This window comes from Nocardiopsis sp. FR4 (genome assembly GCF_009830945.1).
In the GTDB taxonomy this organism is placed as follows: domain Bacteria; phylum Actinomycetota; class Actinomycetes; order Streptosporangiales; family Streptosporangiaceae; genus Nocardiopsis.
This window is the reverse complement of sequence record NZ_VWVV01000009.1, coordinates 57,672-115,342: the sequence shown is the minus strand read 5'-3', so window position 1 is coordinate 115,342 and position 57,671 is coordinate 57,672. Positions and strand designations below refer to the sequence as shown.

The 57,671-nt window shown below is 71.5% G+C and carries 48 protein-coding genes and 2 pseudogenes (2 of these 50 cut by a window edge); 31 read left to right on the top strand and 19 right to left on the bottom strand.

Annotation, left to right across the window (positions count from 1 at the left end; all coding sequences use genetic code 11):
• The 5 genes from FYW95_RS10940 to FYW95_RS10920 form a co-directional block, all read left to right on the top strand.
• Positions 1–35, top strand: the end of a protein-coding gene (locus tag FYW95_RS10940; RefSeq protein WP_159942959.1) for a lactonase family protein. Its footprint begins 1,051 nt before the window's first position; only the last 35 of its 1,086 coding nucleotides appear in the window; its start codon lies off the left edge, out of view; the stop codon is at positions 33–35.
• A 744-nt stretch (positions 36–779) separates the two neighbouring features.
• Positions 780–1,082 (top strand): hypothetical protein, encoded by a 303-nt coding sequence (locus tag FYW95_RS10935; RefSeq protein WP_159942958.1) that lies wholly within the window; start codon positions 780–782, stop codon positions 1,080–1,082.
• A 672-nt stretch (positions 1,083–1,754) separates the two neighbouring features.
• Positions 1,755–2,453, top strand: a complete 699-nt coding sequence (locus FYW95_RS10930) for a glycoside hydrolase family 11 protein (protein ID WP_159942957.1) — start codon at positions 1,755–1,757, stop codon at positions 2,451–2,453.
• Positions 2,454–3,391: 938 nt separating this feature from the next.
• On the top strand, positions 3,392–3,676 hold the full coding sequence (locus FYW95_RS10925; protein ID WP_236567824.1) for a Scr1 family TA system antitoxin-like transcriptional regulator: 285 nt from the start codon (positions 3,392–3,394) through the stop codon (positions 3,674–3,676).
• Positions 3,648–3,845: a DUF397 domain-containing protein gene (locus FYW95_RS10920; RefSeq protein WP_159942956.1), complete on the top strand. Its 198-nt coding sequence runs from the start codon at positions 3,648–3,650 to the stop codon at positions 3,843–3,845. Before FYW95_RS10925 ends, FYW95_RS10920 begins: the two co-directional genes overlap by 29 nt.
• 200 nt (positions 3,846–4,045) lie before the next feature.
• On the opposite strand, the gene FYW95_RS10915 is transcribed toward FYW95_RS10920, so the two are convergent.
• Complete coding sequence (locus FYW95_RS10915) at positions 4,046–4,792, bottom strand: phosphotransferase family protein (RefSeq protein WP_159942955.1); 747 nt, start codon at positions 4,790–4,792, stop codon at positions 4,046–4,048.
• Positions 4,793–4,944: 152 nt separating this feature from the next.
• On the opposite strand from FYW95_RS10915, the pseudogene FYW95_RS28890 reads away from it, so the two are divergent.
• The 7 genes and pseudogenes from FYW95_RS28890 to FYW95_RS10885 all read left to right on the top strand — a co-directional run.
• Positions 4,945–5,049, top strand: a pseudogene (locus FYW95_RS28890) (IS5/IS1182 family transposase); the annotation flags it as partial.
• Positions 5,050–5,374: 325 nt separating this feature from the next.
• Entirely contained in the window at positions 5,375–6,967 is a 1,593-nt protein-coding gene (gene ctaD, locus FYW95_RS10910; RefSeq protein ID WP_160050327.1) for an aa3-type cytochrome oxidase subunit I, read from the top strand.
• 123 nt (positions 6,968–7,090) lie between these two features.
• Positions 7,091–7,468 carry a hypothetical protein gene (locus tag FYW95_RS10905; protein ID WP_160050314.1) on the top strand — a complete coding sequence of 126 codons (378 nt, stop codon included), beginning with the start codon at positions 7,091–7,093 and terminating at the stop codon, positions 7,466–7,468.
• 148 nt (positions 7,469–7,616) lie between these two features.
• On the top strand, positions 7,617–8,246 hold the full coding sequence (locus FYW95_RS10900) for a biotin transporter BioY (protein WP_160050313.1): 630 nt from the start codon (positions 7,617–7,619) through the stop codon (positions 8,244–8,246).
• A complete protein-coding gene (locus FYW95_RS10895) occupies positions 8,246–8,926 on the top strand; it encodes an energy-coupling factor ABC transporter ATP-binding protein (protein WP_160050312.1) in 681 nt (226 codons plus the stop codon). Before FYW95_RS10900 ends, FYW95_RS10895 begins: the two co-directional genes overlap by 1 nt.
• Entirely contained in the window at positions 8,923–9,537 is a 615-nt protein-coding gene (locus FYW95_RS10890; protein WP_160050311.1) for an energy-coupling factor transporter transmembrane component T family protein, read from the top strand. The genes FYW95_RS10895 and FYW95_RS10890 overlap by 4 nt, the downstream gene beginning before the upstream one ends.
• A 139-nt stretch (positions 9,538–9,676) precedes the next feature.
• Positions 9,677–10,660, top strand: coding sequence for a serine hydrolase (locus FYW95_RS10885; protein ID WP_236572165.1), 984 nt, complete (start codon positions 9,677–9,679; stop codon positions 10,658–10,660).
• Between the two features lie 40 nt (positions 10,661–10,700).
• On the opposite strand, the gene FYW95_RS10880 is transcribed toward FYW95_RS10885, so the two are convergent.
• Positions 10,701–11,459, bottom strand: a complete 759-nt coding sequence (locus FYW95_RS10880) for an SDR family oxidoreductase (RefSeq protein WP_201294808.1) — start codon at positions 11,457–11,459, stop codon at positions 10,701–10,703.
• Between the two features lie 325 nt (positions 11,460–11,784).
• Between FYW95_RS10880 and FYW95_RS10875 the strand changes: the two genes are divergently transcribed.
• Complete coding sequence (locus tag FYW95_RS10875; protein WP_160050324.1) at positions 11,785–12,282, top strand: ATP-binding protein; 498 nt, start codon at positions 11,785–11,787, stop codon at positions 12,280–12,282.
• 256 nt (positions 12,283–12,538) lie between these two features.
• A complete protein-coding gene (locus tag FYW95_RS10870) occupies positions 12,539–13,411 on the top strand; it encodes a helix-turn-helix domain-containing protein (RefSeq protein ID WP_159945262.1) in 873 nt (290 codons plus the stop codon).
• 244 nt (positions 13,412–13,655) lie between these two features.
• On the opposite strand, the gene FYW95_RS10865 is transcribed toward FYW95_RS10870, so the two are convergent.
• Positions 13,656–13,889: a DUF397 domain-containing protein gene (locus FYW95_RS10865; RefSeq protein WP_159945236.1), complete on the bottom strand. Its 234-nt coding sequence runs from the start codon at positions 13,887–13,889 to the stop codon at positions 13,656–13,658.
• A gap of 288 nt (positions 13,890–14,177) precedes the next feature.
• On the opposite strand from FYW95_RS10865, the gene FYW95_RS10860 reads away from it, so the two are divergent.
• Positions 14,178–15,368 (top strand): Kelch repeat-containing protein, encoded by a 1,191-nt coding sequence (locus FYW95_RS10860; RefSeq protein WP_160050310.1) that lies wholly within the window; start codon positions 14,178–14,180, stop codon positions 15,366–15,368.
• Positions 15,369–15,624: 256 nt separating this feature from the next.
• Here FYW95_RS10860 and FYW95_RS10855 read toward each other — a convergent pair whose 3' ends face one another.
• The 4 genes from FYW95_RS10855 to FYW95_RS10840 form a co-directional block, all read right to left on the bottom strand.
• Positions 15,625–16,653, bottom strand: a complete 1,029-nt coding sequence (locus tag FYW95_RS10855; protein WP_201294807.1) for a metal ABC transporter substrate-binding protein — start codon at positions 16,651–16,653, stop codon at positions 15,625–15,627.
• 102 nt (positions 16,654–16,755) lie between these two features.
• Complete coding sequence (locus FYW95_RS10850; protein ID WP_159945238.1) at positions 16,756–17,427, bottom strand: potassium channel family protein; 672 nt, start codon at positions 17,425–17,427, stop codon at positions 16,756–16,758.
• Positions 17,428–17,455: 28 nt separating this feature from the next.
• On the bottom strand, positions 17,456–18,865 hold the full coding sequence (locus FYW95_RS10845) for a TrkH family potassium uptake protein (RefSeq protein ID WP_160050309.1): 1,410 nt from the start codon (positions 18,863–18,865) through the stop codon (positions 17,456–17,458).
• 255 nt (positions 18,866–19,120) lie between these two features.
• Entirely contained in the window at positions 19,121–20,041 is a 921-nt protein-coding gene (locus tag FYW95_RS10840; RefSeq protein WP_160050308.1) for a cation diffusion facilitator family transporter, read from the bottom strand.
• A 110-nt stretch (positions 20,042–20,151) separates the two neighbouring features.
• Here FYW95_RS10840 and FYW95_RS10835 point away from each other — a divergent pair, with 110 nt between their 5' ends.
• The 3 genes from FYW95_RS10835 (at position 20,152) to FYW95_RS10825 (ending at position 25,777) form a co-directional block, all read left to right on the top strand.
• Positions 20,152–20,487, top strand: a complete 336-nt coding sequence (locus tag FYW95_RS10835; protein ID WP_201294806.1) for a Cd(II)/Pb(II)-sensing metalloregulatory transcriptional regulator CmtR — start codon at positions 20,152–20,154, stop codon at positions 20,485–20,487.
• A gap of 684 nt (positions 20,488–21,171) precedes the next feature.
• Positions 21,172–24,384, top strand: a complete 3,213-nt coding sequence (locus FYW95_RS10830; protein WP_160050307.1) for an efflux RND transporter permease subunit — start codon at positions 21,172–21,174, stop codon at positions 24,382–24,384.
• A 565-nt stretch (positions 24,385–24,949) separates the two neighbouring features.
• Positions 24,950–25,777 carry a SigB/SigF/SigG family RNA polymerase sigma factor gene (locus FYW95_RS10825; RefSeq protein ID WP_236568090.1) on the top strand — a complete coding sequence of 276 codons (828 nt, stop codon included), beginning with the start codon at positions 24,950–24,952 and terminating at the stop codon, positions 25,775–25,777.
• A gap of 230 nt (positions 25,778–26,007) precedes the next feature.
• Here the strand turns inward: FYW95_RS10825 and FYW95_RS10820 are convergent, their stop codons facing one another.
• Positions 26,008–26,505 carry a hypothetical protein gene (locus FYW95_RS10820; protein ID WP_159945244.1) on the bottom strand — a complete coding sequence of 166 codons (498 nt, stop codon included), beginning with the start codon at positions 26,503–26,505 and terminating at the stop codon, positions 26,008–26,010.
• Positions 26,506–26,861: 356 nt separating this feature from the next.
• Between FYW95_RS10820 and FYW95_RS27670 the strand changes: the two genes are divergently transcribed.
• Positions 26,862–27,029, top strand: coding sequence for a hypothetical protein (locus FYW95_RS27670; protein ID WP_201294805.1), 168 nt, complete (start codon positions 26,862–26,864; stop codon positions 27,027–27,029).
• 34 nt (positions 27,030–27,063) lie between these two features.
• Here FYW95_RS27670 and FYW95_RS10815 read toward each other — a convergent pair whose 3' ends face one another.
• Positions 27,064–27,525, bottom strand: coding sequence for an ATP-binding protein (locus tag FYW95_RS10815; RefSeq protein WP_159945245.1), 462 nt, complete (start codon positions 27,523–27,525; stop codon positions 27,064–27,066).
• A gap of 677 nt (positions 27,526–28,202) precedes the next feature.
• Here FYW95_RS10815 and FYW95_RS10810 point away from each other — a divergent pair.
• The 6 genes from FYW95_RS10810 to FYW95_RS10785 all read left to right on the top strand — a co-directional run bounded on the left by FYW95_RS10810 (position 28,203) and on the right by FYW95_RS10785 (position 37,813).
• Positions 28,203–29,801 carry a family 2 glycosyl transferase gene (locus FYW95_RS10810; protein WP_236572164.1) on the top strand — a complete coding sequence of 533 codons (1,599 nt, stop codon included), beginning with the start codon at positions 28,203–28,205 and terminating at the stop codon, positions 29,799–29,801.
• Positions 29,802–30,359: 558 nt separating this feature from the next.
• Entirely contained in the window at positions 30,360–31,340 is a 981-nt protein-coding gene (locus tag FYW95_RS10805) for an ABC transporter permease (RefSeq protein ID WP_159945246.1), read from the top strand.
• A gap of 70 nt (positions 31,341–31,410) precedes the next feature.
• The gene (locus FYW95_RS10800) at positions 31,411–32,322 is read left to right on the top strand and encodes an ABC transporter permease (protein WP_160050306.1); all 912 of its coding nucleotides are present in this window, start codon (positions 31,411–31,413) and stop codon (positions 32,320–32,322) included.
• Positions 32,323–32,335: 13 nt separating this feature from the next.
• A complete protein-coding gene (locus FYW95_RS10795; RefSeq protein WP_160050305.1) occupies positions 32,336–34,543 on the top strand; it encodes a dipeptide ABC transporter ATP-binding protein in 2,208 nt (735 codons plus the stop codon).
• A gap of 85 nt (positions 34,544–34,628) precedes the next feature.
• Complete coding sequence (locus FYW95_RS10790; RefSeq protein ID WP_159945249.1) at positions 34,629–36,335, top strand: ABC transporter family substrate-binding protein; 1,707 nt, start codon at positions 34,629–34,631, stop codon at positions 36,333–36,335.
• A 443-nt stretch (positions 36,336–36,778) separates the two neighbouring features.
• The gene (locus FYW95_RS10785; protein WP_160050304.1) at positions 36,779–37,813 is read left to right on the top strand and encodes a pectate lyase family protein; all 1,035 of its coding nucleotides are present in this window, start codon (positions 36,779–36,781) and stop codon (positions 37,811–37,813) included.
• Here FYW95_RS10785 and FYW95_RS10780 read toward each other — a convergent pair.
• The 3 genes from FYW95_RS10780 to FYW95_RS10770 form a co-directional block, all read right to left on the bottom strand.
• Positions 37,806–38,636: a hypothetical protein gene (locus tag FYW95_RS10780; RefSeq protein WP_159945264.1), complete on the bottom strand. Its 831-nt coding sequence runs from the start codon at positions 38,634–38,636 to the stop codon at positions 37,806–37,808. The two genes, FYW95_RS10785 and FYW95_RS10780, sit on opposite strands and share 8 nt — an antisense overlap.
• 619 nt (positions 38,637–39,255) lie before the next feature.
• Complete coding sequence (locus FYW95_RS10775) at positions 39,256–40,131, bottom strand: type IV toxin-antitoxin system AbiEi family antitoxin (RefSeq protein ID WP_160050303.1); 876 nt, start codon at positions 40,129–40,131, stop codon at positions 39,256–39,258.
• An 83-nt stretch (positions 40,132–40,214) separates the two neighbouring features.
• Positions 40,215–41,309: a VldE C-terminal domain-containing protein gene (locus tag FYW95_RS10770; protein WP_160050302.1), complete on the bottom strand. Its 1,095-nt coding sequence runs from the start codon at positions 41,307–41,309 to the stop codon at positions 40,215–40,217.
• A gap of 421 nt (positions 41,310–41,730) precedes the next feature.
• Here FYW95_RS10770 and FYW95_RS10765 point away from each other — a divergent pair, with 421 nt between their 5' ends.
• Positions 41,731–42,705, top strand: coding sequence for a hypothetical protein (locus FYW95_RS10765; RefSeq protein WP_160050301.1), 975 nt, complete (start codon positions 41,731–41,733; stop codon positions 42,703–42,705).
• A 14-nt stretch (positions 42,706–42,719) separates the two neighbouring features.
• Here FYW95_RS10765 and FYW95_RS10760 read toward each other — a convergent pair whose 3' ends face one another.
• The 4 genes from FYW95_RS10760 to FYW95_RS27665 form a co-directional block, all read right to left on the bottom strand.
• Entirely contained in the window at positions 42,720–45,152 is a 2,433-nt protein-coding gene (locus FYW95_RS10760) for a glycosyltransferase family 4 protein (protein WP_160050300.1), read from the bottom strand.
• A gap of 238 nt (positions 45,153–45,390) precedes the next feature.
• Positions 45,391–46,065, bottom strand: a complete 675-nt coding sequence (locus FYW95_RS10755) for an aggregation-promoting factor C-terminal-like domain-containing protein (RefSeq protein WP_160050299.1) — start codon at positions 46,063–46,065, stop codon at positions 45,391–45,393.
• Between the two features lie 30 nt (positions 46,066–46,095).
• The gene (locus tag FYW95_RS10750; RefSeq protein ID WP_236568093.1) at positions 46,096–46,464 is read right to left on the bottom strand and encodes a hypothetical protein; all 369 of its coding nucleotides are present in this window, start codon (positions 46,462–46,464) and stop codon (positions 46,096–46,098) included.
• A gap of 170 nt (positions 46,465–46,634) precedes the next feature.
• A complete protein-coding gene (locus FYW95_RS27665; protein ID WP_236568094.1) occupies positions 46,635–47,591 on the bottom strand; it encodes an OmpA family protein in 957 nt (318 codons plus the stop codon).
• Positions 47,592–48,552: 961 nt separating this feature from the next.
• On the opposite strand from FYW95_RS27665, the gene FYW95_RS10740 reads away from it, so the two are divergent.
• Positions 48,553–49,779 carry a TIGR04222 domain-containing membrane protein gene (locus FYW95_RS10740; protein ID WP_160050298.1) on the top strand — a complete coding sequence of 409 codons (1,227 nt, stop codon included), beginning with the start codon at positions 48,553–48,555 and terminating at the stop codon, positions 49,777–49,779.
• Between the two features lie 141 nt (positions 49,780–49,920).
• Here FYW95_RS10740 and FYW95_RS10735 read toward each other — a convergent pair whose 3' ends face one another.
• Positions 49,921–50,928, bottom strand: coding sequence for an LLM class flavin-dependent oxidoreductase (locus FYW95_RS10735; RefSeq protein WP_159945257.1), 1,008 nt, complete (start codon positions 50,926–50,928; stop codon positions 49,921–49,923).
• Between the two features lie 181 nt (positions 50,929–51,109).
• On the opposite strand from FYW95_RS10735, the gene FYW95_RS10730 reads away from it, so the two are divergent.
• Entirely contained in the window at positions 51,110–51,475 is a 366-nt protein-coding gene (locus tag FYW95_RS10730; protein WP_159945258.1) for an ArsR/SmtB family transcription factor, read from the top strand.
• 605 nt (positions 51,476–52,080) lie between these two features.
• On the top strand, positions 52,081–54,141 hold the full coding sequence (locus tag FYW95_RS10725; protein ID WP_159945259.1) for a serine/threonine protein kinase: 2,061 nt from the start codon (positions 52,081–52,083) through the stop codon (positions 54,139–54,141).
• A gap of 87 nt (positions 54,142–54,228) precedes the next feature.
• Here the strand turns inward: FYW95_RS10725 and FYW95_RS28140 are convergent, their stop codons facing one another.
• Positions 54,229–54,390: a hypothetical protein gene (locus FYW95_RS28140; protein ID WP_236568095.1), complete on the bottom strand. Its 162-nt coding sequence runs from the start codon at positions 54,388–54,390 to the stop codon at positions 54,229–54,231.
• 64 nt (positions 54,391–54,454) lie between these two features.
• Positions 54,455–54,667: pseudogene (locus tag FYW95_RS28885) on the bottom strand (DUF418 domain-containing protein); the annotation flags it as partial.
• Positions 54,668–55,378: 711 nt separating this feature from the next.
• On the opposite strand from FYW95_RS28885, the gene FYW95_RS10715 reads away from it, so the two are divergent.
• Complete coding sequence (locus FYW95_RS10715; RefSeq protein WP_159945671.1) at positions 55,379–56,305, top strand: nitroreductase/quinone reductase family protein; 927 nt, start codon at positions 55,379–55,381, stop codon at positions 56,303–56,305.
• Positions 56,306–56,586: 281 nt separating this feature from the next.
• Positions 56,587–57,671, top strand: partial view of a S8 family serine peptidase gene (locus FYW95_RS10710; protein ID WP_159945670.1) — the 5' portion only. It continues 691 nt past the right edge of the window; only the first 1,085 of its 1,776 coding nucleotides appear in the window; its start codon is at positions 56,587–56,589; the stop codon falls past the right edge of the window.

The window sequence follows — 57,671 nt, the reverse complement described above, 5'->3', positions numbered from 1 at the left end:
CCCGCATCCGCCGCGCCGAGGCCGCCCGGGGCTGACGTCCGGGCGCACCGTGTCCGCGGGCGGTCCCGCTGTTCGGGGACCGCCCGCGGACACGCGCCCCGGGATTCGGCGGCCGTGCACGCCACCACAGGGACCGACCGGTCACCACGGCGGTCCGACCGTCATCGACCGCGTCACGTACTCCTTCTCCCGCTGCCGTCCCGCGCGGTGGCCGGCAGCTCGCCGCCCTGTCCGCGTCCGGACACCTTCGAGTGCGATGACGGCCCTTGTCGGGGCGTTGGGGGGAGCCCGGGGGCGAAGTTCGTAAGCACTTCCCCTGCCCCGAAAGAAGAACGCGCGCCCTGCAAAGGATCCTTGTTCCTCCCCGCTCTCCGGCGCGGTGGTCGCCGCCGCGTCCGCCGGTGCCCGCGGGTGAGCGGGCGGCACGTTACCTCTCCGCCTCGGGCTGGAGCCTGGGGCAGCGGCTGGAACAACGTCCACACCTCCTGGCAGACCGCCTCCAGTGCCTACGACCATTTCCGCGACAACGCTTTCTGCGCACCACCGACACCCGTGTCCACGCGGACGGGAACACGGCCCGCGGCCAGGCCACCGGAAGTATGCGGGTGTCTGAAAATGGTCGAAGCCAGGTGGGTGCAAGGCCCTGCTGCCGTTCAGCGAACAGTTGGAGCGCACCCTCGACGAGGAAAAAGATGGTCTGGAAATCCGAATCACGATCCGTGTGTGCCGGAGGCCGGACGGTCTCCGGCACACAGCCGCACCCTCAGGAAAGAGAAACGATGTCCACCTCCGCCGCGCGCATCGCTCTCGTCCTCGCTCCGCTGGCCGCCGCCGCGGCCACGCTCCTGCTCATCGTTCTCACGGACCAGAGCTCCAACGTCCTCCTCTGGGGCGGTGCCATCACCCTGTTCAGCGCGCTTCCGTTCGCTGCGCCTGAGCGGTACCGGCGCACCGCGGCCTGGGTCTGCGCCGCTCCCGTGCTCGCCATGACCGCCCTCAGCATCCTGTCGGTCGGCGTGTACTTCCTCCCCGCGCTCGCCGCGCTCCTCATCGCGGGGCTGGCCCGCGGCACCCGGGAGTGAGCCCCCCCGGCGCGGCGGGCCCCGGCATGCCCGCGGCGGCGGGGGGAGTACGTGTACGCGGTCGGCCGGGGAGCTGACACGACCACCGCCCTGGTCCCGCGCGACGGCGGCGCCGGCCTGAAGCACGCGGCCGCCATCCCGGCCGGAGGGCCGAAGCCGTCCGGGGCCGGCCGCTGGACGGCCCGTGTCCGGGTGTTCGGCGACCGTACACGTCACCACGGGGACCGCCGCCATCGTGACGACCACCGTCGACCGCAGAGACGCAGACGGCCTCCTCGTCGGCGCGTACTCGAAGGGCCCCTCCTGCCCCGCCTCCGGGAACGCCGTGCCCCGTGCGCCACACGATGGGTTCCGAAACTATCCGAAAACTTTCGGATTGAGTGGCCTGGTTTCTGGCACCCAGGGTGCGGACTCCGGACCACTCTCGGATGCGGCCCTCAGATATCGCTGATGGGCAAGGGAGGACTCTCTCTTGCTGGACACCAATCTTGCCGAAATTTTCCGGAAACTATTGACAGTCCAGCCGGGTTGGACAAATACTCTCACACACGGCAACCAGCCAACCCCGCCGCGTTATACGGAGCCGAAGGGCGGTGGCCGTCCCCTGGCCACCGACGCCCCGGCCCGTATGACGCTGGCTGACCCCCCTGCCAGCCTTCGCACGGAGGACACATGTCAACGGACGAGACCAACGCCCCCCGCCCGCCCCAGATCAGCCGCAGAGGACTCATCGGCGGCGTCGGCGCCCTGGCGCTGGCCGCTCCCGTGGCGGCCATGGCGATGCCCGGCACCGCCCACGCCCAGACCATCACCACGAACCAGACCGGCACCCACGGGGGCTACTACTACACGTTCTGGACCGACGGCGGCGGCTCGGTCTCCATGACCCTGGGCAACGGCGGCAACTACAGCACCCAGTGGAGGAACACCGGCAACTTCGTCTGCGGCAAGGGCTGGAGAAACGGCAGCCGCAGGACCGTGAACTACTCGGGCGGCTTCAGCCCGTCCGGCAACGGATACCTGTGCCTCTACGGGTGGACGTCCAACCCGCTCGTGGAGTACTACATCGTCGACAGCTGGGGCACCTACCGTCCCACGGGCGAGCACCGGGGCACGGTCTACAGCGACGGCGGCACCTACGACATCTACCGCACGATGCGCTACAACTCCCCCTCCGTCGAGGGCACCCAGACCTTCCCCCAGTACTGGAGCGTCCGGCAGTCGAAGAGGGTGGGCGGAAGCATCACCACCGGCAACCACTTCGACGCCTGGAACAGGGCCGGAATGAACCTGGGCGGCTTCAACTACTACATGGTCATGGCGACCGAGGGCTACCAGAGCAGCGGCAGCTCCAACATCTACGTGGGCTGACCCGCCTCCGGCTCCCCGTCACGGCCGTCGGCTCCCGGAACGTCGACGGCCCCGCGCCACCCGGTGGCGCCCACGACCCCGCACCCCTGTCGGGCGACGGCCGCCGTCCCGGTGACCGTGTGCGGCCCGGGAACACCAGCCCCGGGCCGCGGTCAGTCACCGGGTACCGCGCGCGCGGCCTCGGCGGCAGCCGCCACGGCGAGTGGGGCCGGGGGACCGCGGCCGTCGGCTTACGGGGCTGGATCCCCTCGATCCCCGCGGCCAGCTCCTGGGCGCTGTCACCGCTCAACAGGACCATGCGCCCGGTGTGCGCCGCCCAGTACTGGCCGGTCGAATCGCCGTGCCACACCGTCCAGCCGCGCTTCCGGTAGGTGGCACGGAGGCGGTCGACCTCCTGGGTGACGGAGGCCCCACGGTTTCCGGGGTCACGGCGACGCTCATGCCCCCTCGCCCCCTGAGCCGTCCCGGCGCCTCCGGCGCTCAGGACGGAGAGCGCAGTGCGCAGCTCCTCGGCTCCACCGCGCACGATGAGCCCGGGCTGTCCGTTCTCCCCGGTGCGGGTGCTGGTCGCCACGAAGCAGGGGCGCCCCCGCCCGTCGTGCAGCTCGCAGACGAGGAAGTCGGGGAACTCCTCGCGCAGCCGGAGGACGGCCAGGCTGGGCCTGAGGTGATAGCCGTCCACGGTGGTCACCGTCCCTTCCGGGGAGGGGGACCACCGGGGCCGGGAGCCGGGGAACGTCCCAGCGCAGCTCGAAGAACATCCCGGGGCCGCGCAGGGACCGGAAGCGTCCCCAGCGGGAGGCGAGGGCGTTCACCAGGAGCAGGTCGCGCCCGTTTTCGGCACCGCTGTCCGGGGTGACGACCCGGAGGGAGGGATCCGGCCGCAGGCGTCGAGGACCTCCACGCGCAGCCACCGGTGGAGGAAGGACGCCCGGACGTTGAGGCCCCGTATCCGCCTCCAGGTCCTGCCCTTCGCCAAGGGTGTGCACGCGGCGATGGATGGGTCCTTTGCTGTGCTGGATATGAGCGGCGGCGAGCACTTGGTCTATGCCGAGATCCCTGGCAGCGGCCGTGTGACCGCTGATACCGACGAGGTGGAACGATGCACGTTGCGCTTCGGGGTGCTCCGTTCGATGTCCCCCTCTCCGGACGAGTCCATTGACTTCATCTCCCGCTACAAGGAGGCACACAGCCATGGGATCGCCCCCTTCTCACTGGCATAAGTCCAGCTACGGCGGCAACCAGGGAGGTCACTGCGTCGAGGTCGCGGACACCCCCTCCCACGTCCACGTCCGCGACACCCAGAACCGGCCTCTCGGGCACCTCACCTTCCCTTCCTCCGATTGGGGTGCCCTCCTCTCCGCCCCGCGTGAGGGCCAGGGGGCCGGATAGCCCCGGGGGCCCACACACCCGCTGGCCGGTTCGGACCGGCGCCCATCCCCTCCCCGCGTTCATCACCCCCGGATGCGCCGTCATCTGCTGGCGACGACTGCGCACCGCACTTTGCCGGGAGTAAGGGCAGGCGATGCGGCCCGGGGGAGGGCCCGCTCGATGCGTCAGAACGCACTCACGGCGGTCGGACCCGCGCAGCCTCACAGCCGGGACCTCAGCACGTCGACCTCACAGCCCGGCGCGAAGGGGTCGAAGCCGTGCTCGACCAGCCAGCGAACCCCAAGCAGGCTTCGCAACGACCACCACGCGCGGATCACGTCGAGGTCGACGTCTGTGCCATAACCGGCGATGACGTCGTCGAGGTGCTCCTCGTGTCCGAGCGTCAGGGTGGCGAGGTCGAACAGGGCGTTGCCCCGGCCGGCCTCGGACCAGTCGATGATGCCGGTGACCTCGTCGCCGTCGACGAAGACGTGCTCGACCTGCAGGTCGCCGTGCGTGAACACCGGAGTCCACGGCCGGAGCGCGGCCGCGGCGACCCGGCGGTTGCGGGTGACCAGGTCAGCGGGCAGGACACCGTTCGTCACGAGCGACTCGCACTCGCCGTCGAGTTCCGCCGCCAACTCGCCGGGACCCCGGCGGCGCCGGCCGGGCCAGGGCGGCAAGGGCGCCTCGTGCAACCGCCGGATGACGGCACCCGCCGCGGCCCACGCCGCCGCCGACGCGGTCGACGGCTCACCGAGACGGCCGAGCGCCGTCCCCGGGACGGCGGCGATCGCGAGTACGGGCGGCTCGCGCCACAGGACCTCCGGGGTCGGGACCGGCGCGAGGGACATCGCCTCGACCTCGACGTCGGTGCGTGCCTGATCGGCGTCCACCTTCAAGAACACGTCGCCAGCGCGCAGGGTCGCGCGCTCGGAATGGGCGACGACGACTTTGACCTCATCCATGGGCGACCAGTATCCCGGGGATGATCGCCGGCGTCGCCGGGTTTATCGCGTGCGGTCACGCTGCTGACCACGTCCCGCTGTCCGGCGGCCCGGTGCACGGCACCGACCTTCTGACCAGGTCGAGCCCACCGCTTTTCTTCGGAGCCCTTTGACGGGTCGAGCGCACCATGGCCAGGCTGGCCGGATGCCGCCGCCACGAGCGCGGGGCCGACCGCTTCCCGGCCTCCGGTATCTCCTGCACGCTGATCCGCCACCGCGGACCGGCCAAACGCGATGAGCCCTTAGGGGGAAATCCCCTCCGAACGATCCTGAACGGAATTGAAGCGAATAAAGGAGAAAAGGTTGATATGCGGAAAATCTGAAGGGTAAACGCGGCCTCAAGTGCACTCGCGGGTCTGTGGCCTGCGTTAACGTGGCTACCTGGGACCAGGGGAAGGGTTCGCAGGGCGCGGGGCCCGGAAAGCGTCTGCGATCAACCTTCGAATGTCCGTTTTTTCGCACATGGGGGGTTGAATCGTGGCACCGGTGAAAACCGAGGTGGAGGAGCGCGAGGGGGAGGCCAGGGGGACCCTGGTCAACTGGATGACCTCGACCGATCACAAGATCATCGGTTACATGTACATCATCACCGCTTTCGGCTTCTTCCTGCTCGGCGGGCTGATGGCGGTGCTCATTCGCGCAGAACTGCTTTTTCCGGGCATGCAGCTCGTGAGCAACGAGCGTTTCAACCAGATGTTCACCATGCACGGCACGGTCATGCTGCTGATGTTCGCGACCCCGCTCTTCGTCGGGTTCGGCAACGTCATCATGCCGCTGCAGATCGGCGCACCCGACGTGGCGTTCCCGCGCATGAACCTGTTCAGCTACTACCTGTTCCTGTTCGGCAGCCTCATCGCCGTCAGCGGGTTCCTGACCCCGGCGGGGGCGGCGAGCTTCGGCTGGTTCGCCTACACCCCGCTGTCGGACGCGGTGCGCTCGCCGGGACTGGGCGGTGACCTGTGGATCCTGGGCCTGGTGGTCTCGGGTCTGGGCACGATCCTGGGCGCGGTCAACTTCATCACCACCGGCCTGTGCATGCGCGCGCCCGGTATGACGGCGTTCCGCATGCCGATCTTCACCTGGAACATCCTGCTCACCTCGGTGCTGGTCCTGATCGCGTTCCCGGTCCTGACCGCGGCGCTGATCGCCCTGGGCGCCGACCGCATGGTGGGCACGCAGGTCTATTTCGCCGAGCACGGCGGTCCGATCCTGTGGCAGCACCTGTTCTGGTTCTTCGGCCACCCCGAGGTGTACATCATCGCGCTGCCGTTCTTCGGCATCATCACCGAGGTGATCCCGGTCTTCTCACGAAAGCCGATCTTCGGCTACAAGGGCCTGGTCGCGGCGACCATCGCGATCACCGGCCTGTCGGTGACCGTGTGGGCGCACCACATGTTCCCGACCGGCGCGGTGCTGCTGCCGTTCTTCTCGTTCATGAGCTTCCTCATCGCGGTTCCGACCGGCGTGAAGTTCTTCAACTGGATCGGCACGATGTGGCGCGGCCAGCTCTCCTTCGAGACGCCGATGCTGTTCGTGATCGGCTTCCTGGTGACCTTCCTCCTCGGCGGTCTGACGGGTGTGCTGCTGGCCTCGCCGCCGATCGACTTCCACGTCACCGACACCTACTTCGTGGTGGCGCACTTCCACTACGTGGTGTTCGGCACCGTGGTGTTCGCGATGTTCGCCGGTTTCTACTTCTGGTGGCCCAAGTTCACCGGCACGATGCTCAACGAGGCGCTGGGCAAGTTCCACTTCTGGCTGCTGTTCCTGGGCTTCCACGGCACCTTCCTGGTGCAGCACTGGCTGGGCGCCGCGGGCTTCCCGCGCCGCTACGCCGACTACCTTTTCAACGACGGCTTCACGGAGCTGAACCAGATCTCCTCGGTGTCCTCGTTCGTCCTGGCGGCCTCCACGCTGGTCTTCTTCTGGAACGTCTACGTCACCGCCAGGAACGCCCCCCAGGTCGAGATGGACGACCCGTGGGGGTACGGCAACTCGCTGGAGTGGGCGACCTCCTGCCCGCCGCCGCGGCACAACTTCACGTCGCTGCCGCGGATCCGGTCCGAGCGTCCGGCGTTCGACCTGCACCACCCGAACCTCGCACAGCCGGTGGCCACGGATCCCGAGAGGCGGTAGCCCCGGTGAGAGGGCGGACCCCCGGGGACGCCCCGCACGAGGGACCCTCCCTGTCCGAACGCAAGTCCAGCGCCCGAGGTGACCGCACGGCACCGGAGGCGACCGGTTCCGGGGTGAAAGCGCATGGCCCTGAGTCCACTTCCCGACGACAACGTACGGCGACCGCTCCTGGACGGCCGCGCCGGTGTGGTGTTCACCGTCCTCTCGGTCGCGGCCGCCCTGATGATGCTGTGGACCTGGACCGGACACACCGCCTTCGCGGTGGCCACGTGCTGCACGGTGGCCGGTGTGTTCGCGGCGGGGTTCGTGTGGGCCAGGACGGGGTGGACCGAACTGGTCGGCGGCCCCCTGGACGGTGCGCGGATCCGCCCCGCCGGGAGCGCGCGCCGACGGGAGGCGGACCTGGTGCTGGCCCTACCCGGCGGAGGGCGGGCGCGCTACGGCCCCGACGGCACCGGACGCCTGGTCTACCGGGGCCGTGCCGGGGACGGCGACCGCTGAACACCCCGCAGGTGTGACCCCCGTCTCAGGACGATCCCCACAAGGGCGGGGCGCGCGGAACTGTGCGCCCCGCCCTCCTCCCTGGTCACCGACATACCGGACAATGGGCAGTGATCCACGCACACCACCTCTCCGAGGGAACGCACGCATGCCCACGACCAAGGCCGTACTCCGCCACAAGGGCCTGACCGCCCGCGACCTCGCGCTCATCGCCGTCTTCGCGGCCCTCATCGCCGCGCTCAGCGTCAGCGTCGCCATCCCCCTGCCGTTCTCGACGGTGCCGATCACCCTCCAGACCCTCGGCATCATGCTCGCCCCCGCCCTGCTGGGCTGGAAGCGCGGCGTCCTCGCCGTCGCCGCCTTCCTCGCCCTGGGCCTGGCCGGGCTGCCCCTGTTCGCGGGCGGTGCGGGCGGCATCGGGGTCCTGGCCCGGCCCTCGGCCGGGTTCATCGTGAGCTGGGTCTTCGCCGCCCTGGTGATCGGCATGCTCACCGAGCTCATGACCCGCGGCGGCCGCTACCGCTTCTGGCCGGGCCTGGGCATCAACATCGTCGGCGGCATCCTCGTCATCTACGCCATCGGCGTCCCCTGGATGGCCGTCGTCGCCGGGAGCGGCGTCCTGGCCACCACCTACTCCATGCTGGCCTTCCTGCCGGGCGACCTGGTCAAGGCCGTCGTCACCGCGCTCATCGCGCACGCGGTCTTCCGCGCCTACCCCGTCCCGCCCGCGGGGCGCCCGGTGCTGGAGACCACCGGTGAGGACGGCGGAGCCGCCTGATGCTGCGCCTTGAGGGGGTCTCCCACTCCTATGACGACCGCGCCGTGCTGCGCGACATCACCCTCGACCTCGCCGAGCACCGTATCGGCGTGATCGGGGCCAACGGATCGGGCAAGTCCACGCTCGCCCGCACCCTCAACGGTCTCGTCATCCCCGACGAGGGCCGTGTGACGCTGGGGGAGTGGGACACCCGGCGCCACGCCAAACACATCCGCCGCCGGGTCGGCTTCGTCTTCTCCGACGCCGCCAACCAGATCATCATGCCCACCGTCGCCGAGGACGTGGAGATCGGTCTGCGCTCCCTGCGGCTGGGCCGCGAGGAGACCTCCCGCCGGGTGGAGGCGGCCCTGGCCCGCTACGGGCTCGACGGGCACCGCGACCACCCCGGGCACCTGCTCTCGGGCGGCCAGAAACAGCTCCTCGCCCTGGCATCGGTCCTGGTCACCGAACCCGACGTGCTGGTCTGCGACGAGCCCACCACCCTGCTCGACCTGCGCAACACCCGCATGGTGCACCGCACCCTCAGCGGGCTGGACCAGCAGCTCGTGCTGTTCACCCACGACCTGGACCTGCTCGACGACTTCGACCGCGTCCTGGTCATGGACGAGGGCCGCGTGGTCTTCGACGGCGTGCCCGGTGACGCGGTGCCCCACTACACCAAGCTCATGGACGACCGGTGAGCACCGTCGGCCTCTACGTCCCCGGTACCGGCCCCCTCTACCGGGTGCCCGCCGGGACCAAGCTCCTCGCGCTGCTGCTGGCCGGTGCCGGCCTCCTCGTCTGGGCCGACCACCGGGTCGCGCTCGGTGCCCTGGCCGCGGCCCTCCTGCTCTACCCGGCGGTGGGCCTGGGGGCGCGCCGGGCCTGGTCGGCGCTGCGGGCGCTGTGGCCGTTCCTGCTGGCCATCGGCCTGTTCCAGGTGCTGTTCGGGGAGTGGCAGACGGGCCTGCGGCTGTGCGCCCAACTGGCCGCGCTGGTCCTGCTGGCCAACCTCGTCACGCTCACCACCCGGGTGCGCGAGATGCTCGACCTCTTCCAGCGGGCGGCCCGCCCGCTCCGGCACCTGGGCGCCAACCCCGACCGGGTCGCCCTCGTCCTGGCGCTCACGGTCCGCTCCATCCCGATGGTCGCCGCCGCCTGGCGGGCCGCCCGGGAGGGCTACCGGGCACGGGGCCTGTCCGGCCGCCCGCACCTGCTCGTGGTCCCTGTGATCGTCCAGCTGATGCGTATGGCCGACGCCACCGGTGAGGCACTCGTGGCGCGCGGGATCGACGAGGACACCCGGCACTAAAAGCGAATCGTGGGGCACTGGAGACGAAACGGTGGCATTCGGTACCGATTGGATATCGGATAGTCGGTTATGCGGCGGTTCTTGGGATAATTAAGCGCACATCCGATCCGCACCACCGTGCCAACGAACCGGTGATCACGTGCTCCGGCGCCGTCCCCCTTCCCAGATCCGCGTCTGGCCCGTCGCCGCGGCGGCTCTCGCCCTCGCCCTGGCGATGGTCTTCGCCCTGCCCGGAGCGACCTCGGCGGCCCGCGGTGAACCGCCCTCGCCGGACCCCGCCCTGGTCCGTGCCCTGCTCTCCGACGAGGCGCTGGCCCTGGTGCCCTTCGCGCCCCGCACCGGGCCCGCCACCGGCGGCGCGACCCTCACCCCGGACCAGCGCGACGAGGTGGCCGCGCGGCTGGAGGAGATCGGCCGGGAACACGGCGCCGAGTTCGGTATCGCCGTGCAGGACCTGCGCACCGGGGCCGCCTTCAGCCACAACGCCCACCAGCAGTTCCCGACGGCGAGCGTGGCCAAGCTGAGCATCCTCACCATGCTGCTGCTGCGCGCCCAGGAGGAGGGCCGCGAACTCACCGCTGCTGAGCGGGAGCAGGCCAGCGTGATGATCCGCTACAGCGACAACGACGTCACCGACGGCCTGTACGCGCGGATCGGTTTCACCGAGGGCTTCGAGCGGGGCGCCGGGGTGCTCGGCTTCACCGGGACCGATCCCAACCCGCGGGGGGTGTGGGGCTCGACCATGACCACCGCCGCGGACCAGCTGCGGCTGCTGCGCGCCCTGTACTGCGACGACAGTCCGCTGCGGGAGCCCGATCGCGCCCTCGTGCGCGAGCTGATGGAGTCCGTGGCCGAGGAACAGGCCTGGGGCGTCTCGGCCGCCGCCGCGCCCGGGGACGCGGTCGGAATCAAGAACGGCTGGGTCCCGCGCGAGAGCAACGGCGGCCTGTGGACGGTCAACAGCGTCGGCTACGTGGTCGGCGCCGAGCACGAGTACCTGATCGCGGTCCTCACCGACGACAGCGCCGACTACTTCGGCGGGGTGTCCCTGGTGGAGGAGCTGGTGCTGGCGGTCACCGGCGCACTGGAGGGCGTCCTCCCGGCCGAGGGGACCACCCGCTGAACGCCGCCCCGACCGGCCCGGCCGGCCGGGGCGGTCAGGCCTAGTCCAGCGGGCCGCCCGCCACGTAGAGGACCTGGCCGGAGACGTACCCCGCGTCCTCGCCGGTGAAGAAGGCGACCGCGTTGGCGATGTCCTCGGGAAGACCCACCCGGCGCACCGGGATCTCGTTCTCCTTGAAGGCCTTCATGTCCTCGTACTTGACGCCCATGCGCTCGGCGGTGGCCCGGGTCATGGCGGTCTCGACGAACCCGGGCGCGACCGCGTTGCAGGTCACGCCGAACTTGCCCAGCTCGATGGCCAGGGTCTTGGTGAACCCCTGCAGGCCGGCCTTGGCCGCGGAGTAGTTGGCCTGGCCCCGGTTGCCCAGTGCCGAGGAGCTGGACAGGTTGACGATCCGGCCCCAGCCGTTCTTGGTCATGTGCGCCTGGGCGGCCCGGCTCATGAGGAAGGTGCCCCGCAGGTGCACGTTCATCACGGTGTCCCAGTCCTCGACCGACATCTTGAACAGCAGGTTGTCGCGCAGGACGCCGGCGTTGTTCACCAGGATCGCGGGCGGGCCCAGGCGCTCGGCGACGGTGTCCACGGCGGCGTTGACCTGGTCGGGGTCGGACACGTCGCAGCCCACGGCCAGTGCGGTGCCGCCCGCCGCGGTGATGCGGTCCGCGACCTCCTGGGCGTCGGACTCCTTCAGGTCCAGCACCGCGACGGAGCGGCCTTCGCCCGCCAGGCGCTCAGCTGTGGCGGCGCCGATCCCACGGGCCGCACCCGTCACGATGGCCACACGAGGCGTTGGGGACATGGTGTTACCTCCAGAATTCAGGTGGTGGGCGCGAAGCGATCCTATCTGCATCCCAACCGGTCGGTAGGTGCCCGGGGTGCTGTCCGCGACGGCTCTCCATGGTGGGATTGTCGCGTATCTACCCCGCTTTACGGACCCGCCGAAGATGGTCTTCGCGTTTGCCTGCACATCGTCGGGCCGTGTCCTACGATTGCCTGCAAGACCAAGATGCACGTGCATTCGAGTCGTGCAGTGGCACGCGCCCGCTGGAAGGCGGGCGCGACCAGACCGCCGGAACGCGGCCGCTGCCGCTCTCGCCGCGGTGCGTCAGGGAGGAGTGGAAGGCATGGAGTGCGCGGAGGCGGTGGCGGAACCGGCCGGTGGCTGGTGGCTCAAGGTCCTGACGCACGGTTCGCGCCGCTGGAACACCCCCGTCTGCGGAGACAGGCACGACGCCGTCACATGGAGCTTCGAGCCGCGCCCCCACGCCGTGGGTGCCGCGCGCGAGATTTCCGAGGCTCTTCTCCACGAATGGGGGATGCAGTACTTGTCCAGCGATGTCGCGGTGGTTGTTTCCGAATTGGTCACCAATGCGGTCCGGCACGGCGGCCCTCTGCCCTTGACCAGGCAGGGCGAGGGGGGTATTCAGCTCTCCCTGATGCGCAGCGGCGGTGAATTCATCTGCGCGGTTCGTGACGGAGGGGACACCCTCCCCCAGAGAAGGGAAGCGGATCTTGATCTGGAGGGCGGCCGGGGACTTGCCCTGGTGAGTGCTTTCGCGCAAGAGTGGGGTGTGATTCCCACGCCGCCCGGCGGAAAGTTCGTTTGGGCGCAATTCGTGTGAGTCCACCGCAGGGTCCCGTTCCCGGCGGCGGTCCCCCCGAACCGGTGGCGCTGCTCGTGCCGGAGCGGCAGGAGCGGTCCCGCGCCGCGACTCCGGGGCGTGCGGACACTGTGGCCCTATCGTATACATGTAGTGTCTTGACCGTATGGCAAAGGTGTCCTCCCAGCCCGGATACCCTTGTGCGAGGAATGACGGAGAGGCGGCGAACGTGGATATCGCTCGATTGCGCAAGGGGAGCGGCCCCACCGTGCGCCGCATGCTGATCGGGCACGAGCTGCGCCAACTCCGCGAGGCCCGTGGTATCAGCCGCGAGGACGCCGGGAACAAGATTCGGGCATCGGCGTCCAAGATCAGCCGTATGGAACTCGGCCGGGTCGGTTTCAAGCTCCGCGATATCGAGGACCTCCTCAAGATGTACGGGGTCACCGACCGCAAGAAGATCAAGGAAATCCTCGAAGTCGCGCGCGAATCGAACAAGCCCGGTTGGTGGCGTGAGTACGGGGACTCACTGCACAAGTGGTTCACCCGCTACGTCGGCTTCGAGGAGGCCGCCGACCACATCCGCATCTACGAGTCCCAGTTCATCCCCGGTCTGCTGCAGACCGAGGAGTACGCGCGGGCGATCATCTCCGGCGGTGTGGACACCGACCTGGTCACCGAGCAGCGGGTGGAGGCCAGACTCAAGAGACAGCGCCGCCTGCGCACCGACAAGAACATGCGCATGTGGGTCATCCTCGACGAGGCCGCGGTGCGCCGCCCCATCGGCGGCCCCGAGGAGGGGCCCGAGATCATGCGCGGCCAGCTGGAGTGGCTCATCCAGCTCAGCGAGGAGTACGACAACATCACCCTCCAGATCGTCCCCTTCGCGGTGGGCGCGCACGCGGCCGAGGCGGGTTCGTTCACGCTCCTGCGCTACTCGGAGTTCGAGCTGGCGGACATGGTCTATCTGGAGCAGCTGACCGACGCCGAGATCATCGACCGCCGGTCCGTGGTCGAGGCCTACACCAAGGCCATGACGCGGCTGAGCGTCGCGGCGGCCACGCCGGACGAGACGCTGGAGATGCTCAGGGGCATGTTGGACGACCTCAACAAGGAGGCCGAGAACAACCAGGAGGCCGACGACAACTGAGAAGGTCGCCCCCGTCCGGGAAGAGGGGTCCGGAGGAGGGATCAGAGGTACCAGAGGCTCGCCGCGGCGGGCCTTTTCGGTGTGTACGGGCACGTGGTGCCCGGGAACCCGCGGCCTTCCGCGCGGTGCGGGTTCGGCCGACCCGGCCGAGGGCAGGGCAACCGGGTCGGCGCGCGGAGGAGGGGTCACCGCGCGGCGATAACCCCTCCTGTGTATCCTTCGGTTCCGGCGCGAACCCGGCGCCCTAGCTGAGCAGGTTGTCGAAGTCCCCGTCCTTGGCGCCCAGGATCAGGCAGTCGATCTCCTCCTGGGTGTAGACCAGCGCCGGACCGGAGGGGAAGCGCGAGTTGCGCACGGCGATCGAGCCGTCGCCGAGACGGGCCATCTCCACGCAGGCGCCCTGTGAGTTGCTGCGCTTGGCCTTCTGCCAGGCCGCCCCGGTCAGCTCGGTCGCGGAAATGCCGTTGTGTGCGGTCATGCTTGGCTCCTTAGCTCGTCGAGGGGAGTGTCCGTGCTTCTGCACTGCCATATGCACGTGCATTGGCACCGACACGTTCACAAGCATAGCGTGAGCCCCGCCACTTGTCCGGGGGTTTGGCGGTATGTAAGCAGGGTGTAATCAGCAGGCGTACCCGGGATGGCCTGCTTCTTCTCCACGCCGCGGACCGGTGCCCGCCTCGGCGTGCGCACGGGCCGTTCCGGTCGGGCCCTACACTGCGCTCCGGCGGGCGCCGAACGGCGTCCATACCGTGGAGGGAGGAGGAGCATGAGGCGCGTGCTCGGGGCGGTGACCGCACTGCCGCTCCTTCTCGCCGGGGTCGTCTCCTGCGGCCCCGCCGGGGAGGAACCCTGGGACGTGGAGGTCGCGGTGGGCGGTCTCGCGCCGGGACCGCTCGAACCCCGCCGGGATCACAGCCTCGTCTGGACCGGTGCGGAGGTCCTCGTCTGGGGCGGGCACGGCGCGAGCCAGCACGCGCCCTTTCCCGACGGTGCCGCCTACTCCCCGGCGGCCGACACCTGGCGGCCGGTGGCCGCCAGCGGCCTGGAGCCCAGGACCCGGCACAGCACCGTCGTGGTCGGGGAGCGGGTGCTGATCTGGGGAGGGTTCACCCCGACCCACTCCGGCGGTCCGGACGCGCACCTGGCCCGGGACGGCGCCCTCTACGATCCCGGGAGCGACTCCTGGGAACCGGTCGCTCGTGCGCCGGAGGGCAGGTCCCTGGCGCGCGGGGTGGCCGTCGACGGGCGCGTCGTCCTCGGCGGTGGGTTCAGCCAGCGGGGCGGATCGGACTTCCTGGTGTACTCGCCGGAGGAGGACTCCTGGCACACCGTCCCCCTCGCGGGCGGGGACGAGGGCTTCACGGTGTACGACATCGCGGTCCTCGACGACACGGCGGTGGCGGTCGGGAGCTTCGACGCGAGGAGGGCCGTGCCGGTCGAGGGCTCCGCCGCAGGGGGATCCGTGGCGGCCGAGGACTCCGGGACGTTCGTGACGGTGTTCGGAGCCGACGACGCGGTCGCCCCCGTCCGGCTCCTCTCCGGTCTCGCCGAGGCGGGGGAGGCGAGCGTCTTCACCGGGTTGGCGGTCTCCCCGGAGGGGAGGGCCCTACTGGCGCTTCGGGGTGAGGAGAGCGCGAGTCTGTACGAGATCGGAGCGGGCGGCCGGGCGAAGCTGGTGGACAGGCTGGACTCCGCCGGCTTCCGTCCTCCCGTCTCATCGCTCACCCACCCCCTGCTCTCGGGGGAGATGGACTTCGTGGACGGGCTGGGGCTGGTCGCGACGGCTCCCGGTGAGGTGGGTCTGTGGGACCCCGAGGCGGGGCGCTCCCGGCGCCTCCAGGTCGAGGCCCTGTCCGGCCACTGCGGTCCCCTCGTCCCGGCCGCGGACGGCGTGTTGTTCGGTTGGGGCGGCCTGGGCTGCGGTTCCGCCGGGATCAGGGTCGACATCGGGGCATGAGCGCCGCGGTTCGCGCCGGGGGCGCCGCAGGGACGGCAGGACGCCGCCCGCGTCCGCCGCGACAGCGGGCCCCGGCGGGGGGCGGGGGGGGGGGCCCCCCCCCCCCGGGCCCGCGGGGGGGGGGGGGGGGCGCCCCGGGGGGGGGCCACCAGGGGGCGGGCGGCCCGCCGCGGGCGCCCCCGGCGCGGGGGGCCCCGGGCGGCGTCCGGGCGGCAGCCCGGACGCCGACGGGGCCCGAAGGGGGAGGGGAAGGACCTCAGGAGCAGGCCAACGCGGTGGTCAGCGCCTCCAGGTTGCCGCGCATGACGGAGGGGTAGTCGTCGCCGGGGGAGTTCTCGGTGACCCCCTCCAGCGGGTCGAGCACCTCCACCCGGGCGCCGGTCTCGGCGGCGATGGTCTCGGCGGTGGAGGCGGGCATCAGCGGCTCGGTGAAGACGGTGCTGATGTCGTGCTCGCGAACGGTGTCGGTGATCGCGGCGATCTGCGCGGGGGAGGGCTCGCTGTCGGGGTCCACCCCGCTGACACCGATCTGCTCCAGCCCGTAGGCCCGGGTGAGGTAGGAGAAGGCGGTGTGCCCGACGACGACCTCGTCGTGCTCGCAGGAGGCCAGGCCCTCGTCGTACTCCTGGCCGATCGCCTCCAACTCGGCGGTCACGGCCTCCACGTTCCGGGCGTAGTCCTCGGCGCCCCCGGGGTGGACCTCGGCCATGCGGTCGCCGAGGGCCTGGGCCACCTGGGCCATCAGGTCCACGTCCAGCCAGAAGTGCGGGTCGTACTCGCCGTGGTCGTGCTCCTCCTCCTCGGCGTGCTCCTCCCCGCCCTCCTCGGAGTGCGCAGCCCCATCGGCGTGTTCGTCCGCGTGCCCGTGCTCCTCCTCCGCGTGCTCGTCCTCGGCCTCGTCCACGGGACGGAGTTCGACGATGTCGGCGACGTCGAGGGCGCTCTCGGCGGCCTCCTGCTCGACGGCCTGGTCCACGGCGGGCTGCAGGCCGCCGACGTAGAAGGCGATGTCGGACTCGCTGACCTCGGCCACCTGGCGGCCGGTCAGCTCCAGGTCGTGCGGCTCGGTGCCGGGCTCGGTCAGCTGGGTGACCGAGACCCGCTCCCCGCCGACCTCCCGGGCCAGCCACTCCAGGGGGTAGACACCGGTGACCACGGTCAGGTCGGTCTCGGCGGGGGAGACACCCGAGTCGTCCGCCCCCTCGCCGCCGCTCTGGCAGGCGGTGATCGTCATGAGTGCGGCGGCGCCGAGGGCGGCGGCACGCACGGTTGTCCCAGTTCGCATGGGTCAATTCTCGGGATAATGAAAACGGTTGTCAATTTGTCCGTTTGGCGGGGTACCCCCGCAGGAGCCGTGCCCGCGGGGGAACGCCGTGCCGGACGGGGCTCAGGTGGACTCCGAGAACCGCTCCACGTCGTCGGTCCGGCCCGCGACCACGATCACGTCGCCCTTGTTCAGCACCGTCTCCTGGGTGGCGTAGGTGAACTCCTCGCCCAGCCGCTTCACCGACACCACGGTGATGCCGTACTGCTGGCGCACCCCCGTCTCGCGCAGGGTCTTGCCGATCAGCGCTCGCGGGGCCTTGGTCTTGCCCAGGGAGAAGCCCTCCTCCAGCTCCACGTAGTCGAGCATCCGGCCCGACAGCAAGTGCGCCACGCGCTCACCCATGTCGTGCTCGGGCAGCACCACGTGGTGGGCGCCCACCTGCTCCAGGATCCGGCCGTGCCGACGGCTCGTGGCCTTGGCCCAGATGTTGGACACCCCCATGTCCACCAGCTGGGAGGTGGCCAGGATGCTCTCCTCCAGGTGGCTGCCGATGGCCACCACGGCCCGCTGGAACTGCCCGGCTCCCACCTGGCGCAGCGCCTCCTCGTCGGTGGCGTCGGCGATCACGGTGTGGGTGAGGGCGTCGGCGTAGGTCTGGACCATGCGCGGGCTGGAGTCGACGCCCAGCACCTCCCACCCGCGGCTGACCAGTTCCAGGGCCAGCGAGCTGCCGAACCGGCCCAGACCGATGACCAGGACGCGTTTGTCGGTGGGTCTCCTGTGCTGCTGCACGGGGTCCTGCCTTTCTGTGCCGGAGGGCTCAGCCGATGATCGGCCGCGCCTTGGCGAGATCGTAGCGACGAGGGCGGTCGCGGAAGGCGAGCGCCGTCACGAAGGTGATGGGACCGATGCGCCCGGCCACCATGAGGATGGCCAGCAGGGTCTGCGTCCACGGGGGCAGGTCCGGGGTGATGCCGGTGGACAGGCCGACCACGCCCACGGCCGATACCACCTCGAACATGATCGGCATCAGACCGAACTCCGTGGTGCGCACCAGCAGGACCGTGGTGAAGGCCACCACCGTCGCGGACAGGAACACCAGGCTCAGCGACTGCCGGACCACCTCGGGCGAGAGCTGGCGGCCGTACACGTGCACCTTGTCCTGGGCGCGCACCTCGGCCCACACGACCAGGAAGATCACGGCGAGGGTGGCCACCTTGATGCCCCCGGCCGTTCCGGCGCTGCCGTTGCCGACGAACATGAGCATGATCGTCACCAGCAGCGTGGCGTCCCCCATCTGTCCGGTGTCCACGACGTTGAGGCCGCCGCTGCGGGGCATCACGCCGTGGAAGAAGCCGTCGGTGAGCCGGGCCCACCAGTGCAGCTGGCCGAGCGTGGCGGGGTTGTTCCACTCCAGTCCGGTGATCACGATCGCGCCCGCCACGAACAGGATCGAGGCGGTGGTGACCGTGAGCTTGGTGTGCAGGCTCCACAACCGCGGGGTGCGGAACTGACGGCGCAGCTCCATCAGGACCGGGAAGCCGATTCCGCCGAGGATCACCGCGAAGGCCACCGGCAGCAGGATGAACGCGTCGCCGGAGAAGCGGGTCATGCTGTCGTCGTACAGGGACAGGCCGGCGTTGTTGAAGGCCGAGATCGAGTGGAAGAAGCCCGAGTAGACGGCCTCCCCGAAGGGCATGTCGTAGCCCAGCCACATCCGCGGGGTGATCAGCAGGAACGTGATCCCCTGCAGGGTCAGGAAGATGATCGCCACCCGGCTGACCACGCCGCGCACGTCGCCCACCCACAGGCTGCGGGTCTCGGCCTGCACGTTGAGCTGCATGCGCAGCCCGAAGCGGTGGACCATCGCGGTGCCCAGCAGCGAGGCCAGGGTCATGATGCCCATGCCCCCGGCCTGCATGAGGACCAGGAGGATCCCCTGGCCGAAGCCGTTGAGGTCGTTGCCGACGCTGATCACGCTCAGCCCGCAGACCGCGAGCGAGGTGGTGGCGCTGAAGAAGGCCTCGACGAAGGTCAGCCCCTCGGGGCCGGTGGTGGCCAGCGGGGTCATCAGCAGACCGGTGCCCACCAGGTCCACGGCGATGAAGGCCATGAGGAAGACCCGGGCCGGCTTGCGCCAGCCCCGGGGCTCCCGGGTGGAGCGCGAGTCCAGCCGCATCCGCAGCCGCATCCGGGCCGTCCGGCGGGGAAGGCGCCAGCTGTGCAGCATTCCGCGAACGACGCGGGTGCCCGCTCTCGGCGGTCGCGTACTCACCGCTGTCCGGGGGTGGGGAAGGCTGCCACGGTTCCTCCTTGTCGGCTGGCCGCGTGGAATTGTGCCAGAACGTTCCGATCGTGGCACGTCGACGGCCCGCCCAGCATCGTAATCCCCGGTGGTGACTGCTGAGGTGCCCGTGGCGGGACGCCGTTCCGGAACCGGGGAGCCGGACGGGCGGGAGGGACGGGAACGCCGGAGAACGCCTTCTCAGGCGTGCCGGGCGCCCTCGTGTTCGGCGTGGCCGGGCGGTTCGAGTTGCAGGGTGGAGTGCTCGACGTCGAAGTGGCCGGTGAGGCAGGCGTGAAGTTCGTCCAGCATCCGGCCGCTGTCGCCCAGGTGTTCCTCGGCCACCACCACGTGCGCCGACATCACGGGCACCCCGGAGGTGATCGTCCACGCGTGCAGGTCGTGTACGTCGAGCACCGCGGGGTGTCCGAGCAGGTGGTCGCGCACCTCCGCCAGGTCCATGTCCTTGGGGGCGGCCTCCAACAGGATGTGCACGGCCTCGCGCAGCAGAGCCCAGGCCCGGGGGACGATGATCGCGGCGATGCCCAGTGACACCAGGGTGTCCACCCGGGTCCATCCGGTGAACCAGACCACGGCCCCGCCCGCGATGACCCCGACCGAGGCCAGGGCGTCACCCACGACCTCCAGGTAGGCCCCCTTGACGTTGAGGCTCTCCCGGGCGCCCGAGCGCAGCACGAACAGCGCGCCGACGTTGACGACCAGGCCGACGGCGGCGACCACGACCATCCCGGCGCCGGACACGTCGGCGGGCCTTTGCAGCCGTTCCACCGCCTCCACCACGATGAACGCGCACAGGACGAACAGCACCAGCGCGTTGACGGCGGCGGCGAGGATCTCCGCGCGCTGGTAGCCGAAGGTGCTCCGGTTGGTGGCGGGCCGCGCGGCGACCCACACCGCGGCCAGGGCCAGGGCCACCCCGAAGGAGTCGGTGACGGTGTGCCCGGCGTCGGCGAGCAGGGCCAGGCTGCCGCTGAGGGCCGCGCCGAGCACCTGGACCACGGCGACGGCGAGCATCATCGCCAGGACCGCCGCCAGACGTCTGCTGTTGGCCGCTCCCGCGGTGACCCCGTGCCCGTGTCCGTGGCCGTGTCCTGCGCCCATCGGTCCCCCGTCCCGCTCTCGCCCGCCGCTTCCGGCGGCACTCCTGATTCAGCCTTCACTGTTTATACAGTCTGGACTGTCCATACAGCAAAAGCTGTACAATGATTTTCATGTTGACTTCCGAGCAGCGCCTGTCCGCCATCCACAGACTCGGCCGCGCCCTGGCCGACCCCACCCGGTGCCGCCTGCTCCTGGCGCTCCTCGACGGTCCCCACTACCCCGCCGGGCTGGCCGAGCAACTGGGCCTGACCCGGCAGAACGTCTCCAACCACCTCGCCTGTCTGCGTGACTGCGGCCTGGTGCGCACCTCCGCCCGGGGTCGCCAGGTGAGCTACGCCCTCGTGGACGACTCCCTCGCCCACGCCCTGGAGGACCTGCTGGGCGTGGTCTGGGGCACCGCCCAGCCCCACGCCCCGGTGGAGGAGGGGGAGCGGCGGGCCGGCTGAGGGTTGACGCCGCTGGCGGTCCGGTCCCACACCCTCAGGATGTCCGAGCACAGGGCCCCTCTCCCGGTTGTCCACAGACCGATTCCTTCGGCCCCGACGCGCTCCTCGCCCCTCAGGGCTCCGCTCCCCGGTGGGACCGGAAACCGCGACTGTGACGTCCCTTACCCGCGAGGCCGCGCCGCGCCCGCGAAAAGACGCACCTCACCGTTTTCGGACACCACACGGACTCCGACTAAGGGATGAGTCCCCCGACTTTGGTCAGGAAGCCCCCTGACAGAAGGCTGACGCGACCCTGAGAGTCCCCCGGAAACCGGCAGGGGAGGCAGAACTCCCGATATAACGCGACGTATGGTGAGTAGTGCGCCCGACGGGCCCGCGCGGCCCGGAGCACGCGGCTGACACGGCCGCCCCGCGCCTCGCGGACGCACACCTTCCACACCACCACACGCCCACCGCCCGGCCGGAGCCGTGCGCGACGTGTGTTCCGACGGGCACCCGACACACGCTGGACGACACCCACCACGCGCGGCACGGCCATGGCCCGCAGCCCCATGGCCCGGCCCGCCGTGGTCCGCAGCGAAGCTAGGAGTGAGAACCTCTCATGTCCAGAACGGCCGCAAGCGCCCGTGCCACGGGCCGCCACCGGGCGGAGACCGCCGCCACCGGCACGGAGGGGGCGCGCACGTGAACCGCCTCTCGGTCATCTCACTCGGCAACCGCGCCCTGGTGCTGCTCATCACCCTCGCCGTCGTCTTCTTCGGCGTCCTCGCCGCGGTGTCGGCCAAGCGCGAACTTTTCCCCGAGGTCTCGCTCCCGATGGTGATGGTCACGGGCGACTACTCCGGCGCCACACCCCAGGTGGTGGAGGGGCAGGTCACCGAACCCCTGGAACAGGCCGTGCAGGGCGTGGAGGGCGTCACCACCGTCACCTCCACCTCCAGCACGGGTTCCGCCCAGATCATGGCGGAGTTCGACTACGGCAGGGACCAGGACGCACTGGTCCGCGAGACCCAGGTCGCAGTGGACCAGGTCGCGGCCATGCTCCCCGAGGGCGTCGACACCTCGGTCATGTCCATGAGCACGGACATGTTCCCCGTCATGCTCCTGGCCGTCAGCTCCGAGGACGGCGACGACCAGGCCATGGCCTCCACCGTCGAGAACGTGCTCATCCCCGAGCTGGAGTCCGTCGACGGCGTGCGCTCGGCCGACCTGAGCGGTGTGCGCGAGCAGACCGTGCAGGTCACCCCGGACGAGGACGAGCTCGCCGACGCAGGCCTGACCGCCGAGGACCTCGCCCAGGCGATCGAGGGCAGCGGCGTGCTCATGGCCGGGGGCTCCGTCGAGGAGGACGGCCGGAGCCTGAGCGTGACCACGGGCCAGCGGCACACCTCCCTGGAGCAGATCGAGGAGCTGTGGATCCAGCCCTCGCAGAGCGCCGCCGCGCAGGGCACCGACCCGGCCGCCGCGATGGCCGGTGCCGCCCAGGCCGCTCCGCCCCCGCCGGTCCGGCTCTCCGAGGTCGCCGAGGTCGAACTCGTCACCGACGAGGCCAGCAGCATCGCCCGCCTCAACGGTGAGCCCAGCATCGCCCTGATGATCATGGCCACCCCCGACGGCAACACCGTCGACGTCTCCGACGGCGTCCAGGCCGTCCTGGACGAGCGGGGCGACCTCCTGGAGGCGGGTACCGACGTCTCCGTGGTCTTCGACCAGGCGCCCTTCATCAACGACTCCATCACGGACATGTTCGAGGCGGGCGCCTACGGCCTGGCCGCCTCGGTCCTGGTGATCCTCTTCTTCCTGTTCTCGATCCGCTCCACGCTGGTCGTCGCCGTCTCGATCCCGGTGTCGATCCTGGTGGCCTTCCTGGGGATGCAGGCCTTCGGGTTCACCCTGAACATGCTCACCCTGGCGGCCATCACCATCGCGATCGGCCGCGTGGTGGACGACTCCATCGTGGTCCTGGAGAACATCCGGCGCCACATGGACTACGGCAAGGAGCGCATGAGGGCGGTCAGGGACGGCGTGCGCGAGGTCGCCGTCGCCGTGGCCTCCTCCTCCTTCGCCACCATCGCGGTCTTCCTGCCGCTGGCCTTCGTCGGCGGCATGGCGGGCGAGATCTTCACGCCGTTCGCCGTCACCAGCGCCCTGGCGCTGGCGGGCTCGCTGGTGGTCGCGCTCACCATCACCCCGGTGCTGTGCTACTGGTTCATGCGGCCCAAGGACGTGGGCGGGGCCACCCAGGAGGAGGTCGAGCACGAGCAGAACGAGCGCGAGCGGCGCTCCGTGCTCCAGCGCGCCTACCTGCCCGTCATCCGCTGGATCACCACCAGGCGCAGGACCGCCACGGTCGTCACGCTGGCCGCGACCGTCCTGGTCTTCGGCGGCACGGTCGCCATGGCGCTCAACTCCGAGACCGACTGGATGGGCCAGGCCGAGCAGAACACCTACACCGTCGTGCAGGAACTGGAGCCCGGCACCTCCCTGGCGGCCGCGGACGCCGAGGCCGCCAAGGTGGAGGAGCTCCTGGCCGGGATGGCCTGGGTCGACAGCTACCAGACCAACGTCGGCGGCAACCCGCTGATGGGCGGCGGCGCCGACCAGATCGACTACACCGTCACCGCCGACCCCGACACCGACCAGCTGCGCAACCGCGAGGTGCTGCGCGCGGAGTTCGCCGAACTCGACACCGAGTACGAGCCGCGCCTGGACTCCAGCGGCGGCATGGGCGGTTCCGACATCGAGGTGCGCGTCACCGCCGAGGACCAGGACACCCTGGCCGAGGCCGCGGCGATGGTCGAGGACGAGCTGAGGGGCATCGAGGGCGCCGAGGACGTGGTCAGCGGCGTCTCCGCCTCCCAGGCCGCCCTGGAGGTGCGGGTGGACCGCGAGGAGGCCGCCGAGCGCGGCCTGAGCGAGGCCGCGGTCGGCCAGGCGGTCTCGGCCGCCTTCAACGGCCGCAACGTGGGCACCGCCACCATCGACGACATCCGCCGCGACGTGGTGATCCGCGTCCAGGACGCCCCGCAGACGGTCGGGGAGCTGGAGGACCTGCCGCTGGCCACGCCCGCGGGCGAGGTGGCCCTGGGCGAGGTCGCCGACGTGGAGGAGGTCCGGCAGCCGCCGGAGCTCACCCGCATCGACGGGGTGACCAGCACCACCGTGTCGGCCACGGCCACCGCCTCCGACCTGGGCGGGGTCAGCGCGCAGATCACCCGGTCCCTGGACTCGATGGACCTGCCCGAGGGCGCCACCGCCAGCCTGGGCGGGGTGAGCCAGGACCAGGCCGAGGGCTTCGCCCAGCTCGGGCTGGCGATGCTCGCCGCGATCGTCATCTGCTACCTGATCATGGTGGCGACGTTCAAGAGCCTGGCGCAGCCGCTCATGCTGCTGATCTCGGTCCCGTTCGCCGCGACCGGTTCGCTGGGCCTGCTCATGCTGACCGGAACCCCGATCGGCTCCGCCGCCCTGATCGGCATGCTCATGCTGATCGGCATCGTGATCACCAACGCCATCGTTCTGATGGACCTGATCAACCAGAACCAGAACCGGGGGATGCCGCTCGGCGAGGCGATCGTGGAGGGCGCCCGGCACCGTCTGCGGCCCATCCTCATGACGGCGGCGGGCACCATCGCCGCCCTGGTGCCGATGGCCACCGGGCTGGCCGGCGGCGGGGCGTTCGTCTCCGGCCCGGTCGCGATCGTGGTGATCGGCGGCCTGGTGACCTCCACCCTGCTCACGCTGATCCTGGTCCCGGTCCTCTACCAGCTGGTGGAGTGGACCCGCCAGCGCGGCGCGGCCCGCCGCCGGGCCCGGCGCGAGCGCAGGGCCGCGCGCCGGGGCGCCGGCGTGGAGAAGGAGTCGCGGACCGAGCGCGCCAGGCAGCCGGTCGGCTGACCCGGCGGCTGCCGCACACCGGGGCGTCCCGCGCACGGCGCGGGGCGCCCCCTCGCTGTTCGGGCGGTCCTCCCCGGCCACGGACGGCATCGGGCCCCTGTCCGAAAACGATCGGTGGGCCCCGCCGATCCTGCGAACATCATTTCCGTACATGTGTTCGCATTGCGGAAAAGGGAGGCAAGGGGTGTTTTGTCCCTCCTCTTCGAGGTATGCCGATGGAGTGCGCACGCATGGGTCGCCTCGCGGGACAGAGGAGGGCCGCCGCGCTTCGACGACCGGGGGTACAGGTCGCTGACGCGAGAGTTTTCCTCGAAAAAAACCGCTCTGACCTGCGCATATGTGGCAAACAGTTGCCGCACGACAACAAAATTTTGCTCTACGGCTTTTGAAGCCGTTTCTGAGGGAACGTACTGTGCGCACCACGATGGTCACCACTTGGTAACAGTCTTCCGACACCGACTGTGAGGGGTGGCACACCGCTGGGGCCTGCCAACCAGGCAGCTATACCAGGAACACAAAGGACAGAGCACCGGGGGGTTTTCTCTTGTCCGCTATCGCTTCCACCGTGTCCCAGAACACTGCCGACAACCTGCCTGTGATCCCGAGGCCGCGTCAGCCGGCCGAGGAGGTCTCCGCCGAGCAGCTGCTGTCCGAGCTCAAGGAGCTCGACGAGGACGACCCGCGGGCGGACGGACTGCGCGAACGCGTCGTCGTCCTCTACCAGCCGCTCATCAACAAGATCGCGCGCCGCTACGGGGGGCGGGGCGAGCCGCTGGAGGACCTGAAGCAGACCGCCATGGTCGGGCTGGTCAAGGCCGTGCGCGGCTACGACCCCGACCGGGGCAAGCCGTTCATCTCCTACCTGCTGCCCACCGTCACCGGCGAGATCAAGCGCCACTTCCGGGACCACACCTGGGCCGTGCGCGTGCCCAGGCGCCACCAGGAGAACCGCGTCAAGCTCCGCCGCATCACCGGGGAGTTCCAGCAGAAGAACGCGCGCACCCCCACCATCGCCGAACTGGCGGAGGAGATGGGGCTGCCCGAGTCCGAGATCAGCGAGCTCACCCAGGTCTCGGAGTCCTACCGCTCCCTGTCCCTGGACGCCCCGGACTCCTCCGACTCCGACGGGCAGGAGGGCGCCCGCCTGGAGGACCACCTGGGCAGTGAGGACGCCGCGCTGGAACGGGTCGTCGAACGCGAGTCGATCAAGCCCGCCCTGGCCCGCCTGCCCGAGCGGGAGCGCATGATCCTCCTGCTGCGGTTCTTCGGCGACCACACCCAGTCCGAGATCGCCGACCGCCTCGGCTACTCCCAGATGCACGTGTCCCGGCTCCTGGCCGGTGTGCTGGAGCAGCTGCGCAAGGAGGTCGGAACGGACGCCGCGCGCAACTGACGGTCCGTCTCCCCGCCGGAGGGCGCCACGGGGGCCGCACCCCGGCGGGGAACCGCGGACCGACGCCGCGCGGGACGTCGCTTCGGGGGCAGCGCGGTACCGCCGAGAACGAGGGTGGTGCCGCGCCGTTCCCGGGCCCCTCGCCCGCGCCTCCGCCGTGAACCGGACGGGTCGGCGGGGGAGCCGGCGGGTCCGCCGCGGGTTCGGGCCGCTCCGGTGCGGCACCGGAGTCAGGGGAGCGCGCGGAAGCCCCGCGCGTCCGCGCCGCCCAGCAGGTCCACGCTGAGCCACCTGCCGGGCAGCTCCGCGACGGGTACGTCCGCCTCCCGCACGATCCGCTCCACCGGCACGTCCAGCGGAGCGCCCGGCGGGTGCAGCGGTGTGACCAGCTCGGCCCTGTCCCCCACCGTGAGCAGTACGCGCACCGCGGTCCGGCCCCGGTGCCCGGCGGGCAGGGTGTAGGGCACGGTCACCCGCCAGCGCATGCTCGTCGGCAGGCTGTCGGGGGCGCGGAAGCCCCAGTACCAGGCCTCCTGGTCGGACATCTCCACCACCAGGGCCGACACGGGGACCTCGGCCTCCTCGTCCGCCGGGTTGAGCGTCCACCCCCGGCCCATCACGGCGTCCGCGGGACGCTGGGCCTCGTGCCGCCACCACTTGTGGCGCCGAAGGGCCAGGTACTCCTCGACCGGGCACCCGGTGCCCGCCCTGTCAGCTGTCTGGTCCACGGGGCGTACTCCTCCGCAGGGGTCGTGGATCGGCGCCCCGCGCACCGGTCGGTGCCGCCGCCACACGTCGGGTGAGGTGCCGCCAGCCCGCCCGGGGGAGGGAGGGCGCCGTTCACGAGGGGGTCCTCCCTCACCGTCTGCCCGTTCACGGCCGCCGCACGCGGGCGCGGCCGGGGGATGTGCGTCCGACGCGACACTCGGGGACACCGGGAGGACCCGACCGCCCGGGGCGGGCGTTCCCCACCCAAGGCGCCACTCGACGGCAGAACTCCACAGGAGTGGAGATAACGGTCGTGTCTCTGTGTCACCGGAGCGCCGATTTGTGCTATCCGCGCACTCCAGGCAGTCTGCGTTCCATGGACGAAACGAACAAGAGCCTCGACGACCTGGTCCGCGACGAGCTGGGCGGGGAACCGTCGCAGGCGGCCAAGGACTACGCGCGCGAACTCTACGAGCGCTTCCGCCTGCCCGCGCCCGCCGAGAGCGCGGCGGACCAGGCCCCGCCGGTCACCGCCGAGGAGTGAGCGCGGCCCCCGACGCGCGCGGACGGGCCCGCGCTCACTCCGGGTCCGCCGCCGGGGCGTCCGCGCGGTCCCACACGAGTTCGAACCAGACCTTGCGGCCCATGCCGTCGCCGCGCGGTTCGGTTCCCCACTTGTTGGAGAGCGCCTCGACCAGGTCCAGGCCCCGGCCGTGCTCGGCGGTGTCGTAGGGGTCCCGGTGCTGGGGTTCGGGGGACTCGTCCAGGTTGCCCAGGTCGCGCACCTCCACCCGCGCCCAGCCGGGCGCCACATGGACGCACACCTCGAACTTCCCGGTGGAGCGGCCCGAGGCGCTGTGCGTGATGGCGTTCGTGGCCAGCTCGCTGGTCAGCAGGGTGGCCGTGGTCAGCTCCGGTGACGCGGCCAGCTGGCGGGCGACGAACCTCCTCGCGTAGGCGATCTGGCTCGGCAGGCCCGGGAAGCGCCGCCGGACGGGTCCGGAGGCGGTCTCGGTGCTGTGCGGGGTTCGCTCTTCCATGGAATGCGCCGGGCGTTGCGGGAGTGCGGACGAGGGGGCCAGGACCTGGATCGGCCCCGTGTGCGCGGTGCCGTCCCCGGGGGCGGGGGCGTGCACGTGGCGCGCGGGACTGCGGGGTGCTGCGGTGTCACACATTGGGTTCACTCCCCGAGGACGTGTGTTCGCGGCGGGCATGGCAACGGGAGGTGCCGGGCCCTCGAAGGCGTCCGTGCCCGCACGGCGGGTCACGGCGCGTGGTCACACAGGTCGGTGCCCCCTGGGACAAGGAGGGACGCGGTTCCGAACCGCGGGGCGCGCGGTCTGAGGGCGGCGACGGGGGGATGGGGAGAAGCTGCGGGGCTTCACCCTGGTCGGTGGCGGTGCCTGGGAGCGGGCCGGAGCGGTCGGTCATGTCTGGTGGCGGATGTGCCCTACGACGCTGAAGGGCGTATTCGCGCTTAGCATACGCTCCGTGCCTCCCCGGAAACCCAGCCGACCTGGCTTGGCCAGCATAACCGCCCTGAGCTGGATAAAGGGGGTGGCCGGTCTGGTGATGCGGTCGATTCCGAGGAGATATCGGCCGAGTTTCGGAACTGGTGGGGCTTGTGAGCATGGGTAACGATTGGGTTAAGTGATCCGGAATTTTGACACTTCCTCCGGTCTTGCGCCCTTCACTCCAGACCAGACAGGGTGTGGACATGGCCTCCCGCCCGCCCGCGCCCCCCGGCCCCGGTATCGAGATCGACCGCTCCGTGCGCCTCGCCGACGAGGGGCACGTCCTCCTCGGCGGATGCCCGCCCCGGGCCGTGCGCCTGAGCCCGCGAAGGGTCAGCGCGCTCATCCGCTGGCTGAGCGGCTCCGCGCCCCGGGGCGCGGAGGAGGAGCGGTTCGCCCGCGCCCTGGTCCGCGCCGGTCTCGCCCATCCCCGCCCCGCGCCCCTGCCCCCGGGGGAGGACGTCGCGGTGGCCGTGGTCGGGCGGGCCGGACCCGGTGCGCTGGCCGCCACCCTGGACCGCCTCGCCGAACTCCACCCGCGCCTGCGCCCCGTGGTGGTCGGCGCCGAGGGCGCTGAGGCCTGGCAGGCCCGGCGCCGCGGCGCCCGCGTCGTACCGAGTCCGAGCGGGGGCGCTCGGGCCCGCGCCGCGGCCCTGCGCGCCTGCCGGACCGAGGTCGTCGCCCTGCTGGAGGCGGGCACGCGCCCCGCGGCGGGATGGCTGGACACCGCTCTGGGCCACTTCGCCGACCCCGGCGTGGCCGCCGTGGTGCCGCGCGTGCTGGCCGACCGCTCGCGCTGTCTGGGCCACCTGGAGATGACCGTCGCCGCGGTCGCCGCCTCCCGCGCGGGTCCCGACCTCGGTGCCGACCCCGCGCCCCTTCTGCCCTGGGGGCACGCGGGACCGCGTCAGCAGCGTCCGGGCGCGGTCAACGAACCCGCCGACCCGTTGCGTCCGGTGCCCTGCCTGGTGGTGCGCCGATCCGTGGCCGACCTGGACCCCGGCCTGGGCGCCGCCGCCGAACTCGACCTGCTGTGGCGGCTGGCGGAACAGGACTGGTCGGTGCGCTACGAGCCACGGGCCCGGGTCTGGGCGCCGCCGACCACGCGGCTGGGCGCCTACCTGCGCGACTGCTTCGTCTCGGGCTCCTGCGCCGGTCCCCTGGCGGCGGCCCGCGACGGGCGCGCCGCCGGTCCCGAGCTGCCCCTCGCCGGAGCGGCGGGTCTGGTCCTGGCGGCGTTCGGCCGCCCCGGCGCCGCACTGGCGGCGGGGGTCCTGGGCGGCGCGGCGGTGACCGCCGCGCTGGCGGCCGGTGGGCGCACACCGCTTCCCGACGCGGTGCGCCTGGCCGGGGCCGACCTGGCGTACACCGCGCGCACGGCCACCCGCGCGATCCGCGCGTCCTGGTGGCCGGTGGCCGCCGCGGCCGCGGCGGGTGGCGCGGCCGCCTGGCGGCGGGGCGACGGCACCGCCCGGGCGGGACGCCTCGCGCTGGCGGCGGGGGCCGCCCTGGCGCTGCCCCACCTGGCGGCCTGGCGCCGGGGGAGGGGCGCGGCCCTGACCGGTCCGCTGGCCTGGACCGCGCTGGGAATGGCGGGCGACGCCGCCCGTTCACTGGGCACCTGGTGGGGGATGGCCCGAGCGCGCTCCGCGGCGCCGCTGGTCCCCCGGATCCGGCCGACGGCGGCGTTCGGCGCGGCCCCCTCCGTGCCGCGACGGGACCTTCTCCGGCCTTTCCCGGTGCGCCCGGGAGCCCCGCCGGGCCCGAGGGCGAGGGGGCCTGAGCCCGCGGGGCCCGGGTGAGGAGGAGAAGTTTTCGGCCGTTTTCCCCAGGAGTCGGAAGCCGTTCGGGAGGTGCGGCCAGGTCGGTGAGCCGTATTTCGTGTCCATGTCATGGAACGGCGGCCGAAAAGACCTCCCGACGGCCCTTCGTTGTGATGATGCGGTCCGACCGGCGCCCGTCTTCCGTGCGAAAGCGTGTTTATCCTGGTCATAGCTGGTATGGTCACGATTCCGCACATGGTCATCGCAGTGGGTGCGAATCTTGACAAACTGTCTGTAACCTCCTGCTTAAACGGGCACCGTTGTCTTTTCTTGATGCGGTGGTTACCGTCGAGTGTCTAGTGCTGTCGCAGACTCTTGACATTCCGGTCACAGAACGTGAACCGGGGCGTACGTGTGTTTCGGCAGCCACCGGGAGGTACTCCCACCCGTGGTCGCGGAATCGCGAGGGCCCGGCGATGCCATTCACCAGTGGCATGCCCGTTGGGCGCTTCGGACCGTGACCTCAGGTGTCACCCGGTGACAACCGTGCACCAACAGGGCGAACGCCGGGCTCGGCTATGAGGTTCGGAGACAGTTTTGGGTAAGTTCCTGGCCAGACGGCTGTTGAACTACGTCGTACTGGTCTTTCTCGCGACGAGTTTCGCCTACCTGCTCGCCGCGACCAACCTCTACCCGCGCGGCTACTTCGAGCAGATGCAGCCACCGCCCACACCCGAGGCGGTCAACGCCCAGCTGGACGCGCTCAACCTCAACGACCAGACCCCCCTGGCCCAGCGCTACACCACCTGGCTCGGCGGCGTGCTCCAGGGCGACTTCGGCCGGACCATCCAGGGCGGCGACGTCACCGACCAGATGTGGATGAAGGCGGGCGTCACGCTGCGCCTGATCACCGTCGCCACCCTCCTGGGCAGCGCCATCGGTATCGCCGTGGGCGCCTACGCGGCGGTGCGCCAGTACCGCAGGTTCGACAAGGCGGCCACGGGCGTCTCCTTCTTCGTGCTGTCGGTCCCCACGGTCGTCATCGCGCTCGTCGTCCAGGTACTGGCCGTGGCGATCAACGACGGACTCGGCTTCCAGCTGCTGCGCTACTCGGGCGAGTACTCGGCGGGCTTCGACGGCGCCTGGTGGGAACTCCTGGGCAACCGGATCCACCACGCGATCCTGCCCACCTTCGTGCTGGCCGTCGCGCTGTTCGCCGCCTTCGCCCGCTACCAGCGCAACATGATGCTCGACGTGCTCAACGCCGACTTCGTGCGCACCGCCATGGCCAAGGGGCTCACCCGCAGGAGGGCGCTGCTGCGGCACGCCCTGCGCACCGCGCTGATCCCCACCATCACCTACTTCACCTTCACCTTCGGCGCGCTGGTGTCGGGGGCGACCTTCACCGAGAAGATCTACGGCTGGCACGGCATGGGCGCCTGGCTGATCGACTCCATCTTCCGCCAGGACGTCCACGTGGTCGCCGCCGTCTCCTGGTTCATGGCGGTCACCATCATGGCGGCCTCCTTCCTCTCGGACATCCTCTACGCCTGGCTCGACCCGAGGGTGCGGGTGTGACCGCGACCCTCCCCGCCGCCCGCACCGTTCCACCGCGCGCGACCGCGCCCGTCCGGCTGGAGACCACGCCATGAGCACGATCGAGAAGAGCACGGAGCCCGCCGAGGCGCCGACCGTGCCCCCGGCTCCCAACCGGCTCAGGGACGTCACGCGCCAACTGCTGGCCACCCGGCGCGTCCTCGTCGGCATCGGTATCCTCGCCCTGCTCGCCGTCCTGGCCTTCGTCGGGCCGCTGGTCAGCGGCTGGGAGGTGGGCCAACGCGACTTCGGCGCCCTGCTGGAGGAGCCCAGCGCCGACCACTGGATGGGTACCAACCGCACCGGACAGGACATCTTCACCCAGAGCACCGCGGGCCTGCAGAAGTCCCTGCTCATCGGCCTGCTGGTCGCCCTGCTCTCCACCGGCGTGGCCGCCCTCGTGGGCGCCTTCGCGGGCTACTTCGGCGGAGTGACCGACAAGGCCCTGATGTGGGTCGCCGACCTGGCGCTGGTCCTGCCCAGCTTCGTCATCCTCGCCATCCTGTCCAAGCACTTCGTGGGCCAGGGCGGCTGGCTGGTCCTCGTCATCCTGCTCGCCGCGTTCAGCTGGATGGTCACCTCCAAGATGGTCCGGGGCCTGACCATCTCCCTGCGCGAACGCGAGTACATCCACGCCGCGCGCTTCATGGGCGTGCCACCGCACCGCATCATCCTGCGCCACATCCTGCCGAACATGTCCTCACTGCTCATCGCGGACGCCACGATCATGGTCAGCGCGGCCGTCATCGGCGAGACGGCGCTGAGCTACTTCGGCCTGGGCGTGCAGTCACCCGACATCAGCCTCGGCGTGGTCATCGCCGCGGGATCGTCGTTCGCCACCACCGCGCCGTGGATGTTCGCCTTCCCCACGGTCCTGCTGGTGCTGATGGTGCTGGCCGTCAACATGATCGGGGACGGGCTGCGCGACGCGCTCGACCCCATGTCCACGTCGCGCCGTTCCTAGGGGAGGCACACACATGAGCACGAACACCGTCGCCACGGCCGAGGCCGCCTCCGCGGAGCCCGCCGAGGAGGCCCCGGTCCTGGAGGTCACCGACCTCGCCGTCACCTTCCCCGGCCTGAACGGCAACCCGGACGTACACGCCGTTCGCGGGGTCAGCTACGCCGTGCGCCGCGGCGAGGTGCTGGGCATCGTGGGCGAGTCCGGCTCGGGCAAGTCCGTCTCCTCCATGGCCGCCATGGGGCTGCTGCCCGACCACGCCCGGATCACCGGCTCGGTCCGCCTGCACGGCGAGGAGATCCTCGGCCTGGACGACCGCGCCATGGCGCGCAGGCGCGGCCGGGTCATCTCCATGGTCTTCCAGGACCCGCTGTCCGGCCTCACCCCCGTGTACACGGTGGGCGACCAGCTCGCCGAGGCCGTCCTCATCCACGCCCCCCGCATGTCCGGGGCCGCGGCGCGCGCCCGGGCCGTCGAACTCCTCGACCTGGTCGGCATCCCCAACGCCGAACAGCGCTACCGCTCCTTCCCGCACGAGTTCTCCGGCGGCATGCGCCAGCGCGTCATGATCGCCATGGCGATGGCCAACAACCCCGACGTCATCATCTGCGACGAGCCCACCACCGCCCTGGACGTCACCATCCAGGCGCAGATCCTGGACCTGCTGCGCACCGCCCGCCGCGAGACCGGCGCCGCCATCGTGATGATCACCCACGACCTCGGCGTGGTGGCCGGGTTCGTCGACCGGGTCCTGGTCATGTACGCGGGCCGCCCGGTCGAGACCGGCACCGTCGACGACGTCTACTACCGCAGCCGCATGCCCTACACCATGGGCCTGCTCGGCGCCGTGCCCCGCATGGACCTGGCGGACCAGAGCGCCCTCGTCCCGATCCAGGGCACCCCGCCCTCCCTGTCGGACCTGCCGCCCGGCTGCCCCTTCGCGCCGCGCTGCCCCATCGCCCAGCCCGAGTGCGAGCTGACCGAACCCGCGCTCCTGGCCATCGGCGACCAGCCCTCCGGCGCGGAGATCCGTGCCGGGGACGCCGAGGGCGCCGGGGCGGGCACCGCAGGGACCCCCGGTGCCGCGGACACCACCCAGCGGGTGGCCTGCGTCCGCTCCGGCGAGATCACCGACCAGGGGTGGACCGCCCAGGACATCTACCCGGTGCCGGACATCCCCGCCTCCCCCCTCGCGGAGGTACCGCGCGAGGAGCGCCCCGAGGTGCTGCGGGTCAGCGACCTCGTCAAGCACCACCCCCTGACCAGGGGCGCGGTGTTCAAGCGGCGCGTGGGCACGGTGTACGCGGTGGACGGCATCGACTTCGACATCCGCGAGGGCGAGACCCTGGCCCTGGTCGGCGAGTCCGGCTGCGGCAAGTCCTCCACCCTGATGGAGATCATGGGCCTGGAAGCGCCCCAGCGCGGCAGCGTCTCCGTGATGGGCCGCGACACCGCGACCCTGGGCCGCTCCGACCGCTTCGCCCTGCGCCGGGACATGCAGGTCGTCTTCCAGGACCCGATGAGCTCCCTGGACCCGCGCATGACGGTCTTCGACATCCTCGCCGAGCCGCTGCGCACCCACGGCCGCCCCGCCGCCGAGGTCACCCGGCGCGTGTACGAGCTGATCGACCTGGTCGGCCTCAACACCGAGCACGCCACCCGCTTCCCCGCCCAGTTCTCCGGCGGCCAGCGCCAGCGCGTCGGCATCGCCCGGGCCCTGGCCCTGGAACCCCGGCTGCTGGTCCTGGACGAGCCGGTCTCGGCCCTGGACGTGTCCATCCAGGCGGGCGTGGTCAACCTGCTCCAGGAACTCCAGGCGCGCCTGGGCCTGGCCTACCTGTTCGTGGCCCACGACCTGTCGGTGGTCCGCCACATCGCGGACCGGGTCGCCGTCATGTACCTGGGACGGATCGTGGAGATCGGCGACACCGCCTCCCTCTACGCCCGGCCCGCCCACCCCTACACCCAGGCGCTGCTGTCGGCGATCCCCCTCCCCGACCCGGAGAAGGAGCGCGCGCGCACGCACATCGTCCTGAGGGGCGACCTGCCCAGCCCGGCCGACCCGCCCTCGGGGTGCCGGTTCCGGACCAGGTGCCACAAGTTCCCCACCCTGTCCGCCCCCGACCAGGAGCGGTGCACGACCGTCGAACCGCGGGTCGCGGCCACCAACGGTGGCGACCAGGCGGCCGCCTGCCACTTCGCCGAGCGCCGGACGGGTGTCTGAGGCCCGGCGGCCGGCGGGTACCACGGGCCGGCGCCTCCCCGTGCGCCGGCCGCCCCACCCCTATCCCCACTGGAGGAGAGTTCCCATGCGCACAGGCAAGGCGCGTTATCTCGCACCCGCGGCGGTACTGGTCATGCTGGCCACCGCCTGCGGCGGCGGTGGCGGTGAAGACGACCGCGAGGAAGCCCAGGAGCAGGCCGCGGCCCTGCCCGCGGAGGACCTCAACCCCGCGCCCCGCGAGGAGCTCAAGGAGGGCGGCACCTTCGTGTGGGCCCTCAGCGCCTACGACGAGCAGCACAACATGTGGCACGTCCAGGGCAACCAGGCCAACGTGCGCCGGGTGGCCGCCGCAGTGCTGCCCAACCCGACCCGTTACGACGAGGAGGGCGTGGCCTCGCCCAACACCGACTTCGTGCTCGACTACGGTGTGAGCGAGGACGGCCTGGAGGTCTCCTACGAGCTCAACCCCGACGCCGTGTGGTCCGACGGCGAGCCCGTCACCGCCGAGGACTACCGGGCCCAGGTCGAGACCGTCAGCGGGAAGCGCGAGGGCGACTGGGAACTCGGCGGCACCGCCGGGTACGACCAGATCACCGAGTTCGTCCCGGGCGAGGACGAGTACTCCTTCACGCTGAGGTTCGACGAGCCCTACGCCGAGTGGCCCTCGCTGTTCTCCCCGCTCTACCCCAAGGCGTACATGGAGGACGACGAGCTCTTCAAGGAGGGCTACGTCAAGGACTACCCCGTCACCGCCGGGCCCTTCGGCGACGTGGAGTTCGACGACGTCGCCGAGCGCATCAGCATCAGGAAGAACGAGGACTGGTGGGGCACCGAGCCCCTGCTGGACGAGATCATCTTCGACGCCATGGCCATCGACGCCATGGCCGGAGCCTTCAACAACGGGGAGATCGACGGCTTCTACCTCGGCTACGACGCCGCCGGCTACGAGCTGCTCAAGGACCGCGAGGGCACCTACTTCACCGAGGCGGTCAACCACGGCCACCGGTTCGCCTCGCTCAACGGCGCCAGCCCCAACCTGGAGGACGTGCGCGTGCGCCACGCGGTCGCCCTGGGCCTGGACCGCGACGCCCTGGCGGAGGTCGCCCTCGGCGCCATCGACTGGCCCATCACCGGTGAGGTCAACCGGCTGCTGCGCTCCAGCCAGTACGGCTACCAGGACAACAGCGAGGGGTACGGGGAGTACGATCCCGAACGCGCCGCGGAGCTGCTCGACGAGGCCGGGTGGACCCTGAAGGACGGCGACGAGTTCCGCACCAACGAGGACGGCGAGACCCTGACCCTGGACTGGGTGGCCTCCGACGACATGGCCATCGCCCAGGACGAGGCCGAGATCGGCCGCGACATGCTCGCCGAGATCGGCGTCGAGGTCAAGGTCCAGCAGGTTCCGAGCAACGCCCTGTTCTCCGAGTACGTCATCCCCGGCAACTACGAGGTCGCCACCTACGTGCTGGTCGGCTCCAACCCCTACGCGGGCGACGCCAAGGAGAACTACGGCATGCCCAACGAGGACGGGGAGTGGGGCAACAACCTCGCCCGCACCTCGACCGAGGAGATCGACCAGAAGTTCGACGAGATGCGGGCCGAGACCGACCCGGACCGCTACGCCGAACTGGCCAACGAGATCGACCGCCTGCTGTGGGAGGAGGTCGTGACCATTCCCTTCTTCGAGCGCCCGGGCCTGTACGTTATGGACGAGGACCTGCACAACTGGGGTGAGTACGGCCTGGCCTCCGACTACGTGTACGAGGACATCGGCTGGGCCGCCGAGTAGGACCGCGGTGACCCCGCCTCCGGTGCGCTGAGCACCCGGGTCGCCGACCGGGCGCCGCTCCCCCCGGGGAGCGGCGCCCCCGCTCGTGTCCGGGCCCGTGTCCCGGCGGGGGACACCCCGTGGTCCCCGCGCACTCCGCGGATCCGGGCTTCCCGGGCACGACACGCCGGTGCGGGTTGGGCCCCGTGACCCGGCTGTGGCAAGGTCTAGACAGGTTTCCCGGGATCCGCGCCCCGCTTCGGTCCGCGTCCGGGGTCCCCGTGGGGTGACAGTTCCCTCGACGCCCCACGGCGCCCCGCGGACCCCTCGGGCAGGGCCCCGTCCGACCAACGGTCCTGGGTGTTCCCCGACACACGCCCCACCGCGCGCAGCCCCTGACGCGGCGGTGTGAGCGGGGCGCGCCCCGCCCTCCCCCTCACGCCCCGCTCGTTGGAAAGCCCTCGATGAGACCCCAACCGATCGCCGCCGCGACCGCGGCGGCGCTGTTGTGCGCCGCCCTGACCTCCTGTACCCCCCGGGAGGAGGACGCGGCGCCGGACCCGCCGACCATCGCCGCGGCCGACCCGCAGACCACCGAGGCCGACGAGGCCAGCCCCCCGCCGCGGGCGGACGCCGCCGAGCAGGCCTCCGCGGCGGTGGGCTGGGCGGCCCAGCCCCTGGAACGCGACGGACAGCGGTACCCGGGAGTGGTCGGCGGGGCCCGGGGTGAGACCGTCACCGCCGCCGACGGCAGGGAACTGGCCGCCTACCTCGCCGCCGAGGAACCGCTCACCGTGCGGGTCAGCGGCCGGATCAACCTGGGCGGCCAGGTCGAGGTCGGTTCGGACAAGACCCTGGAGGGTACGGAGGGCGGCGCCGAACTGACCGGGGGACGCCTGGTGGTCGACGGTTCCAGCAACGTCGTCCTGAGCAACCTGGAGATGGACACCCGGTCCACCGCCGTCGCCGTACGCGGCGGGGCCCACCACGTGTGGGTGGACGGCTCCACCTTCTCGGGCGGCGGCGCCGCGCCCCTGGTCTCGGTCACCGACGGCGCCGACCACGTCACCCTGTCCTGGAACCGCTTCACCGACGCCGAGGCCGCGGTCACCATCGGCGGCGAGGAGGAGGAGCCGGGCGCGCTGCGGGTCACCCTGCACCACAACTACTTCGACGGAACCGGAGCACACCACCCCCTCGCCCGGTTCGCCGAGCACGTGCACGTGTTCAACAACTACTTCCGGGCCACCCCGGAGCACGGGGTGGAGTCCGCCCACGGAGCCAACGTCCTGGTGGAGGGCAACTACTTCGAGAACGCCGGGCTGTCGGTGTCGACCACGGCCGAGGAGCCCGGCAACGCGGCCACCCGCGACAACCTCCTGGTGGACACCGAACAGCCCGACCTGCGCGGAACCGTGCCCGACCCGCCCTACGCCTACGACACGGACGACACCACCCGGGTGCCCGACCTGGTCGCCGCCCGAGCCGGGGTCAGCTGAACGCGTGGTACTCGTAGCTCTCCCCGACGCCGTCCTGTGTGCGATAGTCGAGTCTGCGCGGGTACCCCTGCCGGTCGATCCACAGGTCGAACCCGGCCCCCTCCACGGAAGTGAGGGTGTTGCGGCGGGCCTCGGCGTCGTAGCCGCCCAGCATCGCCGTGAAGGTACCGGTGTAGTGGTAGGCGCTGTGCGTGCTGCGCAGCCCCGGCCACTCCAGGCGCACCTCCTCCAGCCCGGCCAGCTCCAGGTCGGAGGAGGTGTCGAGCACCTCGCGCAGTTTGGCCGAGCCGAAGTCCCGTGAGCACAGGTACCGGTCGGCCGCGCTGGGCGGGTCCAGGAGTTCCAGGCCCCGGTCGGCGGTCATCATGAACTGGCCGCCGCCCACGTCGTAGCGGTACACGTCCCGGCCCTCCTCCGTGGTGAAGGAGTGGTCGAACTCCGGCTCGGCCCCGGCCTCGTACACCGCGCTTCCCCGGCCCGCCTCGCGGGGTCCGGGGTCCCCGGGTCCGGAACCGCCGTCGTAGACGCTGAAGGTCAGGTGGAAGGCCGAGGAGCCCTCCACCAGCTCCACGGAGGCGGCCAGGTAGGCCTCGGCGTCCTCGGGGGAGACCCCGTCGGAGACCGTCTCGCTACGGGGCGTCCGGGACTCGGGGCCGTCGGCGGCCTCGGGCGCCCGCAGCGGGACGCCCACGGCCAGCCGCGCCACACCCCACCCGCTGGCGACCACGGCCAGGCAGACCAGGACCACGAGTGCGGAGACCAGCCAGTGGGGCCGCTCCTCGGGGGCGGAGGGCTGCTCCTCGGAGTCAAAGGTGTGCGGCATCGACGAAATCGACACGGCCTGGGCCTCGATTCTGCGGATCGGCGCGCGCAATCGCGGGGGGTCGGCGGATCGTTCTGCTGGGGGCGGAGGTTGGTGTCTGGTACGACGCGGTGACGCAGCGTTCCGTTCGATCGTCGCACGCGCCCCCGGCGTCCCTCCGACCGGGAGCCCGGTCGGACGGGTCGGTGCGGACCGGCCGGTGCGGACCAGCCGCGGGCGGGCCGGGGGGAGGGCGCCGCGGCACTCCGTCACCGGACCGGGCGAACCCTGCCCCGGGCCGCCGTAAGGCTCCGGGAAGGCCGCGCCGGAAAAGGGATCCGGGCAGCTCACCCGGACACGGCCGCCACGGGGCCATCCGGGACGCCCGATGTGCCCCGGGCCCCGGCCCGGGCCCGGACACGCTCCGCCCCGACACCGGCGGGCCCGTGGCAGCGGCCTCCGGAGCGGGGCGGTGCCCGCCGCCGGGCCTGAGGTTCTGGCCGATTGTGGTCGCGCCGTCACCGCCCTGCGCCCCCTTCCCCGCGCGTGGCCGCCCCGGGGGCCCGGAACACCCGGTTCGCCTCGCCCGCCCGGGGCGGCCGGCGCCGCCGGGAACGGGAGGGGCGCGACGGGGCGGGCATCAGATCCTCCCCGGATCGAGCAGCCGGGGCGGGTCCTTCTCGTAGGACCGCAGCCGCCCTCGGATGCGGGCGAGGCGCTCGGGCGGGCAGGACCAGCCCCGCCGGAGGAGGGTGTCCAGAATCCGGCGCAGCAACCGGTGCGGACGGCACTGGAGGTCGTACACGCTGACCGTGACCACCTCCCAGTCCCGCGAGCGCATGGCGGCGTAGCGGTCGCGGTCCCTGGCCCGGGCGCGCGGAGAGGAGTGGAACAGCAGGCTGTCGTACTCCAGCGCCACCCGCTGGTCGGGCCAGCCCAGGTCGGCGCGGAACAGGCCCCGGTCGGTGCGGACCGGGCACTGCGCCACCGGCGGGGGCAGGAGCGCCTCCAGGACCAGGACCCGGGTCCAGGACTCGGCGGGGGACTGGCTCAGCCCGCAGGAGTAGCGCAGCGCGGTCCGCAGCTGCCGGAGCCGGCGCCCCGGAGGGCTCCGGTGGGCGGCGCGCACCAGATCCGCCCGGGTCACCAGGTCGCGGGAGAGGAAGGCGTCCAGGCGGGCCGTGGCCGTGAACACCGAGGGGGCCCGGGCGGCCACGTCGGCGGCGGTGCGCTCGGGCGTGGTGAGGCGCAGCCCCTCCACCACGGTGCGGTCGGCGGCGGGCATCGGGGAACGGTGCGCGATGACCGGCACGCCGCTCGTGCGCACGCCCCGGGGCAGGGCCACGTGCGCGCGGACGCGGGTGGCGCGGGTGCCGGCCGGGTACAGGTCCACCCCCCACAGGTAGGCGGCGGTGAGGTCGCAGACGACGGCGTCGGGGGAGAGCGGGCCCACGATGGGGACCAGGGTGCGCAGGAGCAGGGAACGGTCGGGAAGGGGTTCCGCACAGACTGTCATACATCCAGGTTCGGGGGGCGGGAGAGGACGGACAAGCCCTCCCGCGCCCTGTGGACAACCGCGGTCGGGCCCGGCTGGCGGCGTCAGCGCATGGGGCCGTCGCCCGCGGCCAGGTGGATGTGGTCGACGTGGTTCTGGGTGTTGTTCTGCCGGTCTTCCATCGGACGCCGCACGCTCTCCCACGGCCCCACCGGGTCGCCGCGGGTGGCGTTCCAGATGTGCTGCTCGTAGATGATGCCCTTGATCCCCAGCTGCCGGGCGTTCTGGATGGACCAGTTGATCACCTCGACGGCGGTGGCGTGCATCGCGTCGGTGGGCCTACCTCCCAGGTCGGCCACCATGTAGTCGACGGCCTCACCGGTGTGGTGGTCGCTGCCCGGCTCGTTGCGCTGGCCGCCCGCGTTGAGGTAGAAACCGCCGAACTCGGCCTGCAGGCGCTGGTGCACCGCGCACATGACCGGGTGCAGCGCGCCCAGGGACGAACAGTCCACCATCGGCCCTCCTCCGAAGATCACGTTCGGGTTGAACCTGTAGCGGCCCTCCTGGTCGACCAGGTGCACGTCGATCAGCCGTTTGGCGGAGCCCAGGTCGGTGATGGGCCCGCCGTCGCAGACGAGCTCCCCCGCGTCCCGCCCGCACTGGGAGGGGACGCGCACGATGGCGATGGCCGAGGCGTTGCCGACCACGGTGCGGGACTCGTCCTCGGTGCCGTCGCAGACCACGTCGTTCCAGTGCCGGGAACCGTCCTCCTCCAGTTCCTTCTGGCACCGGGCGCCGCGCACCTCCACCCGCACGATGTTGCCGCTGCGCCCCATGACGTTGTCACTGGCGCGGATGCTGGTGAGGACCGCCCCGTTGGCCCGGGCGTACTCCCTGGCGCGGGCCTCGGCGACCTCCTCCTCGAACCACGGCATCGGGTACGCGCCGTTCAGCATCTCCCGAGCGGCCTTGTCCTGCAGGGCGCCCACCGCGGCCAGCGCGGCGGCGTCGGCCGCGGTCTGGGTCTGCGAACGCGAGTCGTTGGCGGCGCCCACCCGCACGAACAGCAGAGTCAGCGCCAGCAGGGCCAGGGTGAGTCCGAACAGGAGCAGGATGTTGGCCTGCCCGTCGTCGCGGCGGCCCATCAGGTGCCGTCCGGGCCGGGAGGGCCGCAGGGGGAGGATCCGTCGCAGTCCCATGCCTTGTCCGTGGAGGGGAGGGGGTCGCTTCCGGGGGGGAAGCGGGGTCGTCGGGAACGGGTCGCGTCGCCCGTGGTGCACGCGTGACCACATGCGGACAGCACCCGCCCCGGGAAGCTTATCCGGGCGGGTCGGCACGCGATAGGGCCTGTGCGCGGCCGCCGCGCCGCGTGGGGCGTGTGGGACGGCGTTTGCACTGGTGACCGCGGTCGGGGCCGTGCGCACGGGTAAGGGCTTTGTCCACACCGGGCCACAGCGCCGCCCTCCGGCCGTCAAACCGACCCCCGTGTTTTGTCCGAGTGTTCGTCCGCCCGGTGGCCGTACGCAGGAGTATGGACCCTGGCCGGTGCGCGCCCAGCGCGGAACGCCGCGGTGCCCGGCCGACAGACCTACCGGACGCAGACGAAGCGAAGGCGAGAACATGAGCGCCCGTAAAGCCCTGACCCCCGTCGAACAGGACGAGTACCTCCGAGCCGTCGGGACGGACCTGCTCCGGGCCGCCCCCGACGGCTGGGTCAAGCTCCGGCTCGTGTACGCGGGGCTGGGCACCCGCGAGACCGCCACCCTCGACGTGCTCTTCGAGGGCGGGCGCAGCACCGGCTGGGTTCCGCCGCTGTCCGCGCTGGAGCGGCTCCGGGCACTGCGCGCGGGCATGCACGCCCGGGGAACGGGGACCTGGTACACGGCCTACTACGAGGTCGAGCGGCCCGGAAGCTACCGCGTCCGGTACGACTACGACGGCGAGCCCCACTTCGACGACCCCGGGGACGCCGCCGGCTACGCCCTGGAACTGGAACGGTTCCCCCGCGACGACGAGCGCGTGCCCGACTGGCTGTGGGAGCGGTTGGAGGGCGGGGACCGCGTGCCGGACGCCGCGGCCGAGAGCTCGCCCTACTGGGGTCTGGCCACCGCTCCGCGCCCGGCCCCGGGGGCGCCCATGGCACCGGGCGGCATGTCCCCCGAGGAGATGATGGACACCGTCCAGGAGATCGTCGACCTGACGCTCGCCGCCGTCCACGGGCAGTGGAGCGAGCTCGTCATCGAGTACCGCGGGCTCGTGGCGGTGTCCTCCGCCCGGGTGCGGGTACGCAGAACCGACGGTTCCGCGGAGTGGGACCTGCTCCTTCCCGAGGTCGGGCGGCTGCTGGACCGCCTGCGCACGGGGATGTACCAGGCGGGCAAGGGCACGTGGTTCACCGCCCGCTTCACGGTGAACGCCTCACGGGAGATCGAGGCGCACTTCGACCACGACGCCCCGCCCGAGTTCGGCTGCGAACCCGACCCCCGCAGCTTCCACCAGGACATCCAGCGCTTCCCGCGCAGCGCCGACCACCTGCCCGACTGGCTGCTGGACCGGCTCAGCCTGGCCCAGCGGATGATCCGCGCCGGACGGTAGGGGCCGGAGCGCGGTCAGCCCAGTCTCCGCCGCAGGGCCTCCCACATCCGCACGTCGGCGACGGTGACCTTCAGGTCGCCGGACCCGAAGGGGGCCACGGTCACCGAACGCGCGTAGGGGCCGTGGTTCCAGCGGCGCGCGGTACGGACCGGGACCGCGGCGGCGCCCAGGCGGCCCAGCGCCCCGGCGGGCCCCACCAGCAGCCGCAGCCGCCACGACGCCCGGATCGCCGACCCGTCCGTGTACTCCTCGCGGCCCAGGAGCGGCAGGGTTCCCGCCAGGCGGCCGGTGCGCGCGCCGGGGGCGGAGACGGGCAGGAGCGGGAAGCGCTGCCCGGCGTCGGTGCCGCGCACCACCTCCACGGCGTACTCGGCCTCGTCCGGGAGCGGGCACGCCAGGCGCACCTCCAAGCGCAGCCTCCGCCCGCGGCGTCCGGTGGGGTGGGCCCGGACCTCGTCCACCTCCAGCACCGGCGCCAGCGGCGAGCTGCGCAGCCCCAGGCGGTCGTTGACGGTGTAGTAGGGGCGCACCCGCGCGCCGCACCCGTACCGGGCCTCCACCCGCTGGGCCGGGTACCCGATGATCTTCCGGTACCCCGCCACACCGGCCAGGTGGCGTCCCACGGTGCACTCGGCGCCGTCGGAGAGCACCAGGCGCAGCTCCCACTTCTCCGACTCGCCCTCCCGGCCGCGGACCACCTCCGCGGGGTCGACGACGGCGGTGAACACGCCGTCGCCGTCCACCGGTGCGGGGAACTCCCGCACGGACCGGGGGGAGGTGCGCAGCCGGGCCGTCAGGCGGGCACCGGCGTCCGGGTCGCGGCGCCCCAGCACCCGCCCCCGCACGGTGATCAGCCCGTCGCCCGACTCCACGTGCCCCACCTCGGCGTGGTGCGCCGAACGGCGCACGTGGAGCACCAGGCGGCCCTTGTCCGACCGGGCGGGCAGCACCAGGGCCAGACTCCGCACCTCGTCCGGCGCCAGCGGATACCCCTGCTGGTGGATCTCCACGTCGCGGACCGGACCCTCCCGGTCGCCGTCCACACGCAGGACCTCCCACGTGTGCGCGGTCAGGCGGGCGCGCCGGACGTCCACGACCGTTTCTCCGGAGGCGTCCACGTCCAGGTCCACCCTCTGCCCGGACCGGACCAGGGCGACCCGGTCCGGCGGGTCGGGGAAGGACAGCACGGCGGTTCCGTCCCCGCTCGCCCTCACCCGGCAGGAGGCGGGCGGCTCCGGACGGGGAGCGGGCACCGTCGGGCGGAGGGTGGGCAGCGGCCGTCCGGACAGCTCCGAGATCAGCTCCTCGTGCCGCAGCACGACGTTGGCGGGGTCGAACCGCTCGGAGTCCACCAGGGCGGCGGCGGACATCCGGCGGCGCAGGCCGTCGTCGGCCATGAGCTCGGCCAGCCCCTCGGCGATCCCGGCGGCGGACCGGTTGGGCACGAGCAGGCCGTCCTCGTGGTCGTGGATGATCGAGGCCGGGCCGTGGGGGCAGTCCGTGCTGACCACGGGCAGGCCCGAGCGCATGGCCTCCACGATCGTCATCCCGAACGGTTCCTCGCTGGAGGTGGCCGCCGCGAACGCGCCCTGGGCCCAGGCCTCCTCCACCCGCGGGTGCGGCCCCATCAGCCACACCCTGTCCTGGAGCCCGAGGGAGGCCACCAGCCGGGCCAGGGCCGTGCGCCGGTCGCCGCGCCCGTAGATGCGCAGGGTCCAGTCGGGGAAGTCGTCGCAGACCATGGAGAAGGCCTGGACGAGGAGGTCGTGCCGCTTGCTGGGCGCGAGCCTTCCGGCGGAGACGATCGTGCGGGTGTTGTAGCCGTTGGCGGTGAAAGGCGGGGCGGGCACCGAGTTGGGGATGGAGCGCACGTCCACCCCGGGCAGGGCCATCCGCTCGCGGTAGGTGCGCGCGTCGGCCTCGGTCACGGTGACGAACGCGTCCAGGTGCGGGTACTCGGTCTCCATCACGTGGCGCAGCGGTTCGCCGTGCTGTTCGTAGGTCAGGTGCTCCTGCCCGATCTTCAGCACGCGCCGCGGCGCGGCCCGGGCGATGACCACGTTCAGTCCCGGCCGGGTGCCCACCACCATGTCGGCGTCGGTGGTGGCGAGGTACTCCTCCAGGCGGTCGTCGGTCAGGCGGCTGTGGGTGGACCCGCGGGCGTCCTCGGGCGGGAAGAGCAGCGGGGGCACCCCGGCCCGCTCCGAGTTCTCGTACAGGGGGCGGCCCTCCACACCCGTGCCGTAGGAGCTGTCGTAGTCACGCACGTCGACGAGCGGACGCAGGCGCACCCCGGGGGGCACGGGCAGGACGGGTTCGGCGCGGTGCCGGAACACGGAGACGATCTCGACCTCGTGCCGCGCGGACAGGGCCGCCGCCTGGTTGGCGACGGTACGGACGGTGCCGCCGATGCCGTACATGTCGTTGATCAGATAGGCGATCTTCACAGAGCCCCCGTGGTCTCGGTGCCGCCCCGTGCCGGTTCCCGGCCCGGGCGTGCACGGTCGAACGGACGAACAGGCCATGGACGTCGCCTAGAAGGAGATGCCCCTTATGTCCGATAAGTCGACAGGGTTTGCCGAGCTCTGGAGTTTTTTTACGTAACTTTCACGGGCCGCGGAGGCGACACGCCCGGGGGTGGGACCGCGTTCGTATACGGCGGCTCGGAGAGCGGGGGAGGCGGCCTCAGTAGGTGCCGGTGTCCTCCCAGTACGCCCATGCGTCGCACGGGGATTCGTAGGTCTCGTCGATGTAGGCCAGGCCCCAGGCGATCTGCTCCCGGGGGCTCTCCCGGAACCCCGAGGGCATGGTGCCGTGCCGGGCGGGGTTGAACCCGGTGATGCCGTTGTCACCGGTGTTGGGGTTGATGAGCGTGTGGTCCCAGTGGGAGACAACGCCCCAGAGGTTCTTCAGGCACTCCCAGTCGGTGTCCTGCCAGCCCTGGGCCGAGGCCATGTTCATGGCCAGGGACTCGTTCTCCAGGGCGTTGGAGTTGCCGCTGCCCCACTCGTACTCCTCGGGTTCCTCCGGCCGGTCGGCGTCCACCCAGGTCTGGTCGCCGCATCCGGGCCCCTCGACGAGGCAGACCATCTGCCGGACCCCGTTGTTGAAGGTCCGGCTGAGTTCGAGCTGGTAGACCGCGACCATGATCGCCGCGGCGAGGACGGTGACCGCGGCCAGCTCCACGAACGCGGCGCCCCGGTCGAGCGCGGCCCGGGAGGCGGGACGCAGCCGGCGCAGGAGCCGTCCGGCCCAGCGCAGCACCCGCGGTGGCCCGTTGCGGTCGCCGGACCGCCCGGGAGGCCCTGTGGGGGAGGGGTGCCGGGTGTCCGCGAGTTCGGGACGGTTGGGGGTGGGCAAGCCGACTCCTACAGCTCTGTGTGGCGGGGTTCAGGAGATGGGGATGTCTTCGATGGGGTCGAAGTTGGGAATTTCAACCGTTATCGCCTCAAGATCTTCGGGGACAGAGAAGAGGGACCAGTAGGCGATCTTCTCGCCGGGGTCTAGAACTTTAATAAGTTCATTAGACTCTTCTCCTGAGCAGAGGCAATATCCCTTGCCATCCATGATTGGCCTGTATCGGGTTCCTTCTTTAGTGCTGAGTGCCGTTACGCCTGCAAAATTCTGCCCAGAGTAAGTGTAGGAACCGTCTTTGAGCCAGGCCAAGGGGGATTGCGTGTTTCCGTTGTTTTCAATGCTCCATGTTATTGATAGGAAAGATCCAGTTTCGTCTCGCTCAACTTGATTGACCTCTGCCATGAGTCCGCTCGACAAGGGGCTGTTGCTCTGCGATGCCCCTAGGGTGTCTAAATCTCCTTGGCGAATTTTTGGTGAAGCCGCACCGATGCCTGTTGACACTAGTAGCGTGGTTGCCGTTGCAACAATAAACAGACATGGAGAGAAAGGGAATTTTCGCATCTTCGTCTCCGCTATTTCTCAAACGTGACGCTTACTCGCCGGTTTCGCTCGCGTCCTTCTTCGGTGTCATTGTCCCCAATGGGGTCGGCGGAACCGTGACCCTCGACTTCAAAGGCAACTCCTTCTCTCGAGACCAGCTCTGAGAGTGCCGCTTCAACTGCCTTGGCGCGATCTTCCGATAGGGGAATGTTGACGTTATCGCTTCCGGTGTTATCTGCGTATCCGTCAACTTTGACGACAGTCGAACTGGCGTCGTTGATCTCCTGTGCTACTTGTTCAAGTATTTCTTCGGCGTTCGAATTGAGTTGAGAACTGTTGGTTTCAAAGAGAACATCGGAAGAGAGTATGATGCTTACTTCGTCACCGCTTTCGGTGCGCCCAGTATTGTCCGCAGTGTCGTCCGAGATCATGGTGAGCGGGATGATCTCCGGTTTAGAAAGTCCTGAGTTTTCTACTGTCTCGGAAGAGTTGCTAATGGGAATATCAAATATAGGCGGAGTGATGGGTGTGGTGATGGTCATAGCTTCAACTTCTGGCGGAGGCTCTGGGAAAATAACCCACATTTCCGCAGTTTCTCCAGGTTGTATGTCTTCCACCAGGGTCGAACAGAAACAGGACCCATCGCTTTGATTTAAGCTAAGATGTCTTGTTTTATTTACTGCGTCCAGTAGAGTTATCCTTCCCCCGGTGTAGGGGTTTGCTATCCCGCCAAGGCTGTCGTCAAAAAAATAACTTCTCCCCGAGTTGTTGGTTACGCCAAAGCGAAGTCTTATGAGGTCTTCTCCTACGCGCTCAAGGGCATAGATATCAATTTGATAGGCTTCGCCGATTGCGGTGGAAGAAGTTATACTGCTTGCGATTATACCTTTATCGGTTGAGTCTGGTGGAGTGGGAGAAGTGGATGGGGCGGAAGATACTCCCTGGGGTGTGTCCTCATCGCTTCTTTCAGGCTCGTCGGATGACACCACACAGCCAGAAGAAATGAGGAGTATGATTACGGTTAAGGGCCAAATTGAAAACGAAGGCCGAGTTGCCTTTTTTGGGGACTTTGGATGCTTTCTTGTCAAATTTCGCCAATCTCTCTTGTGGTTGTTCTACCACCCCTTTGCTGTGGTTGTTGGGGTGTTTAAAATCTACGGTACTTCGCTACTTGTGGGACCGCGAAGAACCCGGTCGACCGCCCCTCGGATGCCATTGCTTATACTTTCTGCAAGTCCTAGCTGGTAAACCGCGAATGCTACGGCCGCGACGAGTATCAGGATCGCTGCGTACTCCACGATCCCGGCGCCCCGGTCCTCTTTTTTGGAGGCTGGCACTAGGAAAGCACTGAGCGACACCCAGAGCCTGGTCAAACTGTTCACAGAGCAACTCCTTGGGGGATGGGGGTCTTACGGCGCCGGTTCAGGGCGTCCAGGGGAGTTGGTGAACCCTTGCCGGGGCCCACCGGGGGTCCGCGGGTGGGCGGCGTGTGTCCACGGATTCCCACTATCCGCCACGAGCACCAGTGTCCACCCGGCTTCTGACCGGATGTGGCCATCTTTCTTCAGGATGCCCCACGGAACCTTCGGCCACACGTTGTCCACAGGGCCTGGTGAAAGGCCCAGGTGGAAGCGGGTGGCCAGGTGAAGGAGGGGGCACGCTTCCCCGCCGCGGGGAGTCACGGTTGGTGTTCGTCGCATCACCATGATGGCACGCGCCCCACCAGGGGCGCTATGGCCCGGGCGGAAATGCCGGACCACTCCGGGTACGCGAATCCGCGCTGGTGTTGGATGGGATCCGCTGTTCCGCCGCCGGTGCGGAGCACGCCGAGGCAGGACCGTGCTCCGAGTCGTCCCCTGGCACCCCGCAGCCCTCCGCACCTGCCCCGAAACCCCGGCGTCATCCTCCGGACCCCCGACCCGATGACCCGACACGACGAGAGGTGGCGGTGTGGACGGCAGTACCCTTTTCGCCCTGGTGGCGGCCCTTGCAGTGGGACTGGCGGTCGGAGCCCTCCCACTCCTCGGCATCCTGCGCGCCAGCCGCGCCCTCCGCGCGGCCCGCCGACTCGCGGCGGACAGCGCGGCCGGTTCCGGCTCCGCACCCGCGGACCCGGGCGACCTGAACCCCTACGAACTGGCCCTGCTCTGCGGCGGCCCCGTCCGGGTGGGTGAGACCGCCGTGACGGACGCCTTCCTCCACGGCCGCGTCCGTCAGCGGACCTCGGGGGGCTTCTTCACGCTCGTCGGCCCCTCGCGCCCCTACACGCACGAGAAGAGCCCGGTCCGCCGCGACCTCGTCAAGGCCTTCAAGAACAGGGTCGGGGTCAGCGCCCGCGAGATGGTGCGCCGGGTCGTCCACGGCAAGGGCGTACAGCGGATCCGCTCCGACCTCGCCCGAGCCGGTCTGATCATCGACTCGGACCAGCTGCGCCACTCGCTTCGGGCGCGGGGGAAGGCTGCGGGCGCGATCCGGTGGATGCGCACGCTCGCCGTGTTCGTCGCGGTCGGTGGCGTAGGCGGGTTCCTCCTGATGGAGTCCGTCACCATTCCGCTCGCCCTTCTCACCGCGGGACTGGCCTGTGCGGCCGTCCTGGTGGCCGCGCAGGCGGTCGTGGCGGCGACCGGCGGCCCCGCGCTCCTGCCCAACACCCCCGCCGGGGACGCGGTGGTCGCCCTGGCCCGGGAGCGGTACGGCCTGCCGTCAGGCCGCACCTCCGACGGCGGGCGGGCATCCGACGCTATGACGCGCGACCGGGCGGTCCGCTCCACGGCGGTCACCGGTTTCCTCGGGCTGCGGCGCTCCGCTTCCTCCGCCGGAGCCCGCCACCTGCGGAGCGGGACGCCCCGCACCTCGTCCACCCCCTCCTCCGACAGCGGGTCCGCGAGTGTCGACAACGTGCTCTACGCCTCTCACCCCGGGGCGGTGGCCGAGGCGGAACCGGAGTCAGGGCCCGACCTCATCGACCTGGACGGCCTGTGCGCGTTCGCGGACCTGTGCCAGGACCCCCCGGGCTCCGGGGCGGGCGGAGGCACCTCCGGCGACGGCGGCTGGTCCGGCGGTTTCCCGGGCACGGGCGGCGGCTCTTCTGGCAGCGGTGACTCCGGAGGCGGCTGGGGCGGTGGCGGCGACAGCGGCGGTGGTGGCGGGGACGGAGGTGGGGGCGGCGGAGAGTGACCTCTCGGCCACCCCGGACACGATTCCGGGCGGGGTTCTCCGCGAACCCCGCCCGGCGTTCCCGCACCGGGAAGGCGGTGCCGCTGCCTGCCTACAGCGGACGCCGCCACCCTTGACCGTCTCCCGGTCCGGGACGTGGGATCAGCCCTGTTCCGGTCCCCGCAGACCGGCCAGCTCCGCCAACAGCTCGAACGAACGCAGACGAGCCTTCTGGTCGTAGATCATCGACGACACCATCACCTCGTCCACACCCGTGTCAGTGACGAACAGTTCGAGCTTGCGGCGGACCGTGCCCGGTGAGCCCACGAACGAGTAACGAAGCATGTGGTCCAGGCGTTCCTTCTCCCCGGGGCGCCATGCGGTGGCCAGGCTCTCGACCGGCGGGCGCAGCCGCCCGCGCGCCCCGCGCAGCGTGCCCAGGAACGCCTGCTGCATGGTCGTGAACAGGCGCTCGGCCTCCTCGTCGGTGTCGGCGACGAAGGCGTTCACGCCCGCCATCGCGTAGGGCGCGTCCAGCTGTCCGGAGGGCCGGAAGCCGGTCTGGTAGGCCTTCAGCGCCTCGTACAGGGCGTCGGGGGCGAAGTGTGAGGCGAACGCGTACGGCAGGCCCAGCTGAGCCGCGAGCTGGGCACCGAAGAGGCTGGATCCCAGGATCCACAGCGGCACCCGCAGCCCTTCACCCGGGATCGCGCGGACGGGCTGCCCGGGCTCCGCGGGCTCGAAGAACCCCTGGAGTTCCTGCACGTCGCTGGGGAAGGTCGCCGACGCGCTGTGGTCGCGGCGCAGCGCCATCATCGTGCGCGGATCGGTTCCCGGCGCGCGCCCCAGGCCGAGGTCGATCCGCCCCGGGTAGAGCGACTCCAGCGTGCCGAACTGCTCGGCGATCACCAGAGGCGCGTGGTTGGGCAGCATGACCCCGCCCGCGCCGATCCGGATGGTGGAGGTGCCCTCGGCGACGAACCCCAGCGACACGGCGGTGGCGGCGCTCGCGATGGCCTGCATGTTGTGGTGCTCCGAGAGCCAGAAGCGCTTGTATCCGAGCCGTTCCGCGTGCTGGGCGAGTTCGCGCGCCGCACGCAGCGCCTCGCCCGGTGTGGAACCCTCGGCGATGCTGGCGTGGTCGAGCACCGACAGCGCGACGTTGGACATGATGGCCCTCTTCCCCTGCTTCGTGGCGGATCCGGCGGCGAGACCGGAAGGGGGAGCCCCGTTCCCGACCGACCTTGTCATTCGATGTTCGACGAATATCGAAATACGACGGTACACTCGCCCCTGTTCGCGAGCCAAATCCCGTCTGGTCCCGACCAGGCCCCATGTGAGGAGGACCGTCTTGGCTCCCAGGGAGCACGCGCACCCCGCCCTCCGCGAGGTGGAACTGGTCACGGTCCTGGCCGCGCTCGCCGAGCCGACCCGGCTGCGTATCGTGCGGATGCTCGCCGCCCTGGAGGGGGAGCGGGCGTGGAAGGACATCGACCTGCCCATCGCCCAGTCGACGCTGAGCCACCACCTCAAGATCCTGCGCAACGCCGGTCTGGTACAGAACCGCACCGAAGGGACGCGGTGCTTCGTCTCGCTGCGCTACGAGGAACTGGAGGGCCGCTTCCCGGGGCTGCTGGAGTGCGTGCTCGCCTGCCGGGACTCGATGGCCGCCTCAGAGGAGGAAGGCGCCTCCGCCAGCGCCGCCCCGCACCGCTAGCACTGCCCCCGGGCCGTCCGTATTCCGAGCTTCCGGACTCCTTCACCACTCGGAACCCCGTCACCCCCAGCCCCGGGTACCCCGCCCTCCCCGGGTTCGCGCGCCGCACGGCACCGCACGGGACGCCCCGGCCCCCTCCGCGACGCACCGCCCCGGGCGGCAGCCGCTACGCGCAGGTCAGCGCCCAGTCACGACCGGACGGAAGTCGTGGCTGGGCGCTGTCCCCTCACGGTAGCGGCGGTGAACGCGCCTGTCAGGGGTTGCGCCCGCAGGCCCCCGTGTCCGCAACCGGCCGCGGGCACCCTTCCCGTGAACCCCGCGCAACGCATCCCCCGCCCTTCCGCCGTCCCCGCCTTCCGCCGCCGCCCACCCCGTCCCCGAACCGCGCGCGGTCACAGTGATCGCGCCCGCGCCCCCGTCCGGGCGGCGCCGTGCCCGCCCCGCCCCACCGGGACCGAAAGGCGACCCCGCGTGGTCACGATCTGACGGAGCGCGGAGTATGCCCGGGAATGTACGGTCGGATTCCGGTAGATTCACGTTCCCACGGGTCGGTGACGCGGACCGACAGGCGTTCCCCGGCCCAGGAGAGTGGAAGGCGTCCCCCCATGGCTCCACACCCGTCGGGCACCCTCCCGCCGCACGTGCGTCCCCTCAGCACCGATGACCCCGCGCGAATCGGCGACCACCGGCTCATCGGGCGCCTCGGAGACAACGGCGTCGGCGTGGTCTACGCCGCCGTGTCCCCGGGCGGGGAGCCGGTCGCCCTGACCGTCGCGCACGCCCCGTGGGCCCCCGCCGCCGACCCCGAGCGCAGGCTCGTCCTGCTCCGCCGCGGCCTGGGAACGTGCGCCGTCGGCGTCAGCGCCAGCGGAGACCTGCACGGACGACCCTGGACGGCGGTCCCCTACCTGCCCGGGGCCGACCTGGGCCGTCACGTGCGCGAGACCGGCCCGCTGCCCGAACCCGCCCTCCTGGTCCTGGCCGCCGGTACCGCCGAGGCCCTGGCCGCCGTCCACGCCGCGGGTGTACCCCACGGCGACGTCAGGCCCGGCAACGTCCTCGTGACCCCCCAGGGCCCCCGCCTGCTCGACCACGGCGTCGCACGTCAGCTCGACGACGGCGACGCGCCCACCACCGCGGGCGGCACCGGCTGGCTGGCCCCCGAACGCTACGCGGGCGCGCGCCCCGATCCCGCCTCCGACGTGTTCTCGTGGGCGTGCGTGGTGGTCCTGGCCGCCACCGGACGCGAGCCGTTCGGGGCGGACGCCTCCCCGCCGGAGGTGGCCCGCCGTGCCCGGGAGGGGACCGCCGACCTCGCCGCCGTACCCGTGCGCCTGCGCCCCGTGCTGTCCCGCGCCCTGTCGCCGGACCCGGCACGGCGCCCCTCGGCGGAGGAGCTCTACCTGGAGTGCCTGCTGCTGGCGGGCGTGGAGGACAGCGCCCCCCACCAGGTGTGGGCCGAACGGCTGCGCACCCTCACCGGCGCCTCCTGGCCCCGCGTGGACGTGGGCTGGCACCGGCCCGCGGAGTGGATCAGCGCCGCCCTGGGCCTGGCCGAGCACGAACCCGCCGACGCCGCGGACCCCGACGCCGCGGCCCCGGGCGGCCCGGGCCGGGGCGACGGACGGTCGCGCGCCAGCCTGCGCCGCCGCAAGGCGTTCGCACGCAGGCCCCCGGTCCTGGCGGTGGCCGCCGCCGTGTTCCTGGCCGCGGCCGTCGGCGGCGGCTACCTGCTCCTGGACGCCCTGGCGGGGGAGTCCGACACCACCGCGGCCAACTCCTCCACCGAACCCCCCGGGTCCACCGGGCCGAACGGACAGTCCGGGCAGGGCACCGGCCCCGCGGAGGGCGACGGCGGGCCCGGCACCGCACCCCCGACCGGCATGGACCTGGTCGCGGCCTCGCTGGACACCCTGCTGGCCGCCGAGTCCTTCGAACTCACCCTGCTCACCCACGCGGGCAGCGGTCGAGGGTACGGCCAGCCGCTGCCCGCGAACACCGCCGCCACCCCCACCCTCTTCGACCGCGTGCTCTACCAGGAGGGCCCGCCCCGGGCGCTGCGCTGGACCAGCACGGTCAGCGGCGCCCGTACCAGCGACCTCTGGCTGGTCGACGGGCAGCTGCTGCGCGGCGCGAACACCGCCTGGAACGGTCCGCCCACCTGGTACGCGGCCGAACCCGAGGTGCGGGGCGCGGCGGAGGCGTTCACCCCGGAACGGGTCCTGGAACCCCTGGCCCGCGTCGTGGAGAACGGGACCGTCACCGGGGAGGGGCCCGTGGTCTTCACCGCGCCCCCGACCCCCGAGGACGCCTACGGCCACCTGGGCGGGCAGGCCCCCGACGAGGTGCCCGCCGTCCTCGTGGAGGGCGAGTTCTCCGCCTTGGCGAGCCCCGAGGGGGAGACCACGGCCTTCACCCTGGTCGCCACCGAGGACGGGACCCCGCTGGCCTTCGCCACCGAGGGCGCCCCCTCGGGCGGCTACGTCCTCAGCGGGCGCCCGGTCTCCGAGGGCGTGCCGGTGTCCTTCCTGGCCCCCGACGCCCCCGAACCGGCGCTGTGGTACACCCGCTACACGTTCGTGGAGATCAACGGGGAACCCGACCCGGACGTCCCCGACCCCGACCAGGTCCGTGCGGAGGGCGCTCCCGCACCGCCGGGCACCTGACATCCCGAGAACGGTCCACACCCGGGGCAGCTGAACGCGGGGGCAACCTGGATCCGGGGGCGAAGGGACGCGGCCGCCCCGGCGGCCTCAGGAACCCCGGGGGCCGCCGTCCGCCGGTCCGCGCCAGGACGCGGGGGAGTGCGCCGTTCCCGCGTAGACCAGGCGGCGCAGCGCCGCCTCGGCCGGGCCGGGCCGCCCCGTGCGGCGCAGCCACTCTGCCAGGGCCACCGTCCCCAGCCAGGTGGCCACCCACCCCGGCCGCGCCGGTCACCCCCAGCGAGGCGCCCAGCCCTCCGGCGTAGGGGGCGAACACCAGTGTGAACACCACCGACTGCGCCAGGTAGCAGGTCAGCGAGCGCTGCCCCACCACCGCGACCGCCGTCACCGCCGAGGCCACCGCCGCGTGTGCCCGGTGCCGCTCCCACCGTGCCGCGAGCAGGCGCAGAACGGCCGCCCAGCCCAGCCCGCCGGACCAGCCGGTGGCCTCGTGCAGCAGCGCCAGCCCGTAGGCGCCGACGATGTCCACGGGCAGCACCAGGGCGCCGTGCGCGAACCCGAGACCAGCGCGATGAACAGCAGCATGAACCCGCGCGCCAGGTCGGGGGCCAGGGCACGGGCGGGGGAGGCGCCGCCACGGCGCCGTTGTCAGGGTCACGGTCCCCTACGCTTTCTCTCGGTCGTGTCCTTCGACGCTACGGACCGGGCCGGCCGCGGTCCCTACGGCTGGCGGGCGTCTGCCGGGTGGGTCCGGCCCACCGGCAGACGCCCGCCCCGAGCGGGCTGGCGTCCGCCGCGCGCATGGCGTAGGGTGACGCCCGTGCCGCGTGCCCCCGGTCACGAGAAGTAGGCCGGCCGGGCGGTATGGAGGCACCTTGAGCCTTTCGGGGAGTGAACTGTGAGCACGCACATCACGGACCGCGTCTAGCCGTTCCCGTGGCACGGCCCCGAGCCGCGCCCGCGCCGGAGCACTCCGCCCGGCGCCGAAGAACCTCCGCGTCCTCCCCGAAGCCCCTCCGGCCACCCGGCACCGCCCGGGTCCCCCCGCCGTGCCCGCCCGCCGCCGCGCGCGGGCGCGACCGCGCGCACCCGTCGCAGCCCGCCTCGCCCCCGCCCGTGCCCGTCCCGCCCGCCGGTGCACGGACGGGGGCGGTGCGTCGGCGCGGTGTGGGTGTGCCCGGATGCCGGAAGCCCTCGGGGACGGTCGCCGTCACGACCACCACCGAAGGAGACACCACACGTGACCGACAACCCGCACGTGCGACCCGAACCCCACGTCAGCGACTTCAACGAGCCCGTCGTCGCGGAGTTCCGCGCCAACGGCGGCCGGGTCGGCGGCATGTTCGAGGGCGGCGACCTGCTGCTGCTCACCACCGTCGGGGCCAGGTCCGGCCGCGAGCACACCACCCCGCTCGGCTACGTCCGCGCCGAGGGCCGCCTGCTCGTCATCGGCTCCGCGGGCGGTGCGGACCGCCACCCCGACTGGTACCGCAACGTCCTCGCCCACCCCATGGTGCGCGTGGAGCTGGGCACGGAGGAGTTCGACGCCGTCGCCGTGCCCGCCGAGGGGGCCGAACGCGACCGCCTGTTCGACGCGTGCGTCCGAGCGGAGCCCGGATACGCCGACTACCAGGCCGGAACCGAGCGCGTCCTTCCGGTCGTCGCCCTGGACCGGGTCCACCAGGGGGAAACCTCAGGGGTCGCCAACCTGGCGGACAAGCTCGTGGAGGTCCACGCCTGGCTGCGCGCCCAGCTCGCAGCCGTGCGCACCGAGGCAGAGGCCCACTTCGCCGGGCGTGCGGCGACAGCGGACGGCGGGCGGGCCCCCGGGCTCGACCTCCAGCTGCGCCAGCACTGCCTGGCCTTCTGCGAGTCCCTGCACTTCCACCACACCAGCGAGGAGGCCATGTTCCCGAACCTGGGACGGCAGGCCCCCCACCTGGCGGAGGCGCTGCGCCGGCTGACGGAGGAGCACCGCACGGTGGACCGGATCCGCGGTGAGCTGGAGGCGCTTCTGGGTGACCTGGCCACCGCGGACCCGGAGCGCTTCCGGGTCGGGCTGGACCGGATGACCCGGGAGTTGGAGGCGCACCTGGAGTACGAGGAGTCCCAGCTCATCCCGACCCTGGCCGCGATCCCGTTCCCGCCCGCCGCCCCCGCCCGGTAGCGCGGGCACAGGCCCGGCCGCCCGGTACCGGAGCGACCCGGAAACCTCCGTGCCCTCCGGTGCCGGGCTCCGTCCGGGTAGTGCGGACACCCCCGCGGCGTGGGAAGGCTCCCATGTCGCGGGGCGGGGCCCGGGCCGGGCACCGGGGCCCCTACGTACCCCTGTGCGCCCCGGACGGTTACGTGGCGACTACGTATGGCCCGCCCTCCGGGGCCAACGCATGATGAACAGCGGGTGGCCACCCGACCCCGTCCCCCGATCCCCCGAAGGGTGTCCCGCACATGCGCACGATCGGTGCGGCCCTGGTGGCCGCCGCCCTGTTGCCCGCCCTGCTCGCCCCGCCCGCCTCCGCCTCCGCCGAGGAGATCCCCCACTTCCTCGGCACCGCGGACACCGCCGAGCGCACCTACATCGTCGTCCTGGACGAGTCCGCCTCGCCCGAGGAGGTGGCCGACCGCCACGACGACGACCCCACCAGCGTCTACGAGCACGCGCTGACCGGCTACGCGGCCCGCATGACCGCAGCCGAGGCCGCCGCCCTGCTCCGGGACGAGGACGTGGACTTCGTCCAGGAGGACCAGGTCCTGCACACCTTCGAGCAGGACACCCCCAACGGGGTCGCCCGCGTCTTCGCCCCCGACAACCCCAACCTGGCGATCAACGGCCGGGACGACTACGTGCCCGACGCGGCCGTGGCGGTCCTGGACACCGGGGTGGACGCGAGCCATCCCGACCTCGACGTCGTCCACTCGGTCAACTGCACCACCGGCAGGTGCGTGGCGGTCACCGGCACCGACGGCAACGGGCACGGCACCCACGTCGCGGGCAGCGTCGGAGCCCTCGACAACGGCCGGGGCGTGGTGGGCGTGGCCCCCGGCGCCGCGGTCTGGAACGTGCAGGTCCTCAACGCCAACGGCAGCGGCTCCCTGGCCGGGATCGCAGCCGGGGTGGACTACGTGGCCGCCAACGCCGACGAGGTCGCCGTGGCCAACATGAGCCTGGGCTGCGAGGGCTGCACCGACCAGGCGCTGAGCCGGGCCATCACGGCCTCCGTGGACGCCGGGGTGGCCTTCGCGGTCGCCGCGGGCAACAGCTCCCGGGACGCGGCCAACTTCTTCCCCGCCAACCACCCCGACGTGCTGACGGTCTCCTCCATGGCCGACTCCGACGGCCGCCCCGGCGGCTCCGGAGGCAACCTGGGCTGCACCGGCGACCGCGACGACACCCTCTCCTACTTCTCCAACCACGGCGCCACCGTCGACATCGCCGCCCCCGGCTCCTGCGTCACCTCCACCACGACCGGCGGCGGCTACGGCTCCATGAGCGGAACCTCCATGGCCTCCCCGCACGCCGCGGGCGGCCTGGC

Coding starts and splice junctions, on each gene's coding strand:
- FYW95_RS10935 (WP_159942958.1), top strand. CDS start 780: ATGTCCACCTCCGCCGCGCGCATCGCTCTCGTCCTCGCTCCGCTGGCC.
- FYW95_RS10930 (WP_159942957.1), top strand. CDS start 1,755: ATGTCAACGGACGAGACCAACGCCCCCCGCCCGCCCCAGATCAGCCGC.
- FYW95_RS10920 (WP_159942956.1), top strand. CDS start 3,648: ATGGGATCGCCCCCTTCTCACTGGCATAAGTCCAGCTACGGCGGCAAC.
- FYW95_RS10915 (WP_159942955.1), bottom strand. CDS start 4,792: ATGGATGAGGTCAAAGTCGTCGTCGCCCATTCCGAGCGCGCGACCCTG.
- ctaD (WP_160050327.1), top strand. CDS start 5,375: ATGACCTCGACCGATCACAAGATCATCGGTTACATGTACATCATCACC.
- FYW95_RS10905 (WP_160050314.1), top strand. CDS start 7,091: ATGGCCCTGAGTCCACTTCCCGACGACAACGTACGGCGACCGCTCCTG.
- FYW95_RS10900 (WP_160050313.1), top strand. CDS start 7,617: ATGCCCACGACCAAGGCCGTACTCCGCCACAAGGGCCTGACCGCCCGC.
- FYW95_RS10895 (WP_160050312.1), top strand. CDS start 8,246: ATGCTGCGCCTTGAGGGGGTCTCCCACTCCTATGACGACCGCGCCGTG.
- FYW95_RS10880 (WP_201294808.1), bottom strand. CDS start 11,459: ATGTCCCCAACGCCTCGTGTGGCCATCGTGACGGGTGCGGCCCGTGGG.
- FYW95_RS10875 (WP_160050324.1), top strand. CDS start 11,785: ATGGAGTGCGCGGAGGCGGTGGCGGAACCGGCCGGTGGCTGGTGGCTC.
- FYW95_RS10870 (WP_159945262.1), top strand. CDS start 12,539: ATGCTGATCGGGCACGAGCTGCGCCAACTCCGCGAGGCCCGTGGTATC.
- FYW95_RS10865 (WP_159945236.1), bottom strand. CDS start 13,889: ATGACCGCACACAACGGCATTTCCGCGACCGAGCTGACCGGGGCGGCC.
- FYW95_RS10860 (WP_160050310.1), top strand. CDS start 14,178: ATGAGGCGCGTGCTCGGGGCGGTGACCGCACTGCCGCTCCTTCTCGCC.
- FYW95_RS10855 (WP_201294807.1), bottom strand. CDS start 16,653: ATGCGAACTGGGACAACCGTGCGTGCCGCCGCCCTCGGCGCCGCCGCA.
- FYW95_RS10845 (WP_160050309.1), bottom strand. CDS start 18,865: ATGCTGCACAGCTGGCGCCTTCCCCGCCGGACGGCCCGGATGCGGCTG.
- FYW95_RS10840 (WP_160050308.1), bottom strand. CDS start 20,041: ATGGGCGCAGGACACGGCCACGGACACGGGCACGGGGTCACCGCGGGA.
- FYW95_RS10835 (WP_201294806.1), top strand. CDS start 20,152: ATGTTGACTTCCGAGCAGCGCCTGTCCGCCATCCACAGACTCGGCCGC.
- FYW95_RS27670 (WP_201294805.1), top strand. CDS start 26,862: ATGGACGAAACGAACAAGAGCCTCGACGACCTGGTCCGCGACGAGCTG.
- FYW95_RS10815 (WP_159945245.1), bottom strand. CDS start 27,525: ATGGAAGAGCGAACCCCGCACAGCACCGAGACCGCCTCCGGACCCGTC.
- FYW95_RS10810 (WP_236572164.1), top strand. CDS start 28,203: ATGGCCTCCCGCCCGCCCGCGCCCCCCGGCCCCGGTATCGAGATCGAC.
- FYW95_RS10800 (WP_160050306.1), top strand. CDS start 31,411: ATGAGCACGATCGAGAAGAGCACGGAGCCCGCCGAGGCGCCGACCGTG.
- FYW95_RS10795 (WP_160050305.1), top strand. CDS start 32,336: ATGAGCACGAACACCGTCGCCACGGCCGAGGCCGCCTCCGCGGAGCCC.
- FYW95_RS10790 (WP_159945249.1), top strand. CDS start 34,629: ATGCGCACAGGCAAGGCGCGTTATCTCGCACCCGCGGCGGTACTGGTC.
- FYW95_RS10785 (WP_160050304.1), top strand. CDS start 36,779: ATGAGACCCCAACCGATCGCCGCCGCGACCGCGGCGGCGCTGTTGTGC.
- FYW95_RS10780 (WP_159945264.1), bottom strand. CDS start 38,636: ATGCCGCACACCTTTGACTCCGAGGAGCAGCCCTCCGCCCCCGAGGAG.
- FYW95_RS10775 (WP_160050303.1), bottom strand. CDS start 40,131: ATGACAGTCTGTGCGGAACCCCTTCCCGACCGTTCCCTGCTCCTGCGC.
- FYW95_RS10770 (WP_160050302.1), bottom strand. CDS start 41,309: ATGGGACTGCGACGGATCCTCCCCCTGCGGCCCTCCCGGCCCGGACGG.
- FYW95_RS10765 (WP_160050301.1), top strand. CDS start 41,731: ATGAGCGCCCGTAAAGCCCTGACCCCCGTCGAACAGGACGAGTACCTC.
- FYW95_RS10750 (WP_236568093.1), bottom strand. CDS start 46,464: ATGGCAGAGGTCAATCAAGTTGAGCGAGACGAAACTGGATCTTTCCTA.
- FYW95_RS10735 (WP_159945257.1), bottom strand. CDS start 50,928: ATGTCCAACGTCGCGCTGTCGGTGCTCGACCACGCCAGCATCGCCGAG.
- FYW95_RS10725 (WP_159945259.1), top strand. CDS start 52,081: ATGGCTCCACACCCGTCGGGCACCCTCCCGCCGCACGTGCGTCCCCTC.